Below are 57,077 nucleotides of genomic sequence, written 5' to 3' on the forward strand. Positions count from 1 at the left end.
TGCGCAGGCCTTGGTCCAGCACCACGCCAACCGCTTTCTCAATGGCATCGGCCGCAGCGTTTTGGTTGAAGCTGTAACGCAGCAGCATCGACACGGAGAGAATGGTTGCCAACGGGTTGGCAATGCCTTGGCCCGCGATGTCCGGGGCCGAACCGTGAGACGGCTCGTACATGCCCTTGTTGTTGGCATCCAGCGAGGCGGACGGCAGCATGCCGATAGAACCGGTCAGCATGGAAGCCTCATCCGACAGAATGTCGCCGAACATGTTGTCGGTCACCAACACGTCGAATTGCTTAGGCGCGCGCACTAGCTGCATGGCGGCGTTATCGACATACATATGGCTGAGTTCGACGTCCGGGTAATCCTTGGCCACTTCCTCAACCACTTCGCGCCACAGTTGGCTCGAAGCCAGCACGTTGGCTTTGTCTACCGAGCACAACTTCTTGCCGCGCACGCGCGCCATGTCGAAACCGACACGAGCGATGCGGCGAATTTCGCTTTCGCTGTACGGCAGGGTGTCGAAGGCAAAGCGCTCGCCGTTTTCCAATTGCTTGGTGCCGCGCGGCGCGCCGAAGTAGATGCCGCCGGTCAGCTCACGGACGATCAGAATATCCAGGCCCGCAACGATGTCGCGCTTGAGCGACGAGGCGTCAGCCAGTTGCGGATACAGAATGGCCGGACGCAGGTTGGCGAACAGACCCAGGGCGGAACGTATTTTCAGCAAGCCGCGTTCAGGGCGAATGTCGCGTTCAATCTTGTCCCATTTCGGGCCGCCGACAGCGCCCAGCAAGATGGCGTCCGCAGCCTGGGCGCGGGCCAGGGTTTCGTCAGCCAACGGCACGCCGTACTTGTCGATGGCAGCGCCGCCGATCACGTCTTCACTGAATTCAAAACCCAGCTGGAATTTGTCGTTGGCCAGTTCGAGCACTTTCACCGCTTCGGCAGTGATTTCTGGGCCGATGCCATCGCCGGGAAGAATCAGGATTTGCTTGCTCATAGGTTCCTCAAATTAACAAATGGACGGGCTTGGGGGCGCGTCTTCAAAAATCTTGAATTTCACATCGGCGGTTCCGCGGGCGGGGGGCCGATGGTTTGAATCCTGTAACGGTCGCGGATCACCGTTTCCTGGACGACTCTGGGTTCCCGCCGAGCACCGTCTCCCGAACGACCCTGGATCCCGAATCGTCGGACCGCCGCCTTCGCGAGGATGACGGAGCCATTTGACCCACCACCGTCATTCCCGCGAAAGCGGGAATCCAGAATGTCTCGTCGAGCACCTTCTCCGGAACGAGCCTGGATCCCGAATCGTCGGACCGCCGCGTTCGCGAGGATGACGGTGGTGGTTGACCTATCTCCGTCATTCCCGCGAGGATGACAGTGGTTGCAATCCTTACTTCTCAGCCCACACCACCAACACATCCGTACTAAACGTACCGTCTTCACCAATCTCGAAATACTCGCGTACTTCCGCGCCCATCGCTTGCTGCAGTTCACGAATCGCGACGCGCAAGGTTGGCGGCGTGCGCATGCGTTCCACCCACGAGCTGTATTCCAGCTGCAAACGCTGGCGGCTGTAGCTGCGGGTGTGCAGGCCGGCGTCGCTGATGAAGCGCAGCCATTCGCTGGCAGCGTAGTTGCGCACATGGCTGGTGTCGCGCAGCACTTCCACGGTTTGCAAATAGGTGTCGAGCAGCGGCTTGCCCGGCGACATTACGTCGATAAACGCCGCCACCCCGCCCGGCTTCAATACACGCCGCACTTCGCGCAGGGCCTGGCCGACGTCGCTCCAGTGGTGCGCCGAGTAACGGCTAAAGACGTAGTCGAATTCGCCATCCGCGAACGGCAGCTGTTCGGCTGCGCCGTGCTGGGTGCGGATGTTGCTCAGCCCGCGCTCGGCAGCAGCGTGGTTGACCACGTCGAGCATTTTCTGCGACAGGTCGTAAGCCACCACTTCATGCACCAACGGCGCGGCATAAAAACTGACGTGCCCGGCACCACAGCCCAAGTCCAGCACTCGCGCCGTCTCATGACCGGCCAGCTCAGCCTGTAGCAGAGCGAATTCAGGACCTTGGGCGTGCACAGCACTGCTCAGGTAGGCGGCAGCCTGTTCACCGAATTGTTTCTGTACGACTTGAGCGTGGGCGTTGCTGGTCATGGATACGTCCTTCTATGTGTTGAGCGCTTGCTGTGGGAGAGGCTTTAGCCTCGATGCTCTTGATTCCCCGTTTCCAGGAATCGAGGCTGAAGCCTCTCCTACAGGTTTAACTTTTTCAGTCGCGAAACAACCACGGCTGACTGGCGCGGTGCTTGGTTTCAAACGTGCTGATCGCCGCTGCGTCCTGCAGGGTCAGGCCGATATCGTCCAGGCCATTGAGCAGGCAGTGTTTGCGGAACGCGTCGACGTCAAAACCAATCACTTTGCCGTCGGCACGGGTCACGGTTTGCGCGGCCAGGTCGACGCTGAGTTGGTAGCCGACGTTGGCTTCAACCAGGTCGAACAATTCGTCCACTTCGGCTTCCGGCAAGATGATCGGCAGCAAGCCGTTCTTGAAGCTGTTGTTGAAGAAGATGTCGGCATAGCTCGGCGCGATGATGGCGCGGAAACCGTACTCTTCCAGTGCCCACGGGGCGTGCTCGCGGCTCGAGCCGCAGCCAAAGTTCTCGCGAGCGAGCAACACGCTCGCGCCTTGATAGCGCGGGTGGTTGAGCACAAAGTCTTTGTTGATCGGGCGGGTGGAGTTGTCTTGGTTCGGCTGCCCGACATCCAGGTAACGCCACTCGTCGAACAGGTTCGGACCGAAACCGGTGCGCTTGATCGATTTCAGGAATTGCTTGGGAATGATCTGATCGGTGTCGACGTTGGCGCGATCCAAAGGAGCGACCAGGCCGGTGTGCTGGGTAAACGCTTTCATGTGCTGGGCCTCAAGCCTGGGTCAATTCGCGAACGTCGATAAAGCGGCCGGTTACCGCAGCGGCGGCGGCCATGGCCGGGCTCACCAGGTGGGTGCGGCCACCGGCGCCCTGACGGCCTTCGAAGTTGCGGTTGGAGGTAGAGGCGCAATGCTCGCCGCTGCCGAGTTTGTCCGGGTTCATGGCCAGGCACATGGAGCAGCCCGGTTCGCGCCATTCAAAACCGGCTTCGAGGAAAATGGTGTGCAGCCCTTCTTCTTCGGCCTGCGCTTTCACCAAGCCGGAACCCGGCACCACCATCGCCTGCTTGATGGTCGAGGCCACCTTGCGGCCCTTGGCAACCACGGCGGCGGCGCGCAAGTCTTCGATACGCGAGTTGGTGCACGAACCAATGAACACGCGGTCGAGCTGGATATCGGTGATCGCCTGGTTGGCGGCCAAGCCCATGTATTTCAACGCGCGTTCGATAGAGTCTTTTTTCACCGGGTCGGATTCTTTACTTGGGTCCGGCACGCTGGCGTCAACCGGCAACACCATTTCCGGCGAAGTGCCCCACGTTACTTGCGGCTGAATATCGGCGGCGTTGAGTTCGACCACGGTGTCGAATACGGCGTTTTCGTCGGAAACCAAGTCTTTCCAGGCTTCAACGGCGGCGTCCCAATCGGCACCCTTCGGTGCGAACGGACGGCCCTGAATGTAGGCGACGGTTTTCTCATCCGCAGCCACCAAGCCCACGCGGGCGCCGGCTTCGATGGACATGTTGCAGATGGTCATGCGCCCTTCGATCGACAAATCGCGGATGGCGCTGCCGGCAAATTCCAACGCGTGGCCGTTGCCGCCTGCGGTGCCTATTTTGCCGATCACGGCCAGCACGATGTCTTTGGCGGTGACGCCGAACGGCAATTGACCTTCGACGCGCACCTGCATGTTTTTCATTTTCTTGGCCACCAGGCACTGAGTGGCGAGCACGTGCTCGACCTCCGAGGTGCCGATGCCATGGGCCAGCGCGCCGAACGCGCCGTGGGTCGAGGTGTGCGAGTCGCCGCACACCACGGTCATGCCCGGCAAGGTGGCGCCTTGCTCGGGGCCGACGACGTGAACGATGCCCTGACGAATGTCATTCATTTTGAATTCGAGAATGCCGAACTCGTCGCAGTTGTCGTCCAGGGTTTGCACCTGAATGCGCGACACTTCGTCAGCGATGGCCGCGATGCCGCCTTTGCGCTCGGTGAGCGTGGTCGGCACGTTGTGGTCCGGGGTGGCGATGTTGGCGTCAATGCGCCACGGTTTGCGCCCGGCCAGACGCAGACCTTCAAACGCTTGCGGCGACGTCACTTCGTGAAGGATGTGGCGGTCGATGTAGATCAGCGACGAGCCATCGTCACGCCGTTTTACCTCGTGCGCTTCCCAAAGTTTGTCGTAGAGCGTCTTGCCGGCCATCAGTTATTCCTCATCAGGTTTGCGTTTGGGCCTTGTCGGCTGAGCGTTTGCCCCTGTCCGAATAACCCTTCTGCTTATGGGGTTGGATCGTAAGGACTTGCTTTAAATAACTCAAATTCATATTTTTCATACTTTGGATAACCAAGTGGAATCCCAGTATGGATCTGGCCAACCTCAACGCCTTTATCGCCATTGCCGAAACCGCCAGTTTTTCGGGCGCTGGCGAGCGTTTACACCTAACCCAACCGGCCATCAGCAAGCGCATCGCCAGCCTTGAGCAGCAGCTGGACATGCGCCTGTTCGACCGCCTTGGCCGCGAGGTGAGCCTGACCGAAGCGGGCCGCGCCCTGCTGCCGCGTGCGTATCAGATTCTCAACGTGCTGGATGATACGCGCCGCGCCCTGAGCAACCTCAATGGCGAAATCAGTGGGCGGTTGACCCTGGCCACCAGCCATCACATTGGCCTGCACCGCCTGCCGTCGTTGCTGCGCGCCTTTACCCGCGCCTATCCGCAGGTTGCGTTGGATATTCAGTTTATGGACTCGGAAGTGGCCTATGAGGAAATCCTCCATGGCCGTGCCGAGGTGGCGGTGATTACGCTGGCGCCGCAAACGCACGCGCCGGTGCGTGCCGTACCGGTGTGGGACGACCCGCTGGACTTCGTCGCCGCCCCTGAGCATCCGCTGGCACGCTTGAAGAAAATCGATCTCAAGGCCATTGCCCAGCACCCGGCGGTGTTTCCCGGCGAGAACACCTTCACCAACCGCATCGTCAGCAAGCTGTTCGCCGAACAGAGCCTGACGCCCAATATCGGCATGAGCACCAACTATCTGGAAACCATCAAGATGATGGTTTCAATCGGTCTGGCCTGGAGCGTGCTGCCGCGCACCATGCTCGACGACCAAGTGGCGCGCCTGCCTATTCCGGGCATTCAGTTGCGTCGCCAATTGGGCTACATCTTTCATACCGAACGAACCCTGTCCAACGCAGCCAAAGCGTTTATGGCGCTGCTGGACGCCCAACGCGAAGAAACGCCGCGCAGCGATCAATAGTGGCGTCTTGCCTAAGCGGGCAGGCAGACGCTAACGTGCTACACATAATGATAAGAAGGGCGAGCCCATGACCCCACCCCGCTTGCATATAACCGCGTCGTACCCCTCCGTCGAATGGGGCATTTATGCCCAAACCATCTGATTCCCTGCCGCCACGGCCGCATATTCCTGTGTCCGACCCGGTCGAACGGGAGAAAGCCTGGCAAGACGCACCGCGCCTGCTCGCCGCCCTCAATGGCGCGCGCCTCGGCGCCTGGCACTGGGAACTGGAAACCGGCCGCATTAACTGGTCGCGCGGTGCCCAGGCGATTTTCGGCCTCGACCCCAACCGCCCGGTGCGCCAGCCGGTCGACTACTTCTCGCTGATACCCGAAGACGAGCGCGACACGGTTCAGACCCTGTTCCAGGAAGCCATCAGCGGTTTGCCGACTACGCGCGCCTTTCGCCACCGCATTCGCTGGCCCGACGGCAGCCTGCATTGGCTGGAAATTTCCGGCAGCCTGCAGCGCGACGAGAACGGCAAGCAAAGCATGATGGGCGTGATTCGCGACGTCACCGAACAGCAAGAACGCGAGCACGCCCTGCGCGCCTCCGAGCAACGCTTCGCCAGCCTGTTCCACCTCAGCCCCGACGTGATTTTGTTGGTGCGCTATGAAGACAACGTGCTCATCGCCACCAATCAGCACTTCGAAACCCTGTTTGGCTGGGCGCCCGAGGCGTGCATTGGGCGGTCGGTGGGCGAGCTTAAATTGTGGGCCAACCCCGCGCAGCACGAGCAATATTTGCTCGACCTGACGCAAACCATCGAACCCGTGAGCCACGAAGTGCAGCTACGCACACAAGACGGCCGCCTGTTGGACGGGCGCTTATCCAGCCAACTGATTGAGCTGGAAGACCAGAGCTTTATCCTCAGCACTTTTCTCGACCTCAGCGAGCACAAGCGCCGCGAGCAGGCGTTGCGGGCCAACGAAGACAAATTCGCCAAGGCCTTTCGCAACACGCCCGACGCCGTGGTGATTACTGACCACCCGACCGGCGAATTTATTGAAGTGAACCCAGGCTTCGAGGCGCAGTTCGGCTGGAGCGCTGCCGAGGCGCTGGGCCGAACCTCGGTGCAATTAGGCTTGTGGCACAACATTGATGACCGCCGGCGCATGCTCGAAACGCTGGAGCAGAAAGGCCGCATCGAGCAGCTGGAAATCGTGCTGCGCGACCGCGCCGGCCGGCAGAGCATCAATGTGGTATTTGGCGGAAAAATCGAGCTGGATGGCCGGCCGTGCCTGGTGTTGTCCATGCGCAACATCACCCAGCAGCGTGAGCAGGAGCAGGAACTGCGTGACAGCCGTGAGCGGCTTTCACTGGCCTTGGAATCAGCGGAGCTCGGCACCTGGGATTGGCACATCCCGAGCAACATGCTGTACGGCTCGCCCCGCGCCTCGCAATTACATGGCATGGCCAACGAGCCCTACCACGGCAGCTTCGCCAGCTTTTTCGGCAGCGTGCCGGAAGCTGAGCAGCACGCCATGCGCCAGGCGTATCGCGACGTGGTCGAGGGCGAACGCAAGGATTACCAGATCACCTACAGCTCGCAGTTCGCCAACGGCGAGGTGCATTTCCTGGAGAGCACCGCCAAGCTGTACCGCGACAGCGACGGCGAGCCGCTGCGCATGGTCGGCATTTTGATGGACATCAGCGAACGGGTGCACCGCGTGCAGCGCCTGGCCGCGTCCGAGGAAAAGTTCTCCACACTGTTCCAGGCCAGCCCCGACCCGATTTGCGTGTCGCGCGTGGTGGACGGCGTGTTTATCGAGGTTAACCCGAGTTTTTGCAGCACCTTTGGCTGGAAAGCCGAAGACATCACCGGCAAAAGCGCCAAAGAGGTTCGTTTTTGGGCCGACCCGCAAGTACGTGAGCGCTTGGGTGCCCAGCTGCGGCGCGACAAGGAACTGAACAACGTCGAAGCGCGTTACTTCACCTACAGCGGCGAAGAACTGACCTGCGCGGTATCGAGCCGCTACATCAACGTCGACCGTGAGCTGTGCATCACCACCACGTTCCGCAACATCACCGAACGCCAGCAAGCACAGGTCGCGCTCAAGGCCAGTGAAGAGAAATTCGCCAAGGCGTTTCACTCAAGCCCCGACGCCATCACCATTACCGAGCGCCAAGACGGCCGCTATATCGAAGTGAACGAGGGCTTCTTCCGCCTCACCGGCTTCCGCCCGGACGAAGTGATTGGCCGCACCCCCGAAGACCTCAACGTGTGGGCCAAGCCCAGCGAGCGCGAGCGCCTGATTGAGCTGCTGGAACGCGACGGCCGGGTGCATCACCTGGAAATGCTTGGCCGCCATCGCGACGGCACGCTCAAGCAAGTTGAAGTATCGGTGGAGCCCATCGACCTCAACGGCCAGAGCTGCCTGCTGCTCACCGCGCGCGACATCGACGAACTGAAAAAAGCCCATGCGCAGATTCAGCACCTGGCCTACCACGACCCGCTGACCAACCTGCCCAACCGCGCCTTGCTGATGGACCGGCTGACCCAGCAGATTGCCCTGCTCACCCGCCACGACCTGCGCGGTGCGCTACTGTTTCTCGACCTCGACCACTTCAAACACATCAACGACTCGCTGGGCCATCCGGTCGGCGACTCGGTGCTGAAAATGGTCACCGCGCGCCTGGAGGCCAGCGTGCGCCAGGAAGACACCGTAGCGCGTCTGGGCGGCGACGAATTTGTGGTGCTGCTCTCCGGCCTGGAAGGCAAGCGCTCGGAAGTGATGCGCCAAGTGCGGCAGATCGCCGACAAGCTGCGCAAGCTGCTGGCCGAGCCGATGCTGCTCGACAGCCACCGCCTGCAAGTGACGCCGAGCATGGGCATCGCGCTGATACCCGACCACGGCAATACGCCGGCCGACCTGCTCAAGCGCGCGGACATTGCCCTGTACCGCGCCAAAGATTCCGGCCGCAATGCCATTCAGATGTTTCGCAAGAGCATGCAAGAAGCGGCTAGCGAGCGCCTGCGCCTGGAGAACGATTTGCGCCAGGCGCTGGTGCGCGGCGAATTCAACCTGCACTTCCAGCCCCAAGTCGACGCCCGCAACGGCGCCATCATCGGCGCCGAGGCGCTACTGCGTTGGAGCCACCCGACGCTCGGGCCACAGTCGCCGGCACAGTTTATCCACGTGCTGGAAGAAAGCGGTCTGATTCTGGAAGTCGGCGGCTGGGTGATGGCCGAAGCGTGCCACGCCTGCGCGCGGTTGTTGGCTGACGGGCTGATCAACGCTGACAACTTCAGCCTGTGCGTCAACATCAGCCCGCTGCAGTTTCGCCAGAACAACTTTGTCGAGCGGGTTTCCAACAGCCTGCGCGACAGCGAACTGCCGCATTCGATGCTCAAGCTGGAAATCACCGAAGGCATCGTGATTCAAAACATCGACGACACCATCGCCAAAATGCTGCGCCTGAAAAAGATCGGCGTGACCTTTGCCATGGACGACTTCGGCACCGGTTATTCGTCGCTCACCTACCTCAAGCGCCTGCCGGTAGACGTGCTGAAGATTGACCAATCGTTCGTGCGCGACGCCACCAATGATCCTAACGACGCGGAGATCATTCGCGCCATCGTAGCCATGGCACGCAGCCTGGGATTGGAAATGATTGCCGAGGGCGTGGAGCAGCAAGACCAGTTGGATTTCCTGCTCAAGGAAGGTTGCCACTTCTATCAGGGCTACTTGTATAGCCGGCCGGTGCCGCTCGCCGACTTCCGCGCGCTACTGCCGCAGGCAGTGCAAGGGCCATAAGGCAGACACGACAAGGGCGCCCTGAGGCGCCCTTGTCTTGCTGATGTCATCCCCGCGCAGGGGTTGCGATCAGCTATTCAACGCCGGACGCGAACCCGCAATCGGGATGCGTTTTGGCTTGGCTTCTTCCGGCACTACGCGCTCAAGCTCAATGCTCAGCAGGCCGTTGGCCAAGTCGGCGCTTCTGACCTCGATATGGTCGGCCAGACGGAACGACAACTTGAACGCACGCTGGGCAATGCCTTGGTGCAGGTAGGTGACTTCTTTGTTGGCGTCAGCCCGTTTGCCGCCACTTACGGTCAGCACGCCGCGCTCGACTTGCAGCTCCAGGTCTTCGTCCTGGAAACCGGCTGCAGCGACCACGATGCGGTACTGGTCGTCACCGTGTTTTTCCACGTTATAGGGTGGATACGAACTGCCCTGATCGTTGCGCATGGCGGTTTCAAACAGGTCGTTGAAACGGTCGAAGCCAACGGAGCTACGGAACAGCGGAGCCAGGGAAAATGCAGTACTCATGGTGTTGCTCTCCTGAAAAAATCAGCAAGTGGTTAAGTCCGGGACCCGACTTCGGCATCCCGTAACCGCTAGATAAGGACAGGCGAAACGTTTTCAAGAGAGCCCACAAAAAAAATCAAAAACTCGAGGCTGAAGCCTCTCCCACAGAAAACGCCTCGGCTGTAGGAGCGGCTTCAGCCGCGAGCCGTTGACCGTGGAATTGCACATTCAGCAACTCATCAATGCGCACGCAATCGCTTTCCCGGCGAATCTGGCTGAACAATTCCATGGCCTGCGGGTAGTTGCGGGTCAGCTGACCGAGCCACTGTTTCAGTCGTCCCGGCGCGTAACGCGGCGACAACTTTCCCCGGGCTTGCAGCCAGAACGATTGCAGCAAGGGCATCAGTTCAGCCCACGTCATGGGCACGATTTCCTGTCCTGCTCGGGCCGCTGCAATTTGCCGGGCTAAGTCGGGCAACGCCACCAGTCCGCGGCCCAGCATGATGTCGTCGACGCCGCTGATTTCGCGGCAGCGCCGCCAATCGTCAACGCTCCAGATTTCGCCGTTGGCGTACACCGGCACCTTAACCACGTCCTGAATACGCGCAATCCATTCCCAGTGTGCTGGCGGCTTGTAGCCGTCGCGCTTGGTGCGGGCGTGCACGACAATTTGCGAGGCGCCGCCGTCGGCCAGGGCGCGGGCGCAATCCAGAGCGCCGTCGGGCACTTCGAAGCCCAAGCGCATTTTCGCCGTGACCGGAATGGCCGCAGGCACGCTGCGGCGCACTTCGCTGACGATGGCGTGGAGCAGCTCCGGCTCCTTCAGCAAAATGGCGCCGCCACGGGATTTGTTCACGGTTTTGGCCGGGCAGCCGAAGTTCAAATCCAGCACCGGCGCGCCCAACTCGCAGGCCAATGCGGCGTTGTCGCCCAGGCACACCGGATCAGACCCCAGCAGCTGCACCCGCAGCGGCACGCCAGCACGAGTGCGGGCGCCGTCGCGCAATTCGGGGGCCATTTTGAGCATATGCGAGGCCGGCAACAGGCGGTCGCTGACGCGGATAAATTCGGTCACGCACCAGTCGATGCCGCCCACTTGGGTCAGCACGTCACGGAGGATTTCGTCGACCAAGCCTTCCATAGGCGCCAGGGCGATTTGCATAACGACAATCTCTTTAGAGCAGGCGAAAAAGGCGTCTAGTGTAGGGACCGGCACAGGGCAAGGCGATGATTGAGAGTGAATTCAATTGGCCAGCATGCGGTCACAACGCATAGAACCCGATGAAAGGATGTCGTCCATGCCCATTTCACGCCTGTTACTCGCCCTCGCCTGCCTCGTTTGCCTGACGAGCGCCAATGCCGAATCGCTGGTACCGCCGCCGGACGTACCGCTTACCGCCGCACCCGACAGCGAAGCCATGGCGCGTCTGGTAGTGAGCCGTGACAACAACGCGCCGAACGCCTGCGCGGTGGACTTGTACGTGCAAAACCAATTGGTGGCGCAGCTCGCGCCGAAGCAGTCGATTGCTGTCGATGTGCCGCCAGGCGAGGTGTCGATCAGCGTCTCGCGCGGCGGCTCGGGCTATTGCGTGAGCGATATGCCAGCCAATGCGCAGTCCGCCGTCTTTACGCCTGGGGAAACCCGTGAGTTCAAGATTGTGGTGGATGACACTGGGGCGTTTTTGTCGCCGGCTGATACTCAGGCGCCTTGATGCGGGCTTTGCCGTTTGCAGGTCTGGCCCATCGCGGCTAAAGCCGCTCCTACAGGAAGATGAGCATTCGGCGCCGGCATTTCCCCATGAGACTCTGGATCCCCGCCTGCGCGGGGATGACGGTGGGGTTTGGAAGGTGTTCGTCATTCCCGCCGAAAAGCGGCCCCTGTAGGAGCGGTTTTAGCCGCGATGGGGTCCGCGCATCAACGCTGAAGAACGGCCGGACCGTACCCTTCGAGAAATTCCGGCGGCATGCGCTTGGGCTTGCCGGTGCTGAGTTCGATGCACACAAACGTGGTTTTCGCCCGCAGCAACGTGACGCCGTCGGCCGGGCGAATCAGCTGGAAATGCCGGCTCATGCGCAATTTCTGGTCCGACTCGATAATCCAGGTTGCCACCTGAAGCTCGTCGCCTTCGTAGGCGCTGGCCAGGTAATCCACCTCATGACGCACCACCGCCATCGCGCGGTCCAGTCGGCGATATTCGCTCAGATCCAAGCCCAGACTCTGCGAATGGCGCCATGCACAGCGCTCAAGCCAACTGACATATACCGCGTTATTGGCGTGGCCGAGACCATCGATGTCATCGGCGAGCACCTGCAGGTCAATCACAAACGGCGTCGGCAAATCCCAGTTCATACGTCTCTCCATGGCGGCGAGGCGGCAGTTTAGCAACGTGGGGAATCGGGCGAAATCAGATCAGGGCCATGAATGGCGAACGAAACGCGGTGCCTTGTAGGAGCGGCTTTAGCCGCGATTGGGGCACTTGCCGCTTCCAGATCAACAGCATCGCGGCTAAAGCCGCTCCCACAGTGAACGGCAGCTGGTTAGTAGCGCTTTTGCCACCCCAAAAAAACAAAAGGGCTGCTCATAAGAGCAACCCTTCAAAAGTCCGCAGAGCGGATAAATTGGCGTCCCCTAGGGGACTCGAACCCCTGTTACCGCCGTGAAAGGGCGGTGTCCTAGGCCACTAGACGAAGGGGACAAAACCTTCAAAAACAAGGCCAGCAATAAGCTGGCCCGTGGCAGTTCTAACAATGTTTACTGCGAAATTGGTGGAGATAAACGGGATCGAACCGTTGACCTCTTGCATGCCATGCAAGCGCTCTCCCAGCTGAGCTATACCCCCAGATTTATCGCCTCTCGGCTCACAGCACCTTGCGGTGTTGCGTTTTAAATCGTGGCGTCCCCTAGGGGACTCGAACCCCTGTTACCGCCGTGAAAGGGCGGTGTCCTAGGCCACTAGACGAAGGGGACGCAAAACCCTTCTAACAACTCAACCCGTTCCAGGAACCGGTTGTGGCAAGCCTTTCGGCTTTAGAGATTGGTGGAGCTAAACGGGATCGAACCGTTGACCTCTTGCATGCCATGCAAGCGCTCTCCCAGCTGAGCTATAGCCCCATCTCGAGGACGGGGCGCATGTTAAGCGTGAGCCTTGGGGCTGTCAACACTATTTTTCCTACATACTTATTTTTTATGCTGGAAGAACAACTACTTACCCTGCCCTTCCAGCATTTTCAGCGCTTAACGGCGTGCGATAAAGCGCCTTAAGCGATGCTCGCCAGCAGCTTTTCCCACTCTTTTGTTTCTTTTTTCGACACGCCGCCGAGCAGCTCGATGGCTTGGCGCAAGCGGAAGCGGGTGAGGTCCGGGCCGAGAATTTCCATGGCATCCAGCACCGACACCGAGCTGGCCTGGCCGGTGATGGCGACAAACATCAGCGGCATGGCATCGCGCAGTTTTAGCTCCAGATGCTCGACCACCGCCTGAATGCAGCCGGTGATGTTGTCTTTTTCCCAGTGACGCAGCGATTCGAGCTTCCACAGAATCAACTGCATCACCTGACGAACCTGCTCCGGCGAGAGCTTTTTATGCTCGAACTGCGCGGCATCCAGCGGCAAGGCGCCAGCGAAGAAGAAGTTCGCCAGCGGCGCGACCTGACTCAGGGTTTCTACCCGGCCCTGGACGTGCGGGGCGATTTGCATCAGGTACTCGGGGTTCAACGCCCATTTCTGCACCTGGGCGGCGAAGTCTTCAACGCTCAGTTCGCGAATCCACTGGCCGTTGAGCCACGACAGTTTTTCCAGGTCGAAAATCGGCCCGCCCAACGACACGCGCTGGATATCGAAGTGCTCGACCATCTCGTCCAGGGTGAATTTCTCGCGCTCGTCCGGCATCGACCAGCCCATGCGGCCCAAGTAGTTGAGCATTGCTTGCGGCAGGTAACCCATGCGCTCGTAGAACGTAATCGAGGTGGGGTTCTTGCGTTTGGACAGCTTGCTTTTGTCCGGATTGCGCAGCAGCGGCATGTAGCACAGCTGCGGTTGTTCCCAGCCGAAGTACTCGTACAGCTTGATCAGCTTGGGCGCCGAGGGCAGCCATTCTTCGCCACGCAACACGTGGGTGATGCCCATCAGGTGATCGTCGACAACGTTGGCGAGGAAGTAGGTCGGCAGGCCATCGGTCTTCATCAGCACCTGCATGTCCATGCGGTCCCAGGGAATTTCGACTTCACCGCGCAGCATGTCCGGCACCACGCACACGCCTTCGGTGGGCATCTTCATGCGCGTAACGTGCGGCTCGCCAGCGGCGATGCGCTGCGCCACTTCGGCGGCCGGCAGATTCATGCACAGGCCGTCGTAGCGCGGGGTTTCTTTCTTTTCGGTTTGCTCGGCGCGCAGTTTGTCCAGGCGCTCGGCGGTGCAGAAGCAGTGGAAGGCGTGGCCTTTTTCCACCAGCTCGGCGTTGTACTTCTGGTAGATCGGGCCGCGCTCGCTCTGGCGATACGGACCATGCGGGCCGCCAACATCCGGCCCCTCGCTCCACTCGATGCCCAGCCAGCGCAGGGCGTCGTAAATCTGCTGCTCCGACTCGCGGGTGGAGCGCAGTTGATCAGTGTCTTCAATACGCAGAATGAACTCACCACCGTGCTGACGGGCGAAGCACAAGTTGAACAGCGCGATATAAGCGGTGCCAACGTGGGGATCGCCGGTAGGCGATGGCGCGATACGGGTGCGTACTTTAGTCATGGAAAGTCTCGAATCAGCAGGTCAATTAAGGGCATCGGGCCGCCGCAGGTGGGCGTCGGCGGTCGGTATTCAAAGAGTGGGCGGCAATGTTACCAGCCGCACCACGGAAGGCTCCAGCAAACCGCCTTCCTCCAAGCGCAGGCTGCGCATCAGGAAGTCGAGAAAGGCTTTGACCTTCATGGCTTGGAAGCGCCGCGACGGGTAAACGGCATACACCTCGCCCACCGGCAAGCGCACTTCAGGCAGCAATTCCACCAACTGCCCGCGCACCACTTGGTCCTCGCTGAGCATACACGGCAGCGCCGCAATGCCCGCCCCGGACAACGCTGCCTCGCGGGCAAAGGTGAGGTTGTTGCACGACAACACGCGCTGACAGGGAATGTTCTCCCCCAGCAGCGGCCAGTAACGAATGGAGTCTTGCGGCAACAGAATGGCGCGGTGTTGGGCCAGGTCTTCCACCACGCGCGGCGTGCCGTGCGCCTTTAAATAGACGGGGCTGGCGCACAGGCGGCGGCCGCTGGAAAACAATTTGCGTGCGATCAGCGTTGAGTCTTGCGGCTGGCCGATCAGGATGGCGATGTCGACGCCCTCCTCCAGCGGATCCACATGCCGCGAGGTGATTTCCACCTCGGCGGTGATCTGCGGGTACTGCAACATAAAGGCGCCAAGCACGCGGCCGAGAAATAATTGGCCAAACTCGATGGGCGCGGTGATGCGCAGCAAACCCGCCGGTTCTTGCTGCAGTTGCATAACGGCCTGCTCGGCCTCGGCGAAGTCCAACATGATTTGCCGGCAGCGCTCGTAATAGGCCTGGCCCACTTCGGTGAGGCGAAGTTTGCGTGTGGTGCGGTTGAGCAAGCGCACGCCGAGCCGCTCTTCGAGCAAGGCGATACGGCGGCTCACCGTCGATTTCTGCATCGCCAGCGCCTGCGCCGCCTGGGTGAAACTGTGGCATTCCACGACGCGGGTGAAGATCAGCGCATCATCCAGCCCCATTATTGTTCCCCATAAGCAACAAAGTTTCTGAATTGTATCGGCTACTTGGTTGCGTGGAACACTGTTAGATTCGCTTACACTTTTGCCCCCCTTCGGGGAATTGCCCTACGAGCTCTCGCATGCCTGCCCAATTGCAACGCCGTCTGTTTATCTTCCTGGCCATTCTGCTGATTATTGCCGGTGGTTTTTTCGCCCACTGGTTTCTGGTCGGCCGTTTTATCGAAACCACCGACAACGCCTATGTGCAGGGTGAAATCACCCGCGTTTCCAGCCAGCTCAGCGCGCGCATCGAAACGGTATTGGTGCACGACAACCAGCACGTGGAAAAAGGCGAGCTATTGGTAAAGCTTGACCCTGAAGACTTCCGCATTGCCGTCAGCCGCGCCGAAGCCGCGCTGGCGACCCGCGAAGCCGAGTTGGTGCAGGCGCAAAGCAAACTCACGCAACAAAGCAGCATGATCGCCGCCAGCGAAGCGGACGTAACGTCTTCCGAAGCCACGCTGGGCCGCGTGCAGATGGACCTCTCCCGCGCGCAAACCCTGCGCAAGCCGGGCTATGTGTCTGAAGAGCGCGTCACCACCCTGGCCGCCGACAACCGCGTCGCGCGTTCGCAAGTGAGCAAAGCCCAGGCCGACCTTCAGGCCCAGCGCCAGCAGGTGAACTCGCTGAACGCCGACATCAAGCGGCTGCAAGCACAGATCAGCAACGCCAAAACCGACCTAGAGCAGGCCAAGCTCAACCTCAGCCGCACCGAAATTCACGCGCCTATCAGCGGCATGATCGGCCAGCGCGCCGCGCGCAATGGTCAGTACATTCAGGCCGGCGCCTACCTAATGTCCTTGGTGCCCGATGAAGACATCTGGGTGCAGGCCAACTTCAAAGAGACCCAGATCGGCGAGATGCAGCCAGGCCAGAAAGCCGAGCTGGAATTCGACGCCTACCCCGGCAAGTCCATCGAAGGCACGGTGCAAAGCCTGTTCGCCGCCTCGGGCGCGCAGTTCAGCCTGTTGCCGCCGGACAACGCCACCGGCAACTTCACCAAGGTGGTGCAGCGTATTCCGGTGAAACTCACCTTCGCCGCTGACAACCCGCTCAAGGGCAAGATTCGCCCCGGTATGTCGGTGACCGTGAAAGTGACCATCAAGGCGGACAACAGTGGCAGCTGACGCCCTGGTTCGCCCGGACGGCGAACCCTCGCGGCGTGACTGGATTGCGGTAATGAGCGCCATGCTCGGCGCGTTTATGGCCGTGCTGGATATTCAGATCACCAACTCCTCGCTCAAGGATATTCAGGGCGCGCTGTCGGCCACGCTGGAAGAAGGCTCGTGGATTTCCACGTCTTACCTAGTCGCCGAAATCATCATGATTCCCCTCACCGCCTGGCTGGTGCAGTTGCTATCGGCGCGGCGCTTGTCGGTGTACGTCTCGATCGGCTTTCTGATTTCCTCGCTGCTGTGCTCCATGGCGTGGAACCTCGAAAGCATGATCGTCTTCCGCGCCATGCAAGGGTTTACCGGCGGCGCGCTGATTCCCCTGGCGTTCACGCTGGTGCTGATCAAGCTGCCGGAAAGCAAACGCGCCGTCGGCATGGCCATGTTCGCTATGACGGCCACGTTCGCCCCCTCCATCGGCCCGACGCTGGGCGGTTGGCTGACGGAGAACTGGGGCTGGGAATACATCTTCTATATCAACGTGCCGCCTGGCCTGCTGATGATCGCCGGACTGCTGTATGGCTTGGAGAAAAAGGCGCCTCATTGGGAGCTGCTGAAAAGCACCGACTACGCCGGCATCCTCACCCTCGGCATTGGCCTGGGTTGCTTGCAGGTGTTCCTTGAGGAAGGCCATCGCAAGGATTGGTTGGAGTCGGCGTTTATCGTGACCTTGGGCAGCATTGCCCTGATCAGCCTGATTTCTTTTGTGATCGTGCAGTTTTCCAAGCCGAATCCGCTGATCAACCTGCGCATTCTGGGGAACCGCAACTTCGGCCTGTCGAGCATTTCCAGCCTTGGCATGGGCGTTGGGCTGTATGGCTCGATCTATTTGCTGCCGCTGTACCTGGCGCAAATCCAGGGCTACAACTCCATGCAGATCGGCGAAGTGATCATGTGGATGGGTGTGCCGCAGCTGTTTCTGATTCCGTTCGTGCCGAAACTGATGAAGTTCATTTCGCCGAAATGGCTGTGCGCGGCCGGCTTTGGTTTGTTCGGGTTGGGCAGTTTTCTGTCTGGCGTGCTGAACCTGGATTTCGCCGGTCCGCAGTTCAACCATATTCAACTGCTGCGCGCGTTCGGCCAGCCGCTGATCATGGTGACCATCTCGCTGATCGCCACGGTGTACATCAGCGCGCAGGACGCCGGCTCCGCCTCCAGCCTGTTCAATATTTTGCGTAACCTGGGCGGCGCCATCGGCATTGCCCTGCTCGCCACGCTGCTCGACGCGCGCACCAAGATTTACTTCGACTACCTGCGCGAAGCGATTGTGCCGAGCAATCCGCAAGTGGCCGAGCGCATCAGCAGCCTCACGCAAACCCTGGGCAACGAGACCGCCGCGCTGGCCAAGCTCAGCGAGATCACGCACCAGCAGGCGATGATCATGGCCTACAATGACGCCTTCCATTTTGTCGGCCTGGCGCTGGCCATCAGCATGATCGCCGTGCTGCTGACCAAAGCGTTGCCGTCCGGCGCCACGGGTGGCGCTGCGCACTAAGCTCATCACTCCATCTATTAACGATGCGCCGGCGCCCTGCCGGCGCGCGTCATTTCAGGCCCTCCATGTCTTCCACGCTTTCCCCTCGCGCTCGTTCCCTGGTGTTGCTGCTTTCCTTTGCAGCGGTGTACATCGGCTGGGGCACCACCTACCTGGCCAACCACTTTCTACTGCTTGAATTGCCGCCCTTTGTGATCGTGACCCTGCGCTTTTTTCTGGCCGGCAGCCTGGCCCTGGCCTGGGTGTTTATCAGCGGCCAGGCGCGCATTCAACGCAGCGATTGGGGCGGCGCGTTTATCGGCGGGCTGATGCTGATTACCGTCGGCCAGGGCGCCCTGCTCTACGCGAACCAATACCTACCCACCGGTTTGCTGGCGATGCTCTACACCAGCCTGCCGATCTGGAGCGTGGCGCTGGAGTGGTTGCTGGGCGACCGGCCGCCGCTGTGGGTGCTGTGCGGTTTGGTGTTGGCCTCGTGCGGCATCGTGTTGCTGATGAGCAATGGTCTGGGCAGTGCCGCCACCGCCCAGCAATGGTTCGCCGGCAGCCTTGTGGTGGCCGCCACGCTGATGTGGGCGATCGGCGCCTGGCTTCTACGCAGCCGCCCTTCGTTCCGCTCGACGTGGCTGGGCATGAGCCTGCAAATGCTCATCGGCGCGCTGATGCTTGCCTTGTTTGCCGCCTGGCGTGGCGAATGGAATCAACTCGACCTGACGCAGCTGTCCGCGCATGGCTGGTGGTGGTTGGCGTATTTGGTGCTGCCCGTGAGCCTGGGCGTGTATCCCGCCTACTTCTGGCTGCTGCGCGAAGTGCGCCCGAGTTTGGTCTCCACCTTTGCCTTCGTTAACCCGGTGATTGCGCTGCTGCTGGGTTATCTGCTGCTGGGCGAAAGCCTGGGAATGGCTGCGCTGGTGGCGTGCCTAGTGACGCTGGGCGGGGTGATGATGATTATTTTTGGGCGCAGATGAAGCGCCCCCGTAGGAGCTAGCTTGCTAGCGAACAAATCAGTGCTCTGTAGGAGCGGCTGGGCGGCATTCCGATTAGCCGCGATGCTTTTGGGCGGATATCGCCGTTTTCAGCCCCGGCCAATCGCGGCTGAAGCCGCTCCCACAGGGATTAGCGCTTCACTTCCAATCCTTGAGCGCCTGATCCGCCGCCTGGTTCAGGGGCTTGGCCATCAACCCTGTGGGTGCGAGGCTCACGGCGTACACCGCGCCATCGGCCATGGGCAGGTAGGTCACGCGCAACGCTTGCGGCTTGAACAGGAACAGGTCGTGCTGACCCAGCCGCAGCCAGCGCCACAGATCGATACCGAACGGGCTTTGCGCCAACGGCGCGCTGGCGTGTTGAGCCAGTTCCTGTTGCTCAATGGCCAGAAAACGGCCGGAAAGTTTTTCCAGGCGGTAGCCCGGTTGCAGGCCAATCAACGCCGCCAGCCCTTTCCATTCGATCATCCGCGCGTCGAGCTGCCAGAGATCGCCTTCCAGATTCACGCTGCGCTCATCGGCCCCCTCAAGCAGGGTGACGCGATACCGCTGCGGGCCGTCGGCCTGGAAGCTGAGGGTGACCACGGGCTTGTCTTCGGGAATGGCGTCGTAGCTCACCAGGTCATAGGCGACCGTGCCGATCAGCCCCGCCAATGCCAAAATTGCCAGGCCTACCGTGCCGCGCAACCAGCCAAGAAACCAGCTGCGATTGAGCAGAATTCGTGCGGCGACCAATACGGCCAGTAGAGCCAGCAGGGCGATGCCCCACGCCAGACCGTCATACTGCATAAAGCCAATTCCTTCTGCGGCAAATAGGCGGCATTATGCGCAGCCTCCCCCGCCACGGCCAGCCGGCATTCGGCGCAACTGACACCAGTCGACCTTTTTATGCCCTTCGAACTGCTTGTAGACCCAACCACCCTCGCCATTCTCGCGGGCGTCGCCTTTCTCGCTGGTTTTATCGACGCCATAGCCGGCGGCGGCGGCCTGCTGACCATGCCCGCACTGCTCACTGCAGGCGTGCCGCCACACCTGGCGCTGGGCACCAGCAAACTTTGCGCAACCTTCGGTTCGGCGACCGCCAGCCTGACCTTTTACCGACGCAAATTGTTCGACCCCAGCGCCTGGCGCTTCGCGCTGATCGCCACTGCCATCGGCTCAACGCTGGGCGCCATCGTCGCCCACTGGTTGCCAGCCGAATGGCTGATGCAAATGCTGCCGGTGGTGGTGTTCGCCTGCGGTTTGTACCTGCTGTTCAGCCGCACGCCTACCGCACCGGTGAACAGCGACGCGCCTATCGCGCGCCGCCGCCAATGGCCGCAAGGCTTTACGCTGGGCTTCTATGACGGCGTGGCCGGCCCAGGCACGGGGGCGTTCTGGACAGTGAGCACGCTGCTGCTCTACCCGCTCGATCTGCTGCGCGCCAGCGGCGTGGCGCGGACTATGAACTTCGTCAGCAATATCACCGCGCTGGTGGTGTTTATCATCGGCGGGCAAGTAGCGTGGGTGCTCGGTTTGAGCATGGGCGTGGCGCTGATGGCCGGTGCGTTTCTGGGGGCGCGCACGGCGATTTCGGGCGGCTCGAAATTTATCCGCCCAGTGTTCATCTTGGTGGTGTTGGCGTTGACCGCGCGGCTAGTTTGGCAGCACTGGTTCGGGCAGGCCTGAGCGGCGCGCCAGGTACACATCGATCAAGTAACGGGCAATTGAGCGGGATGCCGGCAGCGGTGGCAGGTTGTCGATCTTGAACCACTGCGCGTCTTCGATTTCCTCTTCCTGCATGACGATATCGCCGCTGGCGTATTCGGCGTGGTAGCCGAACATCAGCGAGTGCGGGAACGGCCAGCTCTGGCTGCCCAGGTATTGAATGTTCTGAATTTCAATACCCACTTCTTCGCGCACTTCGCGCGCCACGCAGGCTTCTACCGACTCACCCGGCTCAACGAAACCGGCCAGCGTGCTGTACATGCCCGGCACATAACGCGGCGAGCGGGCCAGCAGAATTTCATCACCGCGGGTGACCAGCACGATCATGCTCGGCGACAGGCGCGGGTAATGCGCCACTTGGCAATTGGGGCAGGTTGAGGAACGGTCGGTGAGCGAGCGCTGCATGCGCGTGCCGCAGCTGCCGCAGAAGCGGTAGTTGTCGGCCCAGGTAGCAATCTGCGCGGCGAAGCCTAGCAGGCGGAAGGTGTCGGCATCGCTCTGCATCATGAACTGCCGCAAGCTCTGCAAGGTGCAGCCGGGCAGTTCGGGAGCGTGGGCGAAGTCCAGCAGGTAGACGGCATCGCCATCGAAATGGCCAAGGCCGTGCTCTTCGAAGGCGGGTAGGTCCTGGCGCTTCAGCCAATCGCGGGGAAACAGCACACCGTTGCTGTCGGCGAGAAAACCCTGGCGAAAATGCGCCAGTGCCCAGCCGCCGCTCTGGCTGATATCAAGTACCGCAGGCTCCCAGCTTTTGCTCATTACGCGGCCACCTGCAGACCCAGGGCACGCACGCTTTCGGCGGCCAGGTCGAGCACGCTCGGCACGGTTTCAGGCCGCAGCACGGCGCCGCCTTCCAGGTAGTACTCAAGGCTGGTCAGGGCATCGGCCAAGGTTTCAAGCATTTGTTCAGATGGCATTTGCGCGCTCTCCAACATCTGCGTCTGAATGTAATCGGCGCAGGCGCCCACCAGCAGGGCCGCGCGTTCCTGATTGAGGAACCACAAGCCGCCGCGCACTGCCTGCAAGCTGAACGGCACGTTGGCCAGGTGCAGCTTGTCGCCGTTGGATTCGAGGTACGAGGTAATCGCGCGCTTGGCCATGACCAAGCCCGCCTGTGATTCATCGACCACTACAATTCGCGCTTCGTTCAATTGGTGCTGCGCAAACGAGGTGGCTTCATCGCCCGGCTGCGCTTCTTGCGGTCGCGCATCACGGCGCTCGCCGCTTTCCAGGCTGGCGACCATGCTTTCGACATACAGCACGGCGTCGGCAAGTTTGTGCAACGCCGGCACTTCAATCGGTTCCGCGTCGTTCCAGCCGGCCACGACCTGCAATTGATTCTGCAGGGTCGCACCCGCCGAGCTGAGGCCCACCATGCCGAGGGTTTTTGCCAACTTGCCGAGCAGGCCGTGCAAGGTGGTGAGGCGTTCGCTGTCGACGGTGCCGCGCTCGATCAGGTCGAGCAGGTCTTTCACACTGGCCAGTTCTTCACGAATGGCCGACGACAACGAGCGCATTACCGAACGGCCGGGGCCTGCCAGCAGTTGCGATTCTTCTTCCAGCAACTGATCGGTAAAGGGCAGCGGCAGCAGGCCGAACACTTCTCGCACCTGAGACGCTTGCGGCCCATGGCTGTCGGCCAGCGCGACCAAATACAGCAATTCTTTGAGCAGATTGCGCGGCGCTTCGTAGCTGGCATTGCCGAGCAGTTGCTTGAGCTCGCGGTCAATGCGGGCGAACAGTTGCTTGCGCGCTTTACGCGGCAGCAATTGGCCGTCCACTTGGGCCTCCAGCGCGGCGGCGCCGATCCAGCACAGGCGGCCACGCGGCTGACTGGCGAACAGGCTGTCGAGACGGCTCAAGGCGCGGCCCATCAGCTTCAAGCCGGCTTGCGGGCTTTCTTCACGGATAAAGCCGAGCAGCCCCACCTGGTACATATGACGCAGGCGGCGCAGGTCATCGGCGTGGGCGGCTACGTCCACCGGCGTACCGGTTTGCGGACGGGTTTGGTCCAGACGGGCGCTGAAGAAAAAGCTTTCCGGCAGCGGTGGTTGCGAACCGGCAGCGCGCAGGTCGTTGATGGCGGGCAGCAGCAGCTCCGGCAGTTCCTGGCGATGCATCTCGACGTTTTCGAGGTAGCGGCGCAGCACGTGCAAGGCATTGTTCAACGCCGACAGCTGCACGTCGCGCTCTTCACCGGCGCCTTCGGGAATGTCGGTGGCTTGTTCCAGCACTTCCTGGGCCAGCAATTCGGCACCGGCCAGCTCGATCAGATTGAGCGTGCCGCGAATTTGCTGCAGGTATTCCACCGCTTGTTGCAGCAGGCTGCCGTTGTTGCGCTCGGCAATAAACTGCTCAAGGCTCAGTTCCGCCTCTTCCATGGTGGCGAACAGCTCGTCGCGCACCAAACTCAGGGATGTGGCTCCAGAAACCATGGCCTACAGCGCCTCCCGCGCCAGTGAGAAATACGCGCGCATCAGTCTGCGAATTCAGGCTTTTGCTTGCTCATGTGCGCGGCCATGGCCACGCGCAGATCGGCAGATTGCAACATGGTGGCGTTCCAGGTGGCGACGTATTCCAGGCCGTCGTCCACGCGGTGATCACGCATGTAGCCGATCATTTTTTTCGTGCCACGAATGGCAATTGGCGATTTGCTGGCGATTTCCCGGGCGATGCCGAACACACCGTCGAGCAACGCCGCTTCATCTACAAACGTGCGATTGACCAGGCCGATGCTGCGCGCTTCTTCGCCGCCGATGGTGCGGCCGGTAAATGCCAGCTCACGCATCATGCCGTCGCCAATGATGCGCGGCAGACGTTGCAGGGTGCCGACGTCAGCGGCCATGCCCATGTCGATTTCTTTGATCGAGAATTGCGCGTTCAGCGTCGAGTAGCGCATGTCGCAGGCGCTGATCAGGTCGATGGCGCCGCCCAGGCAGTAGCCCTGAATGGCCGCCAGCACTGGCTTGCGGCAGGCGTCGACGGCGTTGAACGAGCTTTGTAATTCGAGAATTTTGCGCCGCAGCACTTCGGCGTTGCGGCCAGGGTCTTTACCGAGCTGGCTGCCGACTTGCGCCAGCATCATCAGGTCGATACCGGAGGAGAAGTGTTTTCCCGCGCCGGAGATCACCACCACGCGAACGTCGTCGGTGGTGTCGATCCAATTGAAGATTTCCACGATTTCGGTCCAGAAGTCCGCGCTCATGGCGTTGACCTTTTCTGGGCGGTTGATCACCACATGGGCGATCTTGTCGGCCAGTTCTACACGGAACGCTTTGTAGGCGGACATCTTGGCCTTCCTCATTTCTGCTGCACGTGCGCGCATAGAATGTTGTTGTGGATAAAACCGCGCAACTATAACAAGCACGTCATAAAAGTCGATGCCGACGGTGTGACGCAGACCACGCTGCCAGTCTTCACACCGCTGCTCGACTAAAGGCTTTAAGCGCTTGATCTGTCTGGTATCTTGCCAGCGCCTCAAACCCACATTCGAATAAGGTCCGCCCGCAATGCCAACCTCGCTCGCCCCCGCCTTCGCGCGCAACTTTCTGGGCCACTCGCCACGCTGGTACAAGCTCTGCATTCTCGCCTTTCTGATCCTCAACCCGCTGGCACTCTGGACGCTCGGGCCGATGGTGGCAGGCTGGATGCTGGTGGCTGAATTCATTTTCACCCTGGGCATGGCGCTCAAGTGCTACCCGCTGCAACCCGGCGGTTTGCTGGTGATCGAAGCGCTGCTGCTGCACATGGCCGGACCGCAGGCGCTGTACGACGAGCTGGCGCATAACTTCCCGGTGATTTTGCTGCTGATGTTTATGGTCGCCGGCATCTACTTTATGAAAGACCTGTTGCTGCTGGTGTTCTCCAAGCTGCTGCTGGGGGTCAAGTCCAAGGCGTTGCTGGGGCTGACGTTCTGCCTGATGGCCGCGTTCCTCTCGGCATTTCTCGACGCCCTGACCGTGATCGCCGTGGTCATCACCGTTTGCCTGGGTTTCTATCAAGTGTTCCACCGCTTCGCCTCTTGCCAGACCCCGCAGTGCGACGAAGGCGAAGACAGCGATGTGGACGAACAGAAACGCCACGACCTCAACCAATTCCGCGCTTTCTTGCGCAGCTTGCTGATGCATGGCGCGGTCGGCACCGCGCTCGGCGGCGTGTGCACGCTAGTGGGTGAACCGCAAAACCTGCTGATCGGCCATGAAGTGGGCTGGGACTTCATCACCTTCTTCTTAAAGGTGGCGCCCGTGTCGCTGCCCGTGCTGGTGGCGGGTTTGGTGACCTGCGTATTGCTGGAGAAGCTGCGCTGGTTCGGTTACGGCACCGAGTTGCCGGAATCAGTGCGCAACGTATTGGCCGACCATGCCGCCCGCGAATCGAAACATCGCACCCAGGCAGACACGGCGAGCTTGATCGTGCAGGGTCTGGCGGCGTTGATTCTGATCGGCTGCCTGGCCTTCCACGTGGCGGAAGTGGGCTTGATCGGTTTGCTGGTCATCGTGCTGATTACCGCATTCAGCGGCATCACCGACGAGCACCGCATCGGCAACGCCTTCAAAGACGCGCTGCCCTTCACTGCCTTGCTCGTGGTGTTTTTTGCCGTGGTGGCGGTGATTCATGAACAGCAGCTGTTCACGCCCATTATCCAGGCCGTGCTGGCGCTGCCGTCCGAGCAGCAGCCGACCATGCTGTTTATTGCCAACGGCTTGCTGTCGGCCATCAGCGACAACGTGTTTGTGGCCACCATCTATATCACCGAGGTGAAACGCGAATTCGCCGCCGGCAACATGAGCCGCGAGCATTTCGAAGCGCTGGCCGTGGCGATTAACACCGGCACCAACCTGCCGAGCGTGGCCACGCCTAATGGCCAGGCGGCGTTCCTGTTTCTACTGACCTCGTCGTTGGCGCCGTTAGTGCGGTTGTCGTACGGCCGCATGACGTGGATGGCGTTGCCGTACACCATCGTCATGAGCCTGCTGGGCTGGTGGGCGGTGGCGCACTGGTTGTAAGCCCAACGGGTTCTTGGCGAAAATCACGCGTACAAGCGGCTTTTAATCACCCTGAGGCATATACGCGCCGCAGCTGGTGCGTAAATGATTTAAAAACAGCCCTTTACAGCGTAATGGTCTGACTATGCTTCAACAGGAGCGGCTAACCCCGCTCCCGGTGGGGCCTTTTCGAAAAATCGTTTCAACACCGCTGCCAGGCGCCAAGGTCTCACCGGTCACCTTTCTTCGAGGTTGCCATGGGCATTGCCGCCAGTGATTTATGCCAACACGTTATCCGCCCTACCCTCCTCTACCTGGATCGGCACAGCCCGTGCGCCGAATCCTTTCTGCTGTGCACCGCCGCTTGTCAGTCGGCCCTCGGTTCGGCGCTGGATGATCCGCACGGTCACGGCCTGTACCGAATCGCCGATTTGCGTCACCAAACGCTCTGGGACCACCACCTTGCACTCGATCCAGAACTGGCCAGCCGCGTTCGCGGATTAGCCAGCCAGCACGCCTTTCTCGCCGCGCCCCACTTGGAATTGACGGTGAACCTGCGTTACGCCACCGCCATCGCCTGGCTTATGGTCGAGGCGCAAAGCCCCGGCCTGCCTGAGGGAGACGACATAATGGGCATGGCGCGCGTGTGGCGGCAGGTGTTTCAACCGGAGGGCCGCGAGCGTGATTTCAGCCGCGCGTGGCATCACTACGTCGGCAAAGCCCGCCAGGCGGCGTAAAAACAGCTGGAACAAAACGGCAAAAGTACGCTCGTACAAGATTGCCGACGTTGCCATCACAATGCCCTGAGTTGTAGGACAATTACGGGAAAATTTGCGATCTTGAGCGACTGGCCAGGAAATATGAATCCTGATAATTTCCGCCACCCGTACACAATTACAACAGGACTATTCCATGAAACACGCCTGGTTCAAGACCACCCTAGCCCTGACTATTTCTGCCGCTTCCAGCTACTCCCTGGCTGGCGGTTTTGCCCTTAACGAACAAAGCGTCAGCGGCATGGGTTCTTCCTTCGCCGGGCGCTCCTCCTCGGCTGAAGATGCGACCACCCTGTTCGGCAACCCTGCCGGCATGTCGCGCCTCAAGCGCCAGGAAGTCAGCGTTGGTGCGGCGGCCATCTCGGCCAAAACCGACATCAAGCACGCCAGCGGCTCCACCTCCGGCAGCAACGACGGCGACATGGTGCCGTTCACTGCCGTGCCCATGGGCTACTACGTGAACCCGGTAAATGAGCAATGGGCATTTGGCGTAGGCGTGTACGCCCCGTTCGGCTTGATCACCGACTACGAAGGTGACTTCCAGGGCCGTAAGTTCGGCGACTACAGCGAAGTGAAAGTGGTCACCGTGCAGCCGACCGTAAGCTTCCGTGTGAACGACGAGTTGTCGGTGGGTTTTGGCCCGACCATCAACCGCATCGATGGCAAGTTGGAGAGCGCGCTCGGCAGCCCGAGTCCGCTTGCTCCGGCAGAGAGCCGCGTGAAAATCAAAGGCGACGACACCGCTATCGGCTACAACGTCGGCGTTCTGTACGAATTCACCCCGCAAACCCGGGCCGGCGTGACGTACCACTCCAAGGTCAAATACAAGCTGGACGGCGACACCACGGTTTCCGGCAGCAACCCGATCTACGCCTCGATAGGCGCGTACGGTAAGTACGATGCTTCGCTGGACCTGACCACGCCTGAATCCGTTGATGCGTCGATCACCCATGACGTCAACGACGCCTGGACTCTGTACGCCGGCAGCACCTGGACTCGCTGGAGCCGCCTGAAAGAAATCACCGTAGAAAACGACGGCGTACGAGGCCCAGCTTCGGCCAGCCTGTCGAGCATCACCGAAGAACAAAACTGGCATGACACGTGGGGTTACGCAGTAGGCACCGCCTACAAGCTGAACCCACAGTGGACAGTGCGCGCCGGTCTGGCCTTCGACCAAAGCCCAACCAACAACGCCGATCGTTCGCCGCGCATTCCTACCGGCGACCGGACTGCCGTGAGCTTCGGCGTAGGTTGGAATCCGACTCAGGACCTGACCGTGGACCTGGCCTACTCGTACCTGTGGGAAGAAGACACCAAGGTCAACCAACTCGATACCGAAGGCACCAAAGGCTCGTACCGCGCCACCTACGAAAACAGCGCGCACGGTTTCGGTACTCAGGTTTCGTACCGCTTCTGATTGTTGGTCGTAAGCCGCCGTCATCCTCGCGAGCACGGCGGTGCAACGACTCAGGATCTAGCAAAGAGATGCGTCACTTGATGCACGCTGGACCCCGAATCGTCGGACTACCTCGCTCATGAGGATGACGGTGCTCTTCTTCCAACCTCCGTCATCCTCGCGCACGCGGGGATCCAGAATTTTGCAGGCAAGTGCTTACCTCTGATCATTCGAGTTCCGAGTCGTCGAACCGCGGCTTTCGCGGGAATGAAGCCGGCCGGGATCACCACGTGTTTTGTTACACCCCACGCTTTACCCCCACATTCACACAACAAAACCTCCTTGGTCTTACCGCTCACCGCTCTATAATCGCGCCCTTGCGTGATGGAGGCCTACATGAGCGCGATCCAAATCAAGTCCCCCGCCCTGACCCTTAAAGCCGGCAGCAAAGCCTTGGCGCGAATTCGTGAGCGTGGCTTGGCGCCATCTGACGTGGGCATTCTGCCGGGCGCCGCGGGCGGTCCGAAGGCGTTGGGCATTCAAGGGTTGGACCTGGCGCTGTTCGGCGACTGGCTGCCACGCGCACCGCGTCAACGCGCGCTGATCGGTGCTTCCATCGGCTCTTGGCGCTTCGCCAGTGCTTGTCTGCCTGACGCGGCGGCCGGCATTCAGCGCCTGGGCGAGCTGTATACCCAGCAGCGTTTCGCCAAGGGCGTGAGCATGGCGCAAGTGACGCAGAGCTGCGTGCGCATGCTCGACGACTTGCTCGAAGGCCAGGACGAACACGTACTGAACAATCCCCACTACAGCCTGAACATCATGGTGGTGCGCAGCCTTGGTCTGCTCGCTCATGACCGCCGTGGCGCGCTGGGGTTGGGGTTGTCGTCGGTAATCGGCAACAACCTGCTCGGCCGCCCGCGCCTGTCGCGCCATTTCGAGCGGGTGATTTTGCACGACGCTCGCAACCAGCCGCCGCTTAGCGCCCTCAGCGATTTCCCCTCGCGCTTGCTGCACTTGGACGTGAACAACTTGCGCCACGCCCTGCTCGCCTCCGGCTCCATTCCCATGGTGATGGAAGGCGTGCGCGATATTCCCGGCGCCGGCGCGGGCACTTACCGCGACGGCGGTTTGCTCGATTACCACCTCGACCTGCCCTACAGCGGCGATGACGTGGTGCTCTATCCGCACTTCACCGACAAAGTCATTCCCGGCTGGTTTGACAAGGGTCTGCCGTGGCGCAAAGGCGACAACGTGCGCCTGCAAAACGTGTTGCTGCTGGCGCCCTCGCGCGAGTACCTGGCGAAACTGCCCTTCGGCAAACTGCCAGATCGCAAAGACTTCACCCGCTTTCTGGGCGATGACGCCGGGCGCGAACGCTACTGGCGCACCGCGATGGACGCGAGCCGGCGGATGGGCGACGAGTTTCTCGAACTGGTTGATGGCAACACGCTTGGCGAGCGCTTGGTGGCGCTGTAAAACCACACAGGGAAATTTCCGAGTACTACCAAGGACCGGTCATGAAGCTTGCAGTTGCCATCATCCACGGCATTGGCACCCAACCCGCGCAGTTCAATAGCGACGGTTACCACGTATTCGCCCAGGGCCTGATCAGCCAGTTGCGCCTGCGCCTGGGCGAGCAGGCAGAACAGGTGGCGTTTCAGAGCCTGTACTGGGCCGACGTGCTCGATGACCGCGAATTTGCCTATCTGGAAAAGCTCAAAGCCGAGCCGGTGACGTGGCGCTGGCTGCGCCGGGCGGTCACGCTGTTTCTCGGCGATGCCAGCGGCTACCGCAAGGTCAGCGAAGCGTACGACACCACCTACCAACAAGTGCACCAAACGGTGCGTCAGGGCCTGCAAGCGCTGCGCGCCAAGGTGGATGCCGACACGCCGCTGGTGGTGCTGGCGCACTCGCTGGGCGGGCATATTTTTTCCAACTACGCCTGGGACCAACAGCAGCTGAACGCCACGCCCAGCTGCCCGCTGGACCCATTCCTGGGCTTGGAAACCCTGGCCGGGCTGATCACCTTTGGCTGCAATATTCCGCTGTTCACCTTCGCCTATAACCCAGTGCTGCCGATTCGCTTTCCTGGCAACTGCCTGAGTGCGTCCGTGCGCGAACGGGCGCGCTGGCTTAACCTTTATGCACCGGCGGATGCACTGGGTTATCCCTTGCGTCCGCTGCCGAATTACGCCGACGTGGTGTACGAAGACCGTGCCATGGCCGTAGGCCCTTGGTACAAACGGCACACCCCTTTGAGTCATATGGAGTATTGGAACGATGGTGGCTTTCACGCCTATGTGGCGGATTATCTGCATCAGCTGCTGCCTGCTTGCAGCGACTGAAACCCACGCCGCACTAAGCGCGCAGAGCCGTGGCGAAGTAGACAAATTGCTGGTGTTCGTCGAGAACAGCGGCTGCAGTTTTATCCGCAACGGCAGTGCTTACGACGGCAAGGAAGCGCGTATGCACCTGCAACAAAAGCTCGACTACCTGGAAAACAAAGGCCTGGTCGACAGCAGCGAAGACTTCATCAAGCGCGCGGCTACCGGCAGCAGCATCAGCGGCAAGGCCTACAGCGTCGACTGCAACGGCCAGCAGCAGCCGTCGGCCGATTGGTTGAATGGGGAATTGCAGCGGATTCGTAAGCCCTGACTAACTGAAAACCCTCTCCCCAGCCCTCTCCCGCAAGCGGGCAGAGGGAGCGGAAGGCGGCGGATTTTCAACGTGGCGGCCAGCTTGAAAGCCTCCGTCGTTCCCGCGCAGGCGGGAAGCCAGACGTTCAAGCCGAACGCATTACTCCAGCTTCCCAGCCGGCCCAAAGAACTCGTAATGACACTGCGCCGCCGGCACACCCAAACCGCGCAAGCTGCGGTTCACGTGGGCCATAAACGGTTGCGGGCCGAGGAAGTAGGCGTCGAAGTCGCGGCTTTCGGGTAGCCACTGGGCCAAGCGTTCTTCGGTCAAAAAGCCCTGCTCAATGTGCCGGTCTTCTTCGCGCGGCTCGCTGTAGCAGTAGAAGCGTTTGAGCTGTGGATAGTCCTGCGCCTTTGTCTCCAGCCACGCCTGAAACCCGTGTACGCCGCCGTGGCGCGCACAGTGGATAAAGTGAATCTCGCGGCCACTGGGCAACGCCTGTTCCAACATGGCCAGCGCCGGGGTGATGCCGACACCGGCGGTGATCAGTGCCAGCGGTTTGTCGGAGGCTTGCAAGGTAAACGCGCCCGCCGGTGGGAATAGTTCAAGGCTATCGCCGACGTTCAGGCGGTCGTGCAGGTAACCCGACACGCGTCCGCCTGGCTCACGCTTCACGCTGATGCGGTACTCGCGGCCGTTCGGCGCAGCAGACAGCGAGTAGTTGCGGCGCAGGTCATCGCCGTCGATATCCAGACGCAGGCCGATGTACTGGCCCGGCGCAAAGTTCATGAGCGCGCCACCGTCAGCCGGCACCCAGTAGAACGAGGTGATTTCTTCACTTTCCACTTCTTTGCGGGCCAGGCGGAATTGCCGACCACCGCGCCAGCCGCCTTCAGCCTGCTCGCTGGCGCTGTACATGTTTTCTTCAATGCCCATAAGCAGGTTCGACAATTGGCCATATGCCGCAGCCCAGGCGTCGATGACCTCGTCGGTCGCCACTTCCGAACCCAGCACTTCACGAATGGCATTGAGCAGGCAGGTGCCGACGATGGGGTAATGCTCGGGCAGAATTTGCAGGGCCACGTGTTTATTAACGATCTGCCCCACCAGCGGCCCCAAGGTTTCCAGGCGGTCGATAAACTTGGCGTACATGAGCACTGCATTGGCCAACGCCCGGGCTTGCGCGCCGCTGGCTTGGTGCGTCTGGTTGAACAGCGGGCGCACCTGGGGATAGTCGCGCAGCATGGTGTCGTAGAAATGCGTGGTCAGCGCTTCGCCGCCAGATTCGAGCAGCGGCACGGTGGCTTTGATCAAGACGGTTTGCGGGGCAGTGAGCATGAGTTCTTTCCTTGGCTGTGGTAGGGTTTTTCCCAGCTAGACATTCCAGGTTTCATGCCAACTATTAGTTCCTTACTTTTCAATTACTTGCATAATTTAAAAGTCGTAATGACACGCGTCACTTTGACACCAAGAGGGTCGTTATGACCGCCACGTCACTGCTCAATGCGTTTCTTCCTCTGGTGGCCGACTTGTCTCGCGAGCTGCCCGAAGGCGAGCGTTACCGCCGTTTACTGGATGCCCTGCGCGACCTGCTGCCCTGCGACGCCACCGCGTTATTGCGCCTGGAAGGCGAGCAGTTGGTGCCACTGGCCGTTCATGGTTTAAGCGCCGACACCCTTGGGCGACGCTTCAAAGTGGCGGAGCACCCGCGTTTAAAAGCGCTGCTGGAAAACCGCGAGCCCACACACTTCGCCGCCGACAGCGATTTGCCCGACCCGTATGACGGCTTGGTTGAAGGCGTGCAGGGCCATTTGGAAGTGCACGATTGCATGGGCTGCTCGCTGTACCTCGACGACCGCCCGTGGGGTGTGCTGACGCTCGACGCGTTGGACGCGGCCTGCTTTAGCCCTGCCGATCTGAACACCTTGGCGGCCTTCTCCAGCCTGGCGGCGGCGACGGTGAAGGCAGGCGAGCGCATCAGCCATCTGGCCCGCGATGCCCACGACCAACACCAACTCGCCGAGGTCTACAAACAGGCGGCGGCCCAGGCGCAGACCAAGGAAATGATTGGCCAGAGCCCGGCCCACAAGCGTTTGGTGGAAGAGATTGCGGTGGTCGGCAACAGCGAGCTGAGCGTGTTGATCAGTGGCGAAACCGGTGTCGGCAAAGAGTTGGTGGCCCAGGCCATTCACGCTCAGTCACCGCGCGCCAAGGCGCCGATGATCAGCCTCAACTGCGCCGCCCTGCCGGAAACCCTGGTGGAGAGCGAGCTGTTCGGCCACGTGCGTGGCGCGTTCTCCGGCGCGGTAAACGAGCGGCGCGGCAAGTTCGAACTGGCCGATGGCGGCACGTTGTTTCTCGATGAAGTCGGTGAACTGCCGCTGCCGGTCCAGGCTAAATTGCTGCGGGTTCTGCAGAGCGGGCAACTGCAACGGGTGGGGTCAGACAAAGAACACCACGTGAATGTGCGGGTGCTGGCGGCAACCAATCGCGACCTGGCCGAAGAGGTGCGCGCCGGTCGTTTCCGCGCCGACCTCTATCACCGCCTGAGCGTGTATCCGCTGCGCGTGCCGCCGTTGCGCGAACGGGGCCGCGATGTGTTGCTGCTCGCCGGGTTTTTCCTCGAAGACAACCGTCCGCGCCTGGGCTTGCGCAGCCTGCGCCTGGCGGCTGATGCGCAAGCGGCATTGCTGGCGTACGACTGGCCGGGCAACGTGCGCGAGCTGGAGCATCTAATCGGCCGCGCCTCGCTCAAAGCGCTGGCCGCCTGCCGCGAACGACCGCGAATTCTCAGCCTGAATGCCGCCGACCTGGCACTGCCTGCCGCGCAGCCTGCCGGGCTGAGCCAAACGCTGGAAGTGCCGGCCGTTGAGGGCGCAGTGGGCGATTTACGCCAGCACCTGGACGACTATCAACGTCAGCTCATCAGCGCCTGCCTGGAGCGTCATCAAGGGAGCTGGGCCAGCGCAGCGCGCGAGCTTGGGCTGGACCGCGCCAACCTCAACCGCCTGGCCAAGCGGCTGAACCTGAAGGCGTAACGCACTTCCTGACCGGCGAGACAAGCTCGCTATGGGTAAAGCCTGGGCCGAACTGCTAGACTCGCCGGCTGTTTTTGCCGCCCCCTTTCTCAGAGCGTTACGCCGTGGAACTGTTTAAAGAATTCATCTTCGAAGCCGCACACCGTCTGCCTCACGTGCCTGCCGGGCACAAATGCGGACGCCTGCACGGCCACTCCTTCCGCGTTGCCATTTACATCGAAGGCGACGTTGATCCCTACACCGGCTGGATCCGCGACTTCTCCGAAATCAAAGCGATCTTCAAGCCGCTGTACGAGCAGTTGGATCACAACTACCTCAACGACATTCCCGGCCTGGAAAACCCCACCAGCGAAGTGCTCAGCAAATGGATCTGGCAACAGCTCAAACCGTTGCTGCCCGAGCTGTCGCGCGTGCGCATTCACGAAACCTGCACCAGCGGGTGTGAATACCGCGGCGATTGATCCGCAGCCTCAACAATCACCTGTAGGAGCGGCTTTAGCCGCGATGCTTTTACATCAAGAGCATCGCGACTGAGGGTGCGGCTAACGCGATGCTTTGCGGCGCAAGGCGGCGGGGCTGAAGTTGGCGTCGTCTGGCGAGGGCTTGCTGAAGTCGGCGGTGCCGGGTTCTTCGTTGTCGAGCCATTGCACGCTGTAGCGCCGCGCTTGCAGGTCGTGGAAGGTGTCCAGCGCGGTCCATACGGTGGGCAGTTCGTAGAAGCTTTTCAGGTAGGCCATGGACACCCGCCACAACTCCCCTCGCCCGTCGTATTGATCCACTACCGCCGCGCCCCAGCTGTCTTCGTCGAGGAACAGCGTGCGCTTGGAGTAGATGTGCCGCGCGCCCGCTTTCAATTTGCCTTCCACTACCCACACGCGGTGCAGTTCGTAGCGCGTGTATTTGGGGTTGATGTGGCCGGGCTTGAGCAGGTCGTTGTATTTCACCTCGGGGCTGGTGAGCACGTAGTTGTTGTAGGGAATGTAGATTTCCTTTTTACCGACCAGGGTCCAGTCGTAGCGGTCGGGCGCGCCGTTGTACATGTCGGTGTCATCGGCAGTGCGCAGGCCATCGGACGATTCAATCGGCGTGTCGTAGGCCAAGGTCGGCGCGCGGCGCACGCGGCGTTGGCCAGGGTTGTAGCCCCAGGCCTGGCGCGGCTCTTTGACCTGGTCGAGCATTTCCTGCACCAGTGCACCATTGCCGGCCAGGCGCGCCGGGGCGGTGGTGAAGGTCATGTAATAGAACAAGGTGTTGTTCAGTTCGCTGTAGTTGCTCTTGGGGTTGTAGAAGCGAAACAGCGCTTCGTCCTGGGAGGTCACGAGCGAGTACTGACCGTTGCGCTGCACGCCTGCCTCGGCCGAGCGGCGAATCACGTAGGTGCCGCGATACCGCACGATGTGGTTCCAAACCGCTTCAACGCCGCTCTGTGGAATGGGAAACGGCGTGCCGCCATAGGCGTCGGCAAAGCCGTTGCCACCGTCCAGCACCTTGGCGCTGGTGGCGTTGTTGAAGGTGTTGTCGTACACCCACTGTGGCGCCGAGCCGGTGCGGTGGGTGGGGTACACCGGCATCTGGAAGGTTTCCGGGTAGGCATTGAACAAGGCGATCTGCCCGGCGGTGAGGCTGGCTTTGTACTGTTCCAGGTTGCCTTTGGTGATGGTGAACAGCGGCTTCTCGCCGGCAAACGGGTCGACGTGGTGCGCGCCCGGGCCTTTGTAGCCAGCCGGCGCTTGGGTCATGCCGCCCGTCCAGGCGGGAATGGTGCCGGCGGCGTTGCCGGCTTTTTCCGCACCCAGCGGTGTGAGGGTGGTTTTCAGCGTGGCGGCTTGCTGCGCGGAAACGCCGGCCAGGCTATCGGTGGTGCCGACGGCCAGCAGAATGGCGGCGAGCAGCAGTGAATTTTTGTTCAACATGCACGGTTCTCCAGAATTCTGTCAGGCATCAAAACGAGTACTTGGCGCTTAACGACACGTTGTCACGGTCGCGCATCGAGTTGTTGCGGCCGGCGCCGTAGTACTCGGTGTACTGCAACCCGACTTCGAAGGCGTTCAGGTAGGTGGCATCCATGCCCAGGGTGTACGCCTTGCGCCCTTCGATAAAGTTGCCGGTGCGGTCGGAGTTGCCTTGGAAATCGTCCTGGTACACCACGTACGGCGCCAACTTCACCCCGGCGTACACGTCGTTCCAACTGCCGGAGAGCAGCAAGGTGTAGCCGTAACTGTCACGGGTGATTTGGTCGGAGTCGCCGTTTTCGGGGTCGACATAGGCCTTGTCGGTGGTACTGGCGAATTTGCGCGTGCTGCCGTCATAAGCGCGGTATTTCAAGCTGCTGCCGCGGATATGTTGCGAGGCGACTTCGGCCACGCCCATGACCGAGTCGAAGCTGGCCATGGGGCCGAAGTTGTAAATGGTTGAGAGCGAGATGTTGTAGGTTTCGGCGCGCTCGTAGTTTTCGAAGAGTTGGGAGCGGCACAGTTGTTTGCCGGAGACGGCGGCGCAGGCTTGGTCGCCCGATACGCCCGCGTCGTAAATATTAGTCAGGCCGAATACGCCTTGGCCCAACACATCACCGAGCAAGTCATCCGTGGCGGCAATCGTGATCGGGGCATTGGGACGGTACGCCACTTCGCCAGAAAACGAGGCATCGCCCACGGTGGTATTGAAACTGAAGCCGTACATGCGGATGTCTTCGACGTAGTCCCGACGTGCCTGCGCGTTACTCGCCAAATCAAACGTGGCCAGCGCGCCAGTGTATTCGATGGGAAGCGCTGGAGATCCAGTCGCTAACGCCGTGGCGATGCTGGTGAGGTCGACGCCCTCGTAGCCCGACAAATCGATCGCGATCTGCGGTTCCTTGGCGTGGTAATTCACGAAGTAAAACCCGAACTCCGTGGAGTTCAGCTGCTCAGCCACATACCGGAATGACACACCGAACTGACCACTGTCGTCCGCTTCGATGTCTTTGCCGATATTGGCAACTTTAAACACGCCGGTTTCGCTGTTGAGGTAACCGTTGGGGCCAAACGGACCGGAACCAAGACCACCTACACCAAAAGCAGCCAGCCCCGAATAAAGCGGCATCAGTGGCGCCAGGTCCGCGTTGTCCGTATACGCCGTATTCCCCCCCTCCGCGAACAGGTCCGTATCACCAAAATACGTGCCCGCCGGGTCCAGCTGGGTCTCTTTCCATTTCCACTGATAAAACGCTTCCATGGACAAATCGTCGGTCAGCCCGACGTTGAAGCTGAAGGCTTCCATCGGCACCAGTACTTCTTTGAGCTCGGAGCCCGGCAGGTGGAATTTGGCGGCGTCGACCGGGTTGATGGTGTTCACGCCACCGCGATAGAACACGCCCTCGCCCCAGCTCAATACCTGGCGGCCGACTTTGGCGGCAAGGGGTTTGTCGTAGATGTCCCAGCTGCCGTAGAGATAAGCGTCGAGAATCTGCGCTTTGCGTCCGGCGTTATGGCGGGTGTCTTCGGTGAATTCGTTGTCGTTGGGGAAGTTCTGGCTGGGCCGCTCGACACCGCCGGTGGTGTCGTAATAGTCGTTGCGTTTGTCCATGATCTGCGTGTCGTAGAACGCAGTGCCGCGCACAAACGCGCCGTAATTTTGGTATTTGACCGAGAGGTCGGAGGTGGCTTTGTACACTTCGGAAACCAGGCCGGTGTCGAAGTTGCGGTTGCCGTCGTCGGCGTTGATGTCGGTGATATTGCCCTTGTCGCGGCCCTGCACGCGCCACATCGAGCCGTATGAAAGGGTGGTGTCCAACGAGCCAGTGACTTCGTTGTCAGCAAAGCTGAACTCAGCGCCCTGCGCGGCCCCCGCCACCAGCAATGGCAGTAACGCCATCGTTGCCCCCGCCCGCCATGGGCGCCCCTTTCCGTTGGAACCGCACACACGTGTGTTCATCGACAACGCTCCCTATACGCCAAGATTATTTGGGCAGCGCTAACGGCCACCCTGTTTTTTATTCATCTCTCGGCTGCTGAAGGTCGGCGCGCACGCAACTTCGACCTGCAACAGAAACTCCATCGTCCCTGGTGGCGTCACCGTGACCGGTGCGCACGCTTCGAGTTGGTACGATAGTGCAGGCAAAGTAACAAAGTGTTGCCTCGCTGCCAACCGGTGGGAAGAAATTAGCTGGTTGTGGGGAATGCGTATGGAATTTCGAGGGCTTTAGGCGGGCGGCGAGCCTGGATCCCCGCCTGCGCGGGGATGACTGTGTGTTTGGTGAGTATGGCGGCTCAGGCTCGGCGGAGCGGGAAAATTTACTGCACGGTGAAGCGCTTTTCGGCCAGCAGGCGGTCGCCCTGGAAGACCATGAAGTGCCAGTCGCCTTTAACCAGTTCGTTGTATTCGCTGAACTCGAATGCCATCACGTCTTGCGGAGCGCCGACTACCAGTTTCTGTTCAACCACCAGTTTGTCGTGGCGGCCATCGGCGGATTGGATGCCGGGGGTGAGGTACAACAAGGTCAGCGGCGTGTCGTCGATTTTCTTGTTTGCCAGGGTGTAGCGAATGCCGAATTTGGTGCCGAGCTTGGCGGGAATTACATCCGTTGGCTGAATGGCTTGTTTGCTGCGGGTCAGCACGCGCTCGCCGGGTTGCAGGTCAGTGGCGGTGGTTTCGAAAATGCCGAATTCAACCGGGCCTTCAACCCGCACTTCGGCCTGTGCCAACTGACTGACTGCACACAGCAGCAACGCCGCCAGCGAACTCTTACGGATAACTTGCATGTCGCGCTCCTTAGTTGTGGATCGCGCGAGCTTATGACCATGCAATGACAGACTGATGACAGTGCCGGTTACGGCGCCGGCTGTTTCAAGTTCCGCGGCAACACGGCCAGGAAGTTGTCGCGCGCCACTTTCTGCGCCACATCGGCCGGCAGCGCGTCGAGAAACGGATCGAAGCCGCGCAGCTCTTTGCCCACGTTGTCGAACTTGCCCACCACATCGGAGCCGAGCATAAAACGCTCCGGGTAGCGTTTAACCAGCGCCACCCATTCGGCGTCCGGCTTGCCCTCCTCGCTCAGCAAATACGGGTGCAACACGCTCCACGACAGGTCGATATACAAATTCGGGTACGCCTCGAGCATGCGTTGCAGCGTCGGCAGCACGAAATCCAGCTTGGTCTGATGGCGATGCAGCTCCATGCTCGTGCCGGCGTGCGCCCAGATGAAACGGGTATGCGGATGGTTACGCAGCGGCTCCTCGATTTCGGACAGGTACAGCGGGTTTTTCTCGCGCTTGGAGGTGATGTTGCTGTGCAGCAACACCGGTAGATCATGCTCGGCGGCCAGGTGATACACGCGAGCCATGGCTTCGTTGTTGGCCCTTGGGGTGTCACCGGAGGTGATGGCCGTGAGGTCGTCGTGGCGGGTGAACACCTCGCCGATGCCCTGCCAAAAACCGGGGTAGAGCTTGAGCATTCTGGCGATGTGGGCGTCGGCGTTTTTGTCCACCGGGTTAAAGCCGGACAGAAACGGGTGGAAGCGTTTGCGCTGTTCAGGTTGCAGGTCGCCCACGGCGGCGGCGACGTAGAAATCGGTGGCGCTGTACCAGTACGCATCGGCGTCATCGCCAGCGTAATAACGGGGGCGCTTGGGTTCGTCTTCGTGCCATTTCTTGGCCAGGGGGATGCCGGCGATCATCACGTGGTCGACGCGGTTGGCGTCCATCTGTTTCAGCAACGCCGGCATGCCCTCGGTTTCCTGGAAGAAATCGACGTAGTGCAAATGGGCATCGGTGTAGTGGTAGTCGCGGGCATGGCTGGGGCTGGCAAGCAGCAGCGTGAGCATGAATGTGGCAATTAATGTGGGCTGACTGGACAACGCTTCGCTCCCTGAAAGTGCGTGACAAACATAGACCCCGCGCCGGGCTTGCAGGTTCAAGCGGCGCCAAGCAGGATGCTCTACCACGCCCTTCGACGCCGAGATGTGCAATGACCATTACCATCACCAGCCAGTCCGCTACCAGCTATCGCCACGACATCCAGATCGCCGAACTGGCGCCGTTGGCTACCGACATGCCGACGGAATTGGGCGGCGAAAGCTCGGCGCCGGACCCGCACGATTACTTCGACACCGCCCTCGGCGCCTGCAAAGCCCTGACCGTTACCCAATATGCCCGCGCCCGTGGCATGCCGCTGACCGGCATTAAGGTGGCGGTCAGCCGCGACGCCAGCAAAGAGCGCGAAGGCCACTACACCCTGGCGGTCAGCCTGACGTTGGAAGGTGAACTCAGCGATGAGCAACGCGCCAAGTTGCTGGCCATCGCCGACAAATGCCCGGTGCACAAGCTGATGACCAGCACCGAGATTCACGTCGACACCCAACTTGCTGAGTAATCGTTTATGGCCGCTCCCCTGGTAATTCGCCCACGCCCCGAAGACGTTGAAGGCCAGCCGATTTTGCGGCCGCTGCCGTCCGCGCAATGCCGCAGCGTTGGGCCGTTTGTGTTTTTCGATCACATCGTCAGCAACCACTACGCGCCAGGCACCGGCATGAATGTGCGGCAGCACCCGCACATCGGCTTGTCGACGCTGAGCTATCTGTTTGAAGGCGCCCTGCTGCACAAAGACAGCCTCGGTTCAGACCAGCGCGTGGGCGCCGGCGATGTCAGCTATATGACGGCGGGGAACGGCGTTGCCCATGTTGAGCGCACGCCGAGCGAGCTATGGGAAACCGGTTCGCAGCTGCACGGCCTCCAACTGTGGCTTGCCCTGCCGCAGCACCTGGAGCAAGACGCGCCGAGCTACAGCCATCACAGCGTTGCCGATTTGCCGGAAAGCGAGGCGCTGGGGGTGAAGATTCGGTTGGTGGCCGGCGAAGGCTTCTGCCTTAAATCACCCGTGCCGGTGCCGACGCCCACCCTCCTTGCCGACATTTATATGAGCACCGGGTCGGCGCAGTTTATTGCTGCCGAACACGAGCAGCGCGCGCTGTACCTGATCAGCGGCGAAGCGCGACTAGAAGACGAGCCGTTGTCGCCACATAGCATGGTCGTGCTGCCGGCTGGTGAAACCTACACGCTGTTCGCTGAAAGCGACTGCCAGATCATCATGGTCGGCGGCAGCCCGCTGGATGGCCCGCGGCGCATGAACTGGAATTTCGTCGCCAGCGACTCGGCGCTGATTGACCGCGCGCGAGCGAAATGGGCAGCCGGCGATTGGCCGACGGTGTCAGGCGAAACGGAACGAATCGAGCTGCCTCGATAGGGTTTTTCGTAAGGTTCACGAGGGCCTTTCAAAGCGGCTTGTAGGGCTGCGCCTTATAGCGCGCCGCTCTTAGTACCATAAGTTTCGTTCTTATACTAAAACATCACTTTTGCGCATAAACCTGAACTGGTATCTTCCCCCGGCTCCGCAAGGAGTGCGCGGCCGTGCGCGCTGATTTGGCAGTAAGTAGCCTGAAAACAGGACCCGTATGTACGTCTACGACAGTTACGATCAAGACATCATCGAGAGCCGCGTCAAGCAGTTCCGTGATCAGACCCGCCGTTATCTGGCTGGCGAACTTTCTGGCGAAGAATTTCGCCCGTTGCGCTTGCAGAATGGTCTTTATATCCAGCGTTTTGCGCCAATGCTTCGCGTGGCTGTGCCTTACGGCCTGCTGTCGTCGGCACAGGTGCGCATGATGGCCAAGATCGCCCGCGACTACGACAAGGGCTACGCGCACATCAGTACCCGCCAGAACGTGCAGTTCAACTGGCCGGAACTGGAGGACGTACCGGAAATTCTTGCCGAGCTGGCCACCGTGCAAATGCACGCCGTACAGACCAGCGGCAACTGCATTCGCAACACCACCACTGACCAATTCGCCGGCGTGGCCAAAGACGAAATCGTCGACCCGCGTCCCTGGTGCGAAATCATTCGTCAGTGGTCGACCTTCCACCCCGAGTTCTCGCACCTGCCGCGCAAGTTCAAGATCGCCGTCAACGGCGCCGTGAGCGACCGTGCGGCCATCGAAGTGCACGACATCGGCCTGGAAGCGGTGAAGAACGAAGCCGGCGAGCTGGGCTTCCGCGTATCGGTAGGTGGCGGCCTGGGCCGTACGCCAATCGTTGGCAGTTTCATCAATGAATTCCTGCCGTGGCAGCACCTGATCAGTTACCTCGACGCCATTCTGCGTGTGTACAACCGCTATGGCCGCCGCGATAACAAGTACAAGGCGCGCATCAAGATTCTGGTGAAAGCACTGACGCCGGACGTATTCGCCGAACGCGTTAACGCCGAATGGGCGCATTTGAAAGACGGCCCCACCACCCTGACCGAAGCGGAAGTGGCACGCGTTGCCGCCCATTTCGTCGACCCAGCCTACAAAGCTCTGGAAGACCAGTCCGACGCCCTCGCCGCCTTGCGCGCCGAGCACCCCGGTTTTGATCGTTGGGCCAGCCGCAACGTGTTCGCCCACAAGAAACCGGGCTACGTCGCCGTGACCCTGTCGCTGAAGCCCACCGGCGTTGCCCCTGGCGACGTGACCGACAAGCAGCTCGACGTTATCGCCGACCTGGCTGATCGCTACAGCTTTGGCGAAGTGCGCAACAGCCATAACCAGAACATCATTCTGGCCGACGTCGAGCAGAGCCAGCTGTTCACCTTGTGGGGCGAATTGCGTGAAAACGGCTTCGCCACGCCAAACGTGGGCTTGCTGACCGACATCATCTGCTGCCCGGGCGGCGACTTCTGCTCGCTGGCCAACGCCAAGTCGATTCCAATTGCCGAAGCCATCCAGCGTCGTTTCGACGACCTGGACTACCTGTTCGACATCGGCAATATCGACCTGAACATTTCCGGCTGCATGAACGCCTGCGGCCACCACCACGTCGGCCACATCGGCATTCTGGGCGTGGACAAGAAAGGCCAGGAGTTCTACCAGGTTTCCTTGGGCGGCAGCTCGGGTCGCGACGCCAGCCTGGCGCAGATTCTCGGCCCATCGTTCGCCGAGAAAGACATGGCCGACGTGGTCAGCAAAATCATCGACGTGTACGTGCAAACCCGTCACGAAGAAGAAAGCTTCCTCGACACCTTCCGCCGTGTCGGCATCGACCCGTTCAAGGAGCGCGTATATGCAGCGAATCATTAAGAACGGTCAGCTGGTCGACGAAACCTGGCACCTGCTGCCCAAGGACGCGACGCTCGAAGGCGTGTCCAACTGCGACGACCTGATCGTGCCGCTAGGCCTGTACGTGGAACACAGCAGCGCCCTGAAAGCTCGCGACGGCGGCTTGGGCGTATGGCTGGAAGCCGGTGAAGAAATTGAAGAGATCGCCGATCAACTGGACAACTTCCAAGTCATCGCCCTGAACTTCCCCGCCTTCACCGACGGCCGCCACTCCTCCACCGCCTACATGCTGCGCACCCGCTACGGCTACAAAGGCGAAATCCGCGCCATCGGCGACGTGCTCCGTGACCAACTCTGGGCCCTGCACCGCTGCGGCTTCGACGCCTTCGCCCTGCGCGAAGACAAAGACCCGGACGACGCGCTGAAAGCCTTCAGCGAATTCAACGAGGTTTACCAAGCCTCAGCTGACCAACCCCTGCCCCTCTTCCGAAGAAGGGCATAAACGAAAAAGCCCGCAGATGCGGGCTTTTTTGTGGGCGGGGTTTGGGTTTTGCGGGCGCGGCTACCTTCGCATGTTTTGTTTCTGTAGGAGCGGCTTCAGCCGCGATGCTCTTTACGATCAAGAGCATCGCGGCTGAAGCCGCTCCTACAGGGTTCGACGCGATCTTTTAACAGGCGCCACGGTCGAGATCTCCGGGGGCTAAGGTCAGGCGAACGCAACGCAGCGCATGTTTGTTCCTGTAGGAGCGACTGGGCGGCATCCCGATTAGCCGCGATGCTCTTGAAGTCAAGAGCATCGCGGCTGAAGCCGCTCCTACAGGGTTCGACGCGGTCTTTAAACAGGCGCCACGGTGGAGATCTCCGGGGCTAAGGTCAGGCAAGGCGCGGACGCTCCTGAAAGCGCAGCGTACATTAGTACGTGAGCATTTCAGGAGCGTTCGCAACGCCGCATGGCCGACGACCCGGAGAGATCGTGGGGGCAAAAAAAAGACCACCCCGAGGGGTGGCCTTTTACTTGCCCAAACGCGATTAAGCGTTTTTGGCGGTCCAGCCGGTCAGCTCGGCCAAGGCCTTGCCAATATCAGCCAGCGAACGCACGGTTTTAACGCCTGCGTCTTGCAGCGCTGCGAATTTCTCGTCAGCGGTGCCCTTACCACCAGAGATGATGGCGCCTGCGTGGCCCATGCGCTTGCCTGGAGGGGCAGTCACACCAGCGATGTAAGACACCACTGGCTTGGTCACGTGGGCTTTGATGTAAGCAGCAGCTTCTTCTTCAGCCGAACCACCGATTTCGCCGATCATGACGATGGCTTCGGTTTTCGGGTCTTCCTGGAACAGCTTCAGGATGTCGATGAAGTTGGAGCCTGGGATCGGGTCACCGCCGATGCCGACGCAGGTGGACTGACCGAAACCGGCGTCAGTAGTCTGCTTAACAGCTTCGTAGGTCAGGGTGCCGGAACGCGAAACGATGCCGACTTTGCCTGGCAGGTGAATGTGACCGGGCATGATGCCGATCTTGCATTCGCCCGGAGTGATCACGCCTGGGCAGTTCGGGCCGATCAGGCGTACGCCCAATTCGTCGCACTTAACCTTGGCTTCCAGCATGTCGATGGTCGCGATGCCTTCGGTGATGCACACGATCAGCTTGATGCCACCGAAAGCGGCTTCCAGGATCGAGTCTTTGCAGAAAGGAGCCGGAACGTAGATCACGCTGGCGGTAGCGCCAGTTTTTTCTACGGCTTCTTTCACGGTGTTGAACACTGGCAGGCCCAGGTGAGTGGTGCCGCCTTTGCCCGGAGTCACGCCGCCAACCATTTGGGTGCCGTAGGCAATGGCTTGTTCGGAGTGGAAAGTACCCTGCGAGCCGGTGAAGCCCTGGCAGATAACTTTGGTGTCTTTATTGATCAGGACGCTCATTACTTGCCCTCCGCAGCTTTGACGACTTGCTGAGCAGCGTCGGTCAGGCTGGTTGCCGCGATGATGTTCAGGCCGCTTTCTGCCAGTACCTTGGCGCCCAGTTCAGCGTTGTTGCCTTCAAGGCGCACAACCACCGGGATTTTCACGCCAACTTCTTTCACTGCGCCAATGATGCCTTCGGCAATCATGTCGCAACGAACGATGCCGCCGAAGATGTTCACCAGAACAGCTGCAACGTTGGTATCGGACAGAATGATTTTGAACGCTTCGGTAACGCGTTCTTTGGTAGCGCCGCCGCCTACGTCGAGGAAGTTGGCTGGCTTGCCGCCGTGCAGGTTGACGATGTCCATGGTACCCATGGCCAGGCCAGCACCGTTGACCATGCAGCCAATGTTGCCTTCCAGGGCTACGTAGTTCAGTTCGAACTTGGCAGCGTGGGCTTCACGTGGGTCATCTTGCGACGGGTCATGCATGGCGCGCAGTTTTGGCTGGCGGTACATGGCGTTGCTGTCGATGTTGATCTTGGCGTCGAGGCAGTGCAGGTTGCCGTCAGCTTTGATAACCAGCGGGTTCACTTCCAGCAGTGCCAGGTCGTAGTCCTGGAACAGTTTGGCCAGGCCAACGAAGATGTGAGTGAACTGCTTGATCTGGTCGCCTTGCAGGCCCAGTTGGAAGGCCAGGTCACGACCTTGGTAAGGCTGAGCGCCAACCAATGGATCGATAGTGGCTTTGAGGATCTTCTCAGGGGTGTCGTGAGCGATCTTCTCGATGTCCACGCCGCCTTCAGTGGAGGCCATGAACACGATGCGACGGCTGGAGCGGTCAACGACTGCGCCCAGATACAGCTCTTTGGCGATATCGGTGCAGGACTCAACCAGAATCTGGTTGACCGGCTGGCCGTTGGCGTCGGTCTGGTACGTCACCAGACGCTTGCCCAGCCACTGAGCGGCGAAGGCCTTGGCCTCGTCCTTGCTCTTGACCAGTTTCACACCACCGGCTTTACCGCGACCACCTGCGTGGACCTGGGCTTTGACAACCCACTCGGTGCCACCAATTTTGTCGCAGGCCTCAGCGGCCGCTTCCGGGGTGTTTACTGCAAAGCCTTTGGATACGGGCAGGCCGTACTCAGCAAACAGTTGCTTACCCTGATACTCGTGAAGATTCATGCTTGTCTACCGTCTTCGTTAGGTATTGCGCATTCGACGCTGCGTGATAGTTGCCGCGCCACCTGTGACCGTTTTCTAGAAACAGTCCGCCTGGGCATTCCGCGGTGCGTCTTCGGTGTGAAGACGCACGACGGGCCGCCCGGCGTGGTTCTTGTTGTCGCTATTAACGCTTCTTGCGGTTGGCGATGTGGATGGCGCCGCCATTCACTGCCAAGGCCGCTTCGTGCAGCGCTTCGGACATGGTTGGGTGCGAGAACACCATCATGCCGAGGTCTTCGGCACTGGTGCCGAATTCCATACCGATAGCGCCTTGTTGCACCAGCTCGGCAGCAGCCGGGCCGATTACGTGAACGCCCAGAACGCGGTCAGTCTTGGCATCGGCGATGACTTTGACGAAACCGGCGGTGTCGTTGGCAGCCATGGCGCGGCCGCTGGCAGCGAACGGGAAGGTGCCGACGTTGATGGCAACGCCTTCAGCCTTGAGCGCCTGCTCGGTTTTGCCAACCCATGCGATTTCCGGGTGGGTGTAGATAACCGATGGCACCAGGTCGTAGTTCATTTGCGCTTTGTGGCCGGCGATACGCTCGGCAACCATCACGCCCTCTTCCGAGGCTTTGTGCGCGAGCATGGCGCCACGTACCACGTCACCAATGGCGTAAACGCCTGGAACGCTGGTGGTGCAATGGTCGTCAACGAAGATGTAACCACGCTCGTCGAGGTCGACGCCGCTGTCCGCTGCCAGCAACTCGGTGGTTACCGGGCGACGGCCTACAGCCACGATCAGCTTGTCGAATACCTGCTTCTGCTCGCCTTCGGCGTCAGTGTAGGTAACGGTGACTTGCTTCTTCTTCACTTCCGAACCGGTTACGCGAGCGCCCAGTTTGATTTTCAGACCCTGCTTGGTGAGGATCTTCAGCGCTTCCTTGGCAATGGCTTCGTCAGCCGCTGGCAGGAACTTGTCGAGTGCTTCGAGCACGGTCACTTCGGCACCCAGACGGGCCCACACCGAACCCAGCTCCAGACCGATAACGCCAGCGCCGATCACGCCGAGGGTTTTCGGTACGGCTTGGAAATCCAGAGCGCCGGTGGAGTCGACGATAACGTCCTGATCAACCGGAGCTGGCGGGATGTCTACCGGACGCGAGCCAGAGGCCAGAATCACGTTGTCGGCTTCGTAGACAACCGCTTTGCCGTCAAGGCCGGTCACTTCAACCTGCTTGTTCGCCAGCAGCTTGCCGTGGCCTTCGAGCAGGGTCACACCGTTGGCCTTGAACAGGGTGGCAACGCCGCCAGTCAGGTTTTTAACGATGGTGTCTTTGCGCGCAACCATGGCCGGCACGTCGATAGAGACGTTCTTGGCGCTGATGCCGTGCACAGCGAAGCCTTCGTGGGCTTCGTGAAATTTGTAGGAGCTGTCGAGCAACGCCTTGGATGGAATGCAACCGACGTTCAGGCAGGTACCGCCCAAGGCAGTTTTGCCTTCCTTACCCTGATATTTCTCGACACAGGCAGTTTTCAAACCCAGTTGAGCGGCCTTGATAGCGGCTACATAGCCCCCTGGGCCAGCACCGATCACTACCACGTCAAATTTTTGCGTCATAACTCATTCCTTTTCGGATGAAACCGGACAGCCCCTTTTGGGGGCCGCCGTGATCAGAGAACGGATTAGATATCCAGCAACAGGCGCGCCGGATCCTCCAGCAGGTTCTTGATCGTTACCAAGAAGCTCACGGCCTCCTTGCCATCGATCAGACGGTGGTCGTAAGACAACGCCAAGTACATCATTGGACGGATGACAACCTGACCATTGATTGCCATGGGGCGCTGAATGATGTTGTGCATGCCAAGAATGGCAGCCTGCGGCGGGTTGACGATCGGGGTCGACATCATCGAACCGAAGGTGCCGCCGTTAGTGATGGTGAAGGTGCCGCCAGTCATCTCGTCGATGGACAGCTTGCCCTCTTTGGCCTTCTTGCCGAAGGTGGCGATGCCGTTTTCGACTTCTGCCAGGCTCATCAGTTCGGCGTTACGCAGAACCGGAACCACCAGGCCACGGTCGCTGGAGACGGCAACGCCGATGTCCTGGTAGCCGTGGTACACGATGTCGGTGCCGTCGATCGACGCGTTCACCGCCGGGAAGCGTTTCAGCGCTTCTACCGAGGCTTTCACGAAGAACGACATAAAGCCCAGACGCACGCCGTTGTGGGTCTTCTCGAACAGGTCTTTGTACTTGCTGCGCAGGGCCATCACTTCAGTCATGTCGACTTCGTTGAAGGTGGTCAGCATGGCCATGGTCGACTGAGCTTCAACCAGACGCTCGGCCACTTTGGCGCGCAGGCGGGTCATCGGAACGCGTTTTTCCACGCGGTCGCCAGCAGCGAAAACCGGAGCGGCAGCAGCCGGTGCGGCAGCAGCTTTGGCCGGTGCAGCCGGAGCGTTTTTCTTCGCTTCGATGGCAGCAACCACGTCTTCTTTGGTGACGCGACCGCCTTTACCGCTGGCGGCGATGCTGTTGACGTCGATGCCGTTTTCTTCAGCCAGCTTGCGTGCGGCTGGAGCGAGGATCAGGTCTTCGGACTTGGCGGCCGGTGCAGCAGCCGGAGCGGCAGCAGGAGCCGGTACAGCGGCGGCTGGGGCGGCAGCAGCGCCGGCGCCATCACCGAGTTTGCCCAGCAGTTCGCCGCTGAGAACGGTGTCGCCTTCATTCTTGACGATTTCAGCCAGAACGCCGTCGGCCTCAGCTAGCACTTCCATGACCACTTTGTCGGTTTCGATGTCGACGATCAGGTCGTCGCGCTTGACGGCGTCGCCCGGCTTCTTGTGCCAGGTAGCAACGGTGCCGTCAGCAACCGATTCCGGAAATTGCGGGGCTTTGATATCGATAGCCATTGTGTACGGTTCCTTAAATTCGGGTTCTTCAGCGAACGGGCTGCAGGATCGCTGCAGCCCGTTGTGGGACGAAGGCGTTAAACAGTAAAGGCGTCCTGCAGCAGTTTTTCCTGCTGCTCGGCGTGCATCGATGCGTAACCACAGGCCGGAGCAGCAGAGCCTTCACGGCCGGCGTACTCGAGGAACAGGCCTTTCTTGTGGGCGCTGGTAACACGACGCATGTGGTGCTGACTGCAATACCAGGCGCCTTGGTTCATCGGCTCTTCCTGACACCAGACCACGTGCTCCAGGTTCTTGTACGGAGCAAGCACCTCCGCCAGATCGTCTTCGGGGAACGGATACAGCTGCTCGATACGCACGATGGCGGTATCGTCGCGGCCTTCGGCACGGCGCTTTTCCAGCAGGTCGTAGTAGACCTTGCCGCTGCACAGTACCAACCGTTTCACTTTCTTCGGATCGAGTGCATCGATCTCTGGAAGCACCGTTTGGAACGAACCTTCGGCCAGGTCTTCCAAGGTCGAAATGGCCAATTTGTGCCGTAGCAGCGACTTCGGTGTCAATGCGACCAATGGCTTACGCAGCGGCCGAATCACTTGGCGACGCAGCATGTGGTAGACCTGCGCCGGGGTAGTCGGCACGCACACCTGAATGTTGTGCTCAGCGCACAGCTGTAGGTAGCGCTCCAGACGCGCCGAGCTGTGCTCAGGCCCCTGCCCTTCATAACCGTGCGGCAGCAGCATGGTCAGGCCGCACAGACGACCCCACTTGTGCTCGCCGCTGGTGATGAATTGGTCGACAACCACTTGTGCACCGTTGGCGAAGTCGCCGAACTGCGCTTCCCAGATCACCAACGCATCCGGCTTGGTGGTTGAGTAGCCGTATTCGAAGGCCAGCACGGCTTCTTCCGACAGCAGCGAGTCGTACAGGTCGAACTTCGGCTGACCTTCGTACAGGTGCTGCAGCGGAATGTAGGTGCCAGCGTCCTTCTGGTTGTGCAGCACCGCGTGACGGTGCGAGAAGGTGCCGCGGCCCACGTCCTGACCAGTCAGGCGGATCGGGTGCTTGTCGAACAGCAAGGTGCCGTACGCCATGGTTTCAGCGAAGCCCCAGTTGATCGGCAAGCCACCGGCAGCCATCTTCTGGCGGTCTTCGAGAATTTTCGAAACCTGACGCTGAACCACGAAACCTTCTGGCACTTCCAGCAACTTGGTTGCCAGTTCCTGCAGGGTTTTCAGCGGTACGCGGGTGTCATGACGGGCAGTCCAGGCGTGGCCCAGGTACGGACGCCAATCCACGAACAGCTCTTTGTTCGGCTCTTTAACCAGGCTTTTTACAACGTGCAGACCGTTGTCCAGCGCGTTGCGGTAGTCGTCAACCTTGTGCTGAACGCTGTCGGCATCAAGGCTGTTGGACTGGATCAACGCGTCGGCATACAGCTCACGAGTAGTGCGCTGCTTGGCGATTTGCTGGTACATCAAAGGCTGAGTGCCGTTCGGCTCGTCGGCCTCGTTGTGGCCGCGACGACGGTAGCAAACCAGGTCGATTACCACGTCACGCTTGAACTGCATGCGGTAGTCGATGGCCAGCTGGGTCACGAACAACACGGCTTCCGGGTCATCACCGTTAACGTGCAGGATCGGCGCCTGAATCATCTTGGCGACGTCGGTGCAGTACTCGGTGGAACGGGAGTCTTCCGGGTTGCTGATGGTGAAGCCAACCTGGTTGTTGATCACGATGTGCACGGTGCCGCCAGTTTTGAAGCCGCGAGTCTGCGACATCTGGAAGGTTTCCATGACCACACCCTGACCGGCGAACGCCGCGTCACCGTGTAGGGAAACCGGCAGAACCTTGTCACCGGTGGCGTCGTTGCGACGGTCTTGACGGGCGCGAACAGAACCCTCAACCACTGGCGAAACGATTTCCAGGTGAGACGGGTTGAACGCCATGGCCAAGTGCACTTCACCGCCAGTGGTCATCACGTTGGATGAGAAACCCTGGTGGTACTTCACGTCGCCGGAGCCCAGCTCAACCAGCTTCTTCTTGCCTTCGAACTCGTCGAACAGGTCGCGCGGGTTTTTACCGAAGGTGTTGACCAGCACGTTGAGACGGCCACGGTGGGCCATGCCGATGACGATTTCTTTGGTGCCGTATGAACCGGAACGCTGAATGAGCTCGTCGAGCAGCGGAATCAAACTCTCGCCACCTTCCAGACCGAAACGCTTGGTACCCGGGTACTTGGTGCCCAGGTATTTTTCCAGGCCTTCAGCGGCGGTGAGGCGCTCGAGCAGATGGCTCTGAACCTCAGGGGAAACCGTCGGACGACCGCGCACGCTTTCCAGACGCTGCTGGAACCACTTGCGTTGCTCGGAATCGACGATGTGCGTGAACTCGGCGCCAATGGTGCGGCAATATGTCTGCTGCAGAGCCACGTAGATCTCGCGTAACGTCGCCTCCTCTTTACCGATGTAAAGCTCACCGGTACGGAAGGTTGTGTCGAGATCGGCATCAGTCAGGCCGTAATGATTGATCGCCAGATCAGCCGGTGCCGGGCGCTGCCACAGACCGAGCGGATCGAGCTGAGAGGCCTGATGGCCACGCATCCGATACGCCTGAATCAGTCGCAAGACTTCGACCTGCTTCTTCTCGTGCTCACTGCTCACGCTGCCGGCAGACACCGGTTGAGCGCGACGCTGGTTCTTGGCCAGCAACACGAAATGATCGCGCACCGTCGAGTGGGAAACGTCATTGGTGACGTTGCCATCGGCCGGCAGCTTCTGGAAGTAGGTGCGCCACTCTTCTGGCACAGCGTTGGGATCGTGCAGGTAGAGCTCGTAGAGCTCTTCCACGTAGGCAGCGTTACCACCGGATAGGTGGGCACTGTCCCACATGCGCTGCATCACGCTTTCTTGCATGCTTGGTCACCCTCGGTAAGGGGACACCACCGGCGTGGAAACCGCATGAAATTACCCAGCCCAAAACCAGCGACCTGGTAAAGCCACTTCGGATCCCGCAGATAGTCCGGGTACCAGCCCGGATGCCCCTGCTGGTCGTCAATTTTTCAAAGTGAGGGCCGCCGCCTTTTGGGTAGCGACCCGGTCTTAAACTACGGCGCCGAATGGTCGGCGCCGCAGGTGTAGCTGGTTATGCAGGTATTGCCGGTAAATCAGGTACCGCTGTGCAACAACATGCTGCGTACGTGGCCGATCGCCTTGGTCGGATTGAGACCTTTAGGGCAAACGTTCACGCAGTTCATGATCCCGCGGCAGCGGAATACGCTGAACGGGTCATCAAGTGCAGCCAGACGTTCTTCGGTGTGCGTGTCGCGGCTGTCAGCCAGGAAACGATAGGCTTGCAGCAGTGCAGCTGGACCGAGGAACTTGTCCGGGTTCCACCAGAACGAAGGGCACGACGTCGAGCAGCACGCACACAGAATGCACTCGTACAGACCGTCGAGCTTCTCGCGCTCTTCGGGGGTCTGCAGACGCTCGATAGCCGGCGCCGGAGTATTGTTCTGCAGGAAAGGTTTCACCTTTTCGTACTGCTTGTAGAAGATGCTCATGTCGACGACCAGGTCACGGATAACCGGCAAACCTGGCAGCGGACGAACGATCAGCTTGTTGCCCTTCACTACAGCCGAAATCGGCGTGATGCAGGCCAGACCGTTCTTGCCGCTGATGTTCATGCCGTCGGAGCCACAAACACCCTCACGGCAGGAACGGCGATACGAGAAGCCCTGATCCTGTTCTTTGATCAACGCCAGAACGTCCAGCACCATCAGGTCTTTGCCGTCGATATCGACGTTGAAGTCCTGCATGAACGGTGCAGCATCCGTTTCCGGGTTGTAGCGGTAAACGCTAACTTGCAGAGTTTTACCAAGAGACATAATGGCCACCCTTAATAAGTACGAATTTTGGGTTCAAACGCCGGAACAGTCTTAGGCGCGAAGTTGACGGCACGCTTGGACACACGCTTCTCGCCTGGGAAATACAGGGAGTGGCAGAGCCAGTTTTCGTCATCCCGATCTTCGTAGTCTTCACGAGCATGAGCACCACGAGATTCCTTGCGGACTTCAGCGGCAATGGCAGTGGCTTCGGCCACTTCCAGCAGGTTCTGCAACTCCAGCGCTTCGATGCGCGCGGTGTTGAAGGCCTGACTCTTGTCGTCGATCTTGACGGCAGCGATGCGGCCGCGCAGGTCAGCCAACTGAGCAATACCCTTCTGCATGTATTCGCCGGTACGGAATACACCGAAGTAGTTCTGCATGCAGCTCTGCAGTTCCTTACGCAGGGACGCAACGTCTTCACCGCTGGTGCGCTCGTTCAGGCCATTCAAACGCGCCAGAGCAACATCAACGTCGGTTTCGGTGGCACGACGATAGTCGACGCCTTCTTTCAGAGTTTGTTCCAAGTGGATGCCGGCCGCACGACCAAACACCACCAGGTCGAGCAACGAGTTGCCGCCCAGACGGTTGGCACCGTGCACCGATACGCACGCCACTTCGCCTACTGCGAACAGGCCCGGAATGATGTGGTCGTTACCCGCAGCATCCTGGGTGATCGCCTGGCCATGAATGTTGGTAGCAACGCCGCCCATCATGTAGTGGCAAGTTGGGACCACAGGAACCGGCGCAACAACCGGGTCAACGTGGGCGAAGGTCTTCGACAGTTCGCAGATACCTGGCAGACGGCTGTGCAGCACTTCCTCGCCCAAGTGGTCAAGTTTCAGCATCACGTGGTCGCCATCCGGACCGCAACCGTTGCCGGCGATGATTTCTTTAACCATCGAACGAGCAACCACGTCACGACCGGCAAGGTCTTTCGCGTTCGGAGCGTAACGCTCCATGAAACGCTCGCCATGCTTGTTGATGAGGTAACCACCTTCACCACGGCAGCCTTCGGTAACCAGTACACCAGCGCCGGCGATACCGGTGGGGTGGAACTGCCACATTTCGATGTCTTGAACCGGTACGCCAGCACGCAGCGCCATACCAATACCGTCACCGGTGTTGATCAGGGCGTTAGTAGTGGACGAGTAGATACGGCCCGCACCACCCGTTGCCAGAACGGTGGCGTTGGAGCGGATGTACGAGGTTTCACCGGTTTCAATGCAGATGGCGATGATGCCGACGAACACGCCGTCCTGGTTCTTCACCAGATCAACTGCATAGTATTCGTTGAGGAATACGGTGTTGGCTTTCAGGTTGGCCTGGTACAGCGTGTGCAGCAGTGCGTGACCGGTACGGTCAGCAGCGGCGCATGTACGGGCAGCCTGGCCGCCTTTGCCGAAGTCTTTCGACTGGCCACCGAACGGACGCTGATAGATGCGGCCTTGTTCGGTACGGGAGAACGGCAGACCCATGTGCTCGAGCTCGAACACCGCTTCCGGGCCTACGGAACACATGTACTCGATAGCGTCCTGGTCACCGATGTAGTCGGAGCCCTTGACGGTGTCGTACATGTGCCAGCGCCAGTCATCATTCGGGTCGGCCGACGCGATGGCGCAGGTGATACCGCCTTGTGCCGAAACAGTGTGCGAGCGGGTCGGGAACACTTTGGTGACTACTGCAGTCTTGTGGCCGCCTTGGGCCAGCTGCAGCGCGGCGCGCATCCCGGCACCGCCACCACCAATAATGATGGCATCGAAGGAAAGCGTATTAATGTTAGCCATGAATCAGATACCCCAAAGAATCTGCACGCCCCAGACGAAGTAAGCGAACATGGCGATGCCACACGCTGCCTGGAACAGAAAACGCACACCGGTCGCCCACTTGCCCAACGCCATTTGCGTCAGGTAGTCGGTGGAAATCGTCCACATGCCGACCCAGGCGTGAACGCCCAGAGCAACGAGCGCCAAGAGGCTGAAAATGCGCATCCAGTTCTGTGAGAACAGACCATGCCAGACGGTGTAGTCCAGGCCTGGGTGAACCACGAGGTATCCAATCAGGAAAAGGAAATAAGCCGCGAGTACAACCGCAGACACGCGCTGGGCCATCCAGTCATATAGCCCGGAGCGTGAGAAGTTCGTGACGTTAGTTACCATATCCATACTCCCGCCAGCACAATCACTACCGCCGAAACGACGAGTACGATTTGCGAGCCCAGTTTGCCGCCTTCCAGCGTCTCACCAACGCCCACGTCCATAATCAGATGGCGAATACCTGCCACCAAGTGATACAGCAGTGCGGAGAGCAGGCCCCAAATCACAAATTTGGCCAGAGGGCTGGCCAGAAACGCGGCCACCTGCTTGAAGCCATCCTCGGACTCGAGGGACTTGTCGAGTGCGTACAGCAGCACAGCGAGTCCCACGAAAAGGATGACACCGGAGATCCGGTGCAAGATGGACGTGTAAGCAGTGACTGGGAGTTTGATCGTCCTTAAGTCTAGGTTTACAGGTCTTTGGCTATTCACGGCTTTTTTCACACTGAAGGGCCCCTAACAATCAGGGCAAAGTTGTCGGGAAGTGCACTGGTCAGAACCCACTACCCAGGGAGTGACAACCTCCAGAATAAAGGCTCCAAGGCCCCTGGCGGTCGGTGGGGGAGTATAGACAGTTAGGTTACTAATGACAACGAAAAGGCCTACCCCAAACCGCTCATTGCGCTTACTTGGCAAAAGGCGTAAATAGCGCGAAAAACAACGCCAAACACCGCTGCAAGCCTTCTGGCGCATGGCCTCCGGTAAATTGACTTTAGGATTTATCTCTCTATAGTGTGGCGGGCCCTGCGTGGGGGGCAGTCTGGTGATTTCAAGCATAAATAGGAGGCCACACATGGCTGACAAAAAAGCGCAGTTGATCATCGAGGGCGCAGCCCCCGTCGAGCTGCCCGTTTTATCCGGCACCGTTGGTCCCGATGTTGTAGATGTACGGGGCCTGACCGCCACGGGCCATTTCACTTTTGATCCTGGCTTTATGTCGACCGCCTCGTGCGAGTCGAAGATCACCTATATCGACGGTGACAAAGGCATCCTGTTGCACCGCGGCTACCCGATCGAGCAATTGGCTGAGCAGTCCGACTACCTCGAAACCTGCTACCTGCTGCTCAATGGTGAACTGCCTACCGAAGAGCAGAAAGCCAAGTTCGTCGGCACCGTGAAGAACCACACCATGGTTCACGAGCAGCTGAAAAGCTTCTTCAACGGCTTCCGTCGCGACGCTCACCCAATGGCCGTCATGTGCGGCGTAGTCGGCGCCCTTTCGGCCTTCTACCACGACTCGCTGGACATCAATAATCCGCAGCACCGCGAGATTTCGGCCATTCGCCTCGTGGCGAAAATGCCGACCCTGGCGGCCATGGTTTACAAGTACTCCATGGGTCAGCCGATGATGTATCCGCGCAACGACCTGACCTACGCTGAAAACTTCCTGCACATGATGTTCAACACCCCGTGCGAGATCAAACCGATCAGCCCGGTGTTGGCCAAGGCAATGGACCGGATCTTCATCCTCCACGCCGACCACGAACAAAACGCTTCCACCTCCACCGTCCGCCTGGCTGGCTCATCGGGTGCTAACCCGTTCGCCTGTATCGCTGCCGGTATCGCTGCGCTCTGGGGCCCTGCCCACGGCGGCGCCAACGAAGCCGTGCTGACCATGCTGGACGAGATTGGCAGCGTCGAAAACATCGACACCTTCATCGCCAAGGCCAAAGACAAGAACGATCCGTTCAAGTTGATGGGCTTCGGACACCGCGTTTACAAAAACCGTGACCCACGCGCCACCGTCATGAAGCAGACCTGCGACGAAGTGCTGAAGGAACTCGGCATCAAGAACGACCCGCAGCTGGAACTGGCCATGCGCCTTGAAGAGATCGCGCTCACCGATCCGTACTTCAAGGAACGCAACCTGTACCCGAACGTCGACTTCTACTCGGGCATCATCCTCAAAGCGATCGGCATTCCGACCAGCATGTTCACCGTAATCTTCGCCCTGGCGCGGACCGTCGGCTGGATTTCGCACTGGAAAGAAATGCTCTCCAGCCCGTACAAAATTGGCCGTCCGCGCCAGCTTTATACCGGCTACGAGCAGCGCGACATTACCGCGCTGAAAGACCGCAAATAAGCATCACGCGGTCGACAAAAACCCCGCCTAGGCGGGGTTTTTTATTGCTTCATCGAACCCGTAGGAGCGGCTTTAGCCGCGATGCTTTTATGCACCAAGAGCATCGCGGCTAAAGCCGCTCCCATAATAGGAAAGCGCGCGGCTACTTCTTCTCCGCCCGCTCCTTCATGCCTTGAAGGGTTTTAAACGGCGCATCGACCACAAAGCTGTTAGCCAACCACGACGGTACGCTGCCGCCCGGTTCGGTCGTTACCTGATACGTCACTTCCACTTCGCCTGTGCCCTTGGGCGCCATCTTCCAAAAGCCGTCTACCTTGGTTAC

48 protein-coding genes and 4 tRNA genes (2 of these 52 only partly in view) are annotated in these 57,077 nt (G+C 60.2%); 20 read left to right on the forward strand and 32 right to left on the reverse strand.

The features are described 5' to 3' along the window. From leuB to leuC, 4 genes are all read right to left on the reverse strand, one after another. Positions 1 to 997 carry the 5' portion of a 3-isopropylmalate dehydrogenase gene (gene leuB / locus ACZZ0Q_RS14665; protein ID WP_463541794.1) on the reverse strand. The gene continues 86 nt to the left of window position 1, outside the view, so 997 of the gene's 1,083 nt are visible here — the first part of the coding sequence; the start codon lies at positions 995 to 997; the stop codon falls past the left edge of the window. 393 nt (positions 998 to 1,390) lie between these two features. Beyond that, the gene (locus tag ACZZ0Q_RS14670) at positions 1,391 to 2,155 is read right to left on the reverse strand and encodes a class I SAM-dependent methyltransferase (RefSeq protein WP_463541793.1); all 765 of its coding nucleotides are present in this window, start codon (positions 2,153 to 2,155) and stop codon (positions 1,391 to 1,393) included. A gap of 115 nt (positions 2,156 to 2,270) precedes the next feature. Further along, positions 2,271 to 2,912, reverse strand: coding sequence for a 3-isopropylmalate dehydratase small subunit (gene leuD, locus ACZZ0Q_RS14675; protein ID WP_122497178.1), 642 nt, complete (start codon positions 2,910 to 2,912; stop codon positions 2,271 to 2,273). A 10-nt stretch (positions 2,913 to 2,922) separates the two neighbouring features. Then, on the reverse strand, positions 2,923 to 4,350 hold the full coding sequence (gene leuC, locus ACZZ0Q_RS14680) for a 3-isopropylmalate dehydratase large subunit (protein ID WP_463541792.1): 1,428 nt from the start codon (positions 4,348 to 4,350) through the stop codon (positions 2,923 to 2,925). 158 nt (positions 4,351 to 4,508) lie between these two features. On the opposite strand from leuC, the gene ACZZ0Q_RS14685 reads away from it, so the two are divergent. Beyond that, a complete protein-coding gene (locus tag ACZZ0Q_RS14685) occupies positions 4,509 to 5,402 on the forward strand; it encodes a LysR family transcriptional regulator (protein ID WP_463541791.1) in 894 nt (297 codons plus the stop codon). Between the two features lie 125 nt (positions 5,403 to 5,527). Next, positions 5,528 to 9,199, forward strand: a complete 3,672-nt coding sequence (locus ACZZ0Q_RS14690; protein ID WP_463541790.1) for a PAS domain S-box protein — start codon at positions 5,528 to 5,530, stop codon at positions 9,197 to 9,199. Between the two features lie 69 nt (positions 9,200 to 9,268). On the opposite strand, the gene ACZZ0Q_RS14695 is transcribed toward ACZZ0Q_RS14690, so the two are convergent. Both ACZZ0Q_RS14695 and ACZZ0Q_RS14700 read right to left on the reverse strand, forming a co-directional pair. Beyond that, positions 9,269 to 9,715 carry an Hsp20 family protein gene (locus ACZZ0Q_RS14695; protein WP_122497170.1) on the reverse strand — a complete coding sequence of 149 codons (447 nt, stop codon included), beginning with the start codon at positions 9,713 to 9,715 and terminating at the stop codon, positions 9,269 to 9,271. 115 nt (positions 9,716 to 9,830) lie between these two features. Continuing rightward, positions 9,831 to 10,856, reverse strand: a complete 1,026-nt coding sequence (locus ACZZ0Q_RS14700; RefSeq protein WP_463541789.1) for a tRNA dihydrouridine synthase — start codon at positions 10,854 to 10,856, stop codon at positions 9,831 to 9,833. A gap of 136 nt (positions 10,857 to 10,992) precedes the next feature. On the opposite strand from ACZZ0Q_RS14700, the gene ACZZ0Q_RS14705 reads away from it, so the two are divergent. Then, complete coding sequence (locus ACZZ0Q_RS14705; protein ID WP_122497166.1) at positions 10,993 to 11,406, forward strand: hypothetical protein; 414 nt, start codon at positions 10,993 to 10,995, stop codon at positions 11,404 to 11,406. Between the two features lie 203 nt (positions 11,407 to 11,609). Here the strand turns inward: ACZZ0Q_RS14705 and ACZZ0Q_RS14710 are convergent, their stop codons facing one another. From ACZZ0Q_RS14710 to ACZZ0Q_RS14740, 7 genes are all read right to left on the reverse strand, one after another. Next, on the reverse strand, positions 11,610 to 12,044 hold the full coding sequence (locus ACZZ0Q_RS14710) for an acyl-CoA thioesterase (protein WP_122451206.1): 435 nt from the start codon (positions 12,042 to 12,044) through the stop codon (positions 11,610 to 11,612). A gap of 270 nt (positions 12,045 to 12,314) precedes the next feature. After that, positions 12,315 to 12,390: transfer RNA gene (locus tag ACZZ0Q_RS14715), tRNA-Glu, on the reverse strand. Positions 12,391 to 12,458: 68 nt separating this feature from the next. Further along, a tRNA-Ala gene (locus tag ACZZ0Q_RS14720) sits at positions 12,459 to 12,534 on the reverse strand. Between the two features lie 52 nt (positions 12,535 to 12,586). Beyond that, a tRNA-Glu gene (locus ACZZ0Q_RS14725) sits at positions 12,587 to 12,662 on the reverse strand. Positions 12,663 to 12,730: 68 nt separating this feature from the next. Further along, positions 12,731 to 12,806, reverse strand: a tRNA-Ala gene (locus ACZZ0Q_RS14730). A 146-nt stretch (positions 12,807 to 12,952) separates the two neighbouring features. Continuing rightward, on the reverse strand, positions 12,953 to 14,434 hold the full coding sequence (gene gltX, locus ACZZ0Q_RS14735) for a glutamate--tRNA ligase (protein ID WP_463541788.1): 1,482 nt from the start codon (positions 14,432 to 14,434) through the stop codon (positions 12,953 to 12,955). A 69-nt stretch (positions 14,435 to 14,503) separates the two neighbouring features. Continuing rightward, positions 14,504 to 15,430 carry a LysR family transcriptional regulator gene (locus ACZZ0Q_RS14740; protein ID WP_463541787.1) on the reverse strand — a complete coding sequence of 309 codons (927 nt, stop codon included), beginning with the start codon at positions 15,428 to 15,430 and terminating at the stop codon, positions 14,504 to 14,506. 119 nt (positions 15,431 to 15,549) lie between these two features. Here ACZZ0Q_RS14740 and ACZZ0Q_RS14745 point away from each other — a divergent pair, with 119 nt between their 5' ends. From ACZZ0Q_RS14745 to ACZZ0Q_RS14755, 3 genes are all read left to right on the forward strand, one after another. After that, positions 15,550 to 16,596, forward strand: coding sequence for an HlyD family secretion protein (locus ACZZ0Q_RS14745; RefSeq protein ID WP_463541786.1), 1,047 nt, complete (start codon positions 15,550 to 15,552; stop codon positions 16,594 to 16,596). Continuing rightward, entirely contained in the window at positions 16,586 to 18,136 is a 1,551-nt protein-coding gene (locus ACZZ0Q_RS14750; RefSeq protein ID WP_463541785.1) for an MDR family MFS transporter, read from the forward strand. Before ACZZ0Q_RS14745 ends, ACZZ0Q_RS14750 begins: the two co-directional genes overlap by 11 nt. A 65-nt stretch (positions 18,137 to 18,201) precedes the next feature. After that, positions 18,202 to 19,104, forward strand: coding sequence for an EamA family transporter (locus ACZZ0Q_RS14755; protein WP_122451200.1), 903 nt, complete (start codon positions 18,202 to 18,204; stop codon positions 19,102 to 19,104). A 156-nt stretch (positions 19,105 to 19,260) separates the two neighbouring features. Here the strand turns inward: ACZZ0Q_RS14755 and ACZZ0Q_RS14760 are convergent, their stop codons facing one another. Then, positions 19,261 to 19,911 (reverse strand): hypothetical protein, encoded by a 651-nt coding sequence (locus tag ACZZ0Q_RS14760; protein WP_463541784.1) that lies wholly within the window; start codon positions 19,909 to 19,911, stop codon positions 19,261 to 19,263. 99 nt (positions 19,912 to 20,010) lie between these two features. On the opposite strand from ACZZ0Q_RS14760, the gene ACZZ0Q_RS14765 reads away from it, so the two are divergent. Next, complete coding sequence (locus ACZZ0Q_RS14765) at positions 20,011 to 20,790, forward strand: TSUP family transporter (RefSeq protein WP_122497150.1); 780 nt, start codon at positions 20,011 to 20,013, stop codon at positions 20,788 to 20,790. On the opposite strand, the gene nudC is transcribed toward ACZZ0Q_RS14765, so the two are convergent. Genes nudC through ACZZ0Q_RS14780 form a run of 3 tightly spaced genes read right to left on the reverse strand, consistent with a single transcriptional unit; the run spans position 20,758 to position 24,118 of the window. After that, positions 20,758 to 21,588, reverse strand: coding sequence for an NAD(+) diphosphatase (gene nudC, locus ACZZ0Q_RS14770; RefSeq protein WP_463541783.1), 831 nt, complete (start codon positions 21,586 to 21,588; stop codon positions 20,758 to 20,760). The genes ACZZ0Q_RS14765 and nudC overlap by 33 nt on opposite strands. Then, positions 21,588 to 23,264, reverse strand: a complete 1,677-nt coding sequence (locus tag ACZZ0Q_RS14775; RefSeq protein ID WP_463541782.1) for a ferrous iron transporter B — start codon at positions 23,262 to 23,264, stop codon at positions 21,588 to 21,590. Before ACZZ0Q_RS14775 ends, nudC begins: the two co-directional genes overlap by 1 nt. Positions 23,265 to 23,305: 41 nt before the next feature. Next, positions 23,306 to 24,118 carry a crotonase/enoyl-CoA hydratase family protein gene (locus ACZZ0Q_RS14780; RefSeq protein ID WP_463541781.1) on the reverse strand — a complete coding sequence of 271 codons (813 nt, stop codon included), beginning with the start codon at positions 24,116 to 24,118 and terminating at the stop codon, positions 23,306 to 23,308. A 220-nt stretch (positions 24,119 to 24,338) separates the two neighbouring features. On the opposite strand from ACZZ0Q_RS14780, the gene nhaB reads away from it, so the two are divergent. The 6 genes from nhaB to ACZZ0Q_RS14810 all read left to right on the forward strand — a co-directional run bounded on the left by nhaB (position 24,339) and on the right by ACZZ0Q_RS14810 (position 30,641). Continuing rightward, a complete protein-coding gene (gene nhaB, locus ACZZ0Q_RS14785; RefSeq protein WP_463541780.1) occupies positions 24,339 to 25,835 on the forward strand; it encodes a sodium/proton antiporter NhaB in 1,497 nt (498 codons plus the stop codon). A gap of 236 nt (positions 25,836 to 26,071) precedes the next feature. Beyond that, a complete protein-coding gene (locus ACZZ0Q_RS14790) occupies positions 26,072 to 26,551 on the forward strand; it encodes a hypothetical protein (protein ID WP_463541779.1) in 480 nt (159 codons plus the stop codon). Positions 26,552 to 26,726: 175 nt separating this feature from the next. After that, the gene (locus ACZZ0Q_RS14795) at positions 26,727 to 28,007 is read left to right on the forward strand and encodes an OmpP1/FadL family transporter (protein ID WP_463541778.1); all 1,281 of its coding nucleotides are present in this window, start codon (positions 26,727 to 26,729) and stop codon (positions 28,005 to 28,007) included. Between the two features lie 375 nt (positions 28,008 to 28,382). Next, positions 28,383 to 29,462, forward strand: coding sequence for a patatin-like phospholipase family protein (locus ACZZ0Q_RS14800; protein ID WP_463541777.1), 1,080 nt, complete (start codon positions 28,383 to 28,385; stop codon positions 29,460 to 29,462). 41 nt (positions 29,463 to 29,503) lie between these two features. Then, positions 29,504 to 30,331 carry a hypothetical protein gene (locus ACZZ0Q_RS14805; RefSeq protein WP_463541776.1) on the forward strand — a complete coding sequence of 276 codons (828 nt, stop codon included), beginning with the start codon at positions 29,504 to 29,506 and terminating at the stop codon, positions 30,329 to 30,331. Then, on the forward strand, positions 30,285 to 30,641 hold the full coding sequence (locus ACZZ0Q_RS14810; RefSeq protein ID WP_463541775.1) for a YfeK family protein: 357 nt from the start codon (positions 30,285 to 30,287) through the stop codon (positions 30,639 to 30,641). The genes ACZZ0Q_RS14805 and ACZZ0Q_RS14810 overlap by 47 nt, the downstream gene beginning before the upstream one ends. A 141-nt stretch (positions 30,642 to 30,782) precedes the next feature. Here the strand turns inward: ACZZ0Q_RS14810 and hmpA are convergent, their stop codons facing one another. Beyond that, the gene (gene hmpA, locus ACZZ0Q_RS14815) at positions 30,783 to 31,961 is read right to left on the reverse strand and encodes an NO-inducible flavohemoprotein (RefSeq protein ID WP_463541774.1); all 1,179 of its coding nucleotides are present in this window, start codon (positions 31,959 to 31,961) and stop codon (positions 30,783 to 30,785) included. 143 nt (positions 31,962 to 32,104) lie between these two features. On the opposite strand from hmpA, the gene norR reads away from it, so the two are divergent. Together norR and queD are read left to right on the forward strand one after the other, a co-directional pair. Further along, positions 32,105 to 33,661, forward strand: a complete 1,557-nt coding sequence (norR, locus tag ACZZ0Q_RS14820; protein ID WP_463541773.1) for a nitric oxide reductase transcriptional regulator NorR — start codon at positions 32,105 to 32,107, stop codon at positions 33,659 to 33,661. Positions 33,662 to 33,765: 104 nt separating this feature from the next. Continuing rightward, entirely contained in the window at positions 33,766 to 34,122 is a 357-nt protein-coding gene (gene queD, locus ACZZ0Q_RS14825) for a 6-carboxytetrahydropterin synthase QueD (RefSeq protein ID WP_108099920.1), read from the forward strand. A gap of 81 nt (positions 34,123 to 34,203) precedes the next feature. Here queD and ACZZ0Q_RS14830 read toward each other — a convergent pair whose 3' ends face one another. The 4 genes from ACZZ0Q_RS14830 to ACZZ0Q_RS14845 form a co-directional block, all read right to left on the reverse strand. Next, positions 34,204 to 35,574: a DUF1329 domain-containing protein gene (locus ACZZ0Q_RS14830; protein ID WP_463541772.1), complete on the reverse strand. Its 1,371-nt coding sequence runs from the start codon at positions 35,572 to 35,574 to the stop codon at positions 34,204 to 34,206. Between the two features lie 28 nt (positions 35,575 to 35,602). Next, positions 35,603 to 37,573 carry a DUF1302 domain-containing protein gene (locus ACZZ0Q_RS14835; protein ID WP_463560707.1) on the reverse strand — a complete coding sequence of 657 codons (1,971 nt, stop codon included), beginning with the start codon at positions 37,571 to 37,573 and terminating at the stop codon, positions 35,603 to 35,605. Positions 37,574 to 37,932: 359 nt separating this feature from the next. Beyond that, a complete protein-coding gene (locus tag ACZZ0Q_RS14840) occupies positions 37,933 to 38,400 on the reverse strand; it encodes a DUF3859 domain-containing protein (protein WP_122497125.1) in 468 nt (155 codons plus the stop codon). Positions 38,401 to 38,468: 68 nt separating this feature from the next. Continuing rightward, entirely contained in the window at positions 38,469 to 39,461 is a 993-nt protein-coding gene (locus ACZZ0Q_RS14845) for an amidohydrolase family protein (protein ID WP_463542321.1), read from the reverse strand. Between the two features lie 143 nt (positions 39,462 to 39,604). Here ACZZ0Q_RS14845 and ACZZ0Q_RS14850 point away from each other — a divergent pair, with 143 nt between their 5' ends. From ACZZ0Q_RS14850 to ACZZ0Q_RS14865, 4 genes are all read left to right on the forward strand, one after another. Beyond that, entirely contained in the window at positions 39,605 to 40,009 is a 405-nt protein-coding gene (locus ACZZ0Q_RS14850; protein WP_463541771.1) for an OsmC family protein, read from the forward strand. Between the two features lie 6 nt (positions 40,010 to 40,015). Next, positions 40,016 to 40,879 (forward strand): pirin family protein, encoded by an 864-nt coding sequence (locus tag ACZZ0Q_RS14855; RefSeq protein WP_463541770.1) that lies wholly within the window; start codon positions 40,016 to 40,018, stop codon positions 40,877 to 40,879. 208 nt (positions 40,880 to 41,087) lie between these two features. After that, positions 41,088 to 42,746 carry a nitrite/sulfite reductase gene (locus tag ACZZ0Q_RS14860; RefSeq protein WP_463541769.1) on the forward strand — a complete coding sequence of 553 codons (1,659 nt, stop codon included), beginning with the start codon at positions 41,088 to 41,090 and terminating at the stop codon, positions 42,744 to 42,746. Then, a complete protein-coding gene (locus ACZZ0Q_RS14865) occupies positions 42,730 to 43,227 on the forward strand; it encodes a DUF934 domain-containing protein (RefSeq protein ID WP_122451179.1) in 498 nt (165 codons plus the stop codon). Before ACZZ0Q_RS14860 ends, ACZZ0Q_RS14865 begins: the two co-directional genes overlap by 17 nt. 527 nt (positions 43,228 to 43,754) lie before the next feature. On the opposite strand, the gene sucD is transcribed toward ACZZ0Q_RS14865, so the two are convergent. The 9 genes from sucD to sdhC all read right to left on the reverse strand — a co-directional run bounded on the left by sucD (position 43,755) and on the right by sdhC (position 55,116). Continuing rightward, the gene (gene sucD, locus ACZZ0Q_RS14870) at positions 43,755 to 44,642 is read right to left on the reverse strand and encodes a succinate--CoA ligase subunit alpha (RefSeq protein WP_122451178.1); all 888 of its coding nucleotides are present in this window, start codon (positions 44,640 to 44,642) and stop codon (positions 43,755 to 43,757) included. Continuing rightward, positions 44,642 to 45,808 carry an ADP-forming succinate--CoA ligase subunit beta gene (sucC, locus tag ACZZ0Q_RS14875; protein ID WP_463541768.1) on the reverse strand — a complete coding sequence of 389 codons (1,167 nt, stop codon included), beginning with the start codon at positions 45,806 to 45,808 and terminating at the stop codon, positions 44,642 to 44,644. The genes sucD and sucC overlap by 1 nt, the downstream gene beginning before the upstream one ends. 163 nt (positions 45,809 to 45,971) lie before the next feature. Beyond that, positions 45,972 to 47,408 carry a dihydrolipoyl dehydrogenase gene (gene lpdA / locus ACZZ0Q_RS14880; RefSeq protein ID WP_463541767.1) on the reverse strand — a complete coding sequence of 479 codons (1,437 nt, stop codon included), beginning with the start codon at positions 47,406 to 47,408 and terminating at the stop codon, positions 45,972 to 45,974. 65 nt (positions 47,409 to 47,473) lie between these two features. Further along, positions 47,474 to 48,697 (reverse strand): 2-oxoglutarate dehydrogenase complex dihydrolipoyllysine-residue succinyltransferase, encoded by a 1,224-nt coding sequence (gene odhB, locus ACZZ0Q_RS14885; RefSeq protein WP_463541766.1) that lies wholly within the window; start codon positions 48,695 to 48,697, stop codon positions 47,474 to 47,476. Positions 48,698 to 48,774: 77 nt separating this feature from the next. Next, a complete protein-coding gene (locus ACZZ0Q_RS14890) occupies positions 48,775 to 51,609 on the reverse strand; it encodes a 2-oxoglutarate dehydrogenase E1 component (protein WP_463541765.1) in 2,835 nt (944 codons plus the stop codon). Positions 51,610 to 51,860: 251 nt separating this feature from the next. Then, positions 51,861 to 52,580 (reverse strand): succinate dehydrogenase iron-sulfur subunit, encoded by a 720-nt coding sequence (locus ACZZ0Q_RS14895; protein WP_122451280.1) that lies wholly within the window; start codon positions 52,578 to 52,580, stop codon positions 51,861 to 51,863. 11 nt (positions 52,581 to 52,591) lie between these two features. Continuing rightward, complete coding sequence (gene sdhA, locus ACZZ0Q_RS14900; protein WP_122451173.1) at positions 52,592 to 54,364, reverse strand: succinate dehydrogenase flavoprotein subunit; 1,773 nt, start codon at positions 54,362 to 54,364, stop codon at positions 52,592 to 52,594. A 3-nt stretch (positions 54,365 to 54,367) separates the two neighbouring features. Then, entirely contained in the window at positions 54,368 to 54,736 is a 369-nt protein-coding gene (sdhD, locus tag ACZZ0Q_RS14905) for a succinate dehydrogenase, hydrophobic membrane anchor protein (RefSeq protein WP_122451172.1), read from the reverse strand. Continuing rightward, positions 54,730 to 55,116: a succinate dehydrogenase, cytochrome b556 subunit gene (sdhC, locus tag ACZZ0Q_RS14910; RefSeq protein ID WP_206000775.1), complete on the reverse strand. Its 387-nt coding sequence runs from the start codon at positions 55,114 to 55,116 to the stop codon at positions 54,730 to 54,732. Before sdhC ends, sdhD begins: the two co-directional genes overlap by 7 nt. Before the next feature lie 349 nt (positions 55,117 to 55,465). Here sdhC and gltA point away from each other — a divergent pair, with 349 nt between their 5' ends. Further along, on the forward strand, positions 55,466 to 56,755 hold the full coding sequence (gene gltA, locus ACZZ0Q_RS14915) for a citrate synthase (RefSeq protein ID WP_463541764.1): 1,290 nt from the start codon (positions 55,466 to 55,468) through the stop codon (positions 56,753 to 56,755). 142 nt (positions 56,756 to 56,897) lie between these two features. Here the strand turns inward: gltA and ACZZ0Q_RS14920 are convergent, their stop codons facing one another. Continuing rightward, positions 56,898 to 57,077: the 3' portion of an START domain-containing protein gene (locus ACZZ0Q_RS14920; RefSeq protein ID WP_463541763.1), read on the reverse strand. 429 nt of this gene lie beyond the right edge of the window; the window shows 180 of its 609 coding nt (coding positions 430-609); the start codon falls outside the window, past its right edge — the gene reads right to left on this strand; it ends in the stop codon at positions 56,898 to 56,900.

Source organism: Pseudomonas sp. AC070 (genome assembly GCF_979258635.1).

Coding starts and splice junctions, on each gene's coding strand:
- ACZZ0Q_RS14670 (WP_463541793.1), bottom strand. CDS start 2,155: ATGACCAGCAACGCCCACGCTCAAGTCGTACAGAAACAATTCGGTGAA.
- leuD (WP_122497178.1), bottom strand. CDS start 2,912: ATGAAAGCGTTTACCCAGCACACCGGCCTGGTCGCTCCTTTGGATCGC.
- leuC (WP_463541792.1), bottom strand. CDS start 4,350: ATGGCCGGCAAGACGCTCTACGACAAACTTTGGGAAGCGCACGAGGTA.
- ACZZ0Q_RS14685 (WP_463541791.1), top strand. CDS start 4,509: ATGGATCTGGCCAACCTCAACGCCTTTATCGCCATTGCCGAAACCGCC.
- ACZZ0Q_RS14690 (WP_463541790.1), top strand. CDS start 5,528: ATGCCCAAACCATCTGATTCCCTGCCGCCACGGCCGCATATTCCTGTG.
- ACZZ0Q_RS14695 (WP_122497170.1), bottom strand. CDS start 9,715: ATGAGTACTGCATTTTCCCTGGCTCCGCTGTTCCGTAGCTCCGTTGGC.
- ACZZ0Q_RS14700 (WP_463541789.1), bottom strand. CDS start 10,856: ATGCAAATCGCCCTGGCGCCTATGGAAGGCTTGGTCGACGAAATCCTC.
- ACZZ0Q_RS14705 (WP_122497166.1), top strand. CDS start 10,993: ATGCCCATTTCACGCCTGTTACTCGCCCTCGCCTGCCTCGTTTGCCTG.
- ACZZ0Q_RS14710 (WP_122451206.1), bottom strand. CDS start 12,044: ATGAACTGGGATTTGCCGACGCCGTTTGTGATTGACCTGCAGGTGCTC.
- gltX (WP_463541788.1), bottom strand. CDS start 14,434: ATGACTAAAGTACGCACCCGTATCGCGCCATCGCCTACCGGCGATCCC.
- ACZZ0Q_RS14740 (WP_463541787.1), bottom strand. CDS start 15,430: ATGGGGCTGGATGATGCGCTGATCTTCACCCGCGTCGTGGAATGCCAC.
- ACZZ0Q_RS14745 (WP_463541786.1), top strand. CDS start 15,550: ATGCCTGCCCAATTGCAACGCCGTCTGTTTATCTTCCTGGCCATTCTG.
- ACZZ0Q_RS14755 (WP_122451200.1), top strand. CDS start 18,202: ATGTCTTCCACGCTTTCCCCTCGCGCTCGTTCCCTGGTGTTGCTGCTT.
- ACZZ0Q_RS14760 (WP_463541784.1), bottom strand. CDS start 19,911: ATGCAGTATGACGGTCTGGCGTGGGGCATCGCCCTGCTGGCTCTACTG.
- ACZZ0Q_RS14765 (WP_122497150.1), top strand. CDS start 20,011: ATGCCCTTCGAACTGCTTGTAGACCCAACCACCCTCGCCATTCTCGCG.
- nudC (WP_463541783.1), bottom strand. CDS start 21,588: ATGAGCAAAAGCTGGGAGCCTGCGGTACTTGATATCAGCCAGAGCGGC.
- ACZZ0Q_RS14775 (WP_463541782.1), bottom strand. CDS start 23,264: ATGGTTTCTGGAGCCACATCCCTGAGTTTGGTGCGCGACGAGCTGTTC.
- ACZZ0Q_RS14780 (WP_463541781.1), bottom strand. CDS start 24,118: ATGTCCGCCTACAAAGCGTTCCGTGTAGAACTGGCCGACAAGATCGCC.
- nhaB (WP_463541780.1), top strand. CDS start 24,339: ATGCCAACCTCGCTCGCCCCCGCCTTCGCGCGCAACTTTCTGGGCCAC.
- ACZZ0Q_RS14790 (WP_463541779.1), top strand. CDS start 26,072: ATGGGCATTGCCGCCAGTGATTTATGCCAACACGTTATCCGCCCTACC.
- ACZZ0Q_RS14795 (WP_463541778.1), top strand. CDS start 26,727: ATGAAACACGCCTGGTTCAAGACCACCCTAGCCCTGACTATTTCTGCC.
- ACZZ0Q_RS14800 (WP_463541777.1), top strand. CDS start 28,383: ATGAGCGCGATCCAAATCAAGTCCCCCGCCCTGACCCTTAAAGCCGGC.
- ACZZ0Q_RS14805 (WP_463541776.1), top strand. CDS start 29,504: ATGAAGCTTGCAGTTGCCATCATCCACGGCATTGGCACCCAACCCGCG.
- ACZZ0Q_RS14810 (WP_463541775.1), top strand. CDS start 30,285: ATGTGGCGGATTATCTGCATCAGCTGCTGCCTGCTTGCAGCGACTGAA.
- hmpA (WP_463541774.1), bottom strand. CDS start 31,961: ATGCTCACTGCCCCGCAAACCGTCTTGATCAAAGCCACCGTGCCGCTG.
- norR (WP_463541773.1), top strand. CDS start 32,105: ATGACCGCCACGTCACTGCTCAATGCGTTTCTTCCTCTGGTGGCCGAC.
- ACZZ0Q_RS14830 (WP_463541772.1), bottom strand. CDS start 35,574: ATGTTGAACAAAAATTCACTGCTGCTCGCCGCCATTCTGCTGGCCGTC.
- ACZZ0Q_RS14835 (WP_463560707.1), bottom strand. CDS start 37,573: ATGAACACACGTGTGTGCGGTTCCAACGGAAAGGGGCGCCCATGGCGG.
- ACZZ0Q_RS14840 (WP_122497125.1), bottom strand. CDS start 38,400: ATGCAAGTTATCCGTAAGAGTTCGCTGGCGGCGTTGCTGCTGTGTGCA.
- ACZZ0Q_RS14845 (WP_463542321.1), bottom strand. CDS start 39,461: ATGCTCACGCTGCTGCTTGCCAGCCCCAGCCATGCCCGCGACTACCAC.
- ACZZ0Q_RS14850 (WP_463541771.1), top strand. CDS start 39,605: ATGACCATTACCATCACCAGCCAGTCCGCTACCAGCTATCGCCACGAC.
- ACZZ0Q_RS14855 (WP_463541770.1), top strand. CDS start 40,016: ATGGCCGCTCCCCTGGTAATTCGCCCACGCCCCGAAGACGTTGAAGGC.
- ACZZ0Q_RS14860 (WP_463541769.1), top strand. CDS start 41,088: ATGTACGTCTACGACAGTTACGATCAAGACATCATCGAGAGCCGCGTC.
- ACZZ0Q_RS14865 (WP_122451179.1), top strand. CDS start 42,730: ATGCAGCGAATCATTAAGAACGGTCAGCTGGTCGACGAAACCTGGCAC.
- sucD (WP_122451178.1), bottom strand. CDS start 44,642: ATGAGCGTCCTGATCAATAAAGACACCAAAGTTATCTGCCAGGGCTTC.
- sucC (WP_463541768.1), bottom strand. CDS start 45,808: ATGAATCTTCACGAGTATCAGGGTAAGCAACTGTTTGCTGAGTACGGC.
- lpdA (WP_463541767.1), bottom strand. CDS start 47,408: ATGACGCAAAAATTTGACGTGGTAGTGATCGGTGCTGGCCCAGGGGGC.
- odhB (WP_463541766.1), bottom strand. CDS start 48,697: ATGGCTATCGATATCAAAGCCCCGCAATTTCCGGAATCGGTTGCTGAC.
- ACZZ0Q_RS14890 (WP_463541765.1), bottom strand. CDS start 51,609: ATGCAAGAAAGCGTGATGCAGCGCATGTGGGACAGTGCCCACCTATCC.
- ACZZ0Q_RS14895 (WP_122451280.1), bottom strand. CDS start 52,580: ATGTCTCTTGGTAAAACTCTGCAAGTTAGCGTTTACCGCTACAACCCG.
- sdhA (WP_122451173.1), bottom strand. CDS start 54,364: ATGGCTAACATTAATACGCTTTCCTTCGATGCCATCATTATTGGTGGT.
- sdhD (WP_122451172.1), bottom strand. CDS start 54,736: ATGGTAACTAACGTCACGAACTTCTCACGCTCCGGGCTATATGACTGG.
- gltA (WP_463541764.1), top strand. CDS start 55,466: ATGGCTGACAAAAAAGCGCAGTTGATCATCGAGGGCGCAGCCCCCGTC.